Here is a 54,924-nt window from a genome sequence, read left to right as displayed (position 1 = left end):
GTGACGTGGGGGCGCCGTTGCAGGTTCCCGCGGAACCGGCTCAAGCTGGCTGCAGGAGGATGAGATGGACCTGACGCTGACGCCCGAACTCGCCGCGTTCCGGGACGAGGTGCGCGCCTTCCTGGAGGCCCGCCGGGGCGACTACGAGGCCGGCCAGGCGCGCGACCCGCTGACCTGGCAGCGGCTGCTGATCGAGCACGGCTACGCCGCGCGCACGATCCCACGGGAGTACGGCGGGTACGGCGCCGAGCCGGACATCCTGAAGGGCCGGATCATCGCCGAGGAGTTCATCCGCGCCGGCGCGCCGCGCGGCATCGCCAACCAGGGCGTCTCCATGCTGGTCCCGACCCTCCTGGAGGTGGGCTCCGAGGAGCAGAAACGGCGCTGGATCGGCCCCACCCTGCGCGGCGAGGTGGTCTGGTGCCAGGGCTATTCCGAGCCGGGCGCCGGCTCCGACCTGGCCAGCCTGCAGACCAAGGCGGTGGAGGACGGCGACGACTTCGTCATCTCGGGCTCGAAGATCTGGACCAGCACGGCCCAGCAGGCCCAGATGATGTTCTGCCTCGTGCGCACCGAGCCGGACGCCGCCAAGCACGAGGGCATCAGCTACGTCCTGATCCCCATGGACACGCCGGGCATCGAGGTCCGGCCGCTGATCACCATGACCGGGCACGCCGAGTTCAACGAGGTGTTCTTCACCGACGTCCGGGTCCCGCAGTCGAACGTCGTCGGCGGGCGGGGGCGGGGCTGGTTCGTGGCCAACACCACGCTCAAGCACGAGCGCGGAATGCTGGGCGATCCCAACGCCACCGAGGCCCGGCTGAACGCCCTTATCCAGCTGATGGCCGAGGAGACGGTCGACGGCCAGCGGATCATCGACAACCCGGTCTTCCGCGACCGGTTGATGCAGCTGCAGGCGCGCGTCTTCGCCATGAAGTTCAACGGCTTGAGGATCCTCACCGATGAGACGGCGGGACTTGCCCGGCTGGTGGTCAAGCTGCAGGGGTGCGAGCTGAACCACCAGGTGGCGGCGCTGGCCATCGACGCCCTGGGCGAGCTGGGCGTCCTCTACCACGACGGGCCGCACCTGCGGGCCAAGGGCGGCTGGCAGCGGAACTACATGTTCGACCTCGGCCTGATCATCGGCGGCGGCACCGCCCAGATCCAGAAGAACATCATCAGCGAGCGGGGCCTTGGCATGCCGCGCGAACCGAAGGCGGCCGCCTGATGCGCTTCGCCCTTTCCGACGACCAGCGGATGCTGCAGGCCAGCGTGGGCAAGGCCCTGGCCGAGCTCTCGCCGCTGGAGCGGGTGCGCGCCTACGCCGAGGGCGGGGACGCCGCCGACATCTGGCGGGGTCTGGCCGACATGGGCCTGCCGGGGCTCCTGATCCCCGAGGAGCACGGCGGATTGGGGCTGGGACTCGTGGAGGCGGCGCTGGCCGCCGAGGCCCTGGGCGCGGCGGCCGCGCCGGCGCCGTTCCTGGGCTCCGCCGTCCTGGCGTCGCTGGCGCTCAGGGGCGGCTCGGCCGAACAGCAGGCGAGATGGTTGCCGAGGCTGGCCGCCGGCGCCGCCACGGCCGGGGTGGCGATCAGCGAGCGGGTGGCCGGCGCGCGAGACGGGGCGGGCGTCGACGCCCGCGACGGCCGGCTCACCGGCAAGGCCCTGTTCGTCATCGACGCGGAGGGCGCGGACCTGCTCGTCGTCGCCGACCGCACGGGCGCGCTGCACCTGGTGGACGCGCCGCCGGCGCCGGAGCCGATGAACAGCATCGACGCCACACGTCGGCTGTCCGAGGTGACCTTCCGGGACACGCCGGCCGAGCCGCTCGGCGGCAACGCCGGTCTGGAGCGGCTGCGCGACGCCGCCTGGGTAATGCTGGCCGCCGACACCCTGGGCGCGGCCCAGACCATGCTCGACCGGGCGGTGGGCTACGCCAAGGAGCGCCGGCAGTTCGGCCGGGTGATCGGCTCCTTCCAGGCGGTGAAGCACCTCTGCGCCGAGATGGCCGCCGAGCTGGAGCCGGCCCGGGCGCTCGTCTGGTACGCCGCCTATGCCTTCGACAATGCGCCCGAGGAGGCGGGCCTGATGGCGGCCCACGCCAAGGCCCACCTGTCGGAGATCGGCCGCTTCATCGCCCGCACCTCCACGGAGGTGCACGGCGGCATCGGCATGACCGACCTGCTGGGCCTCCACTACTGGTTCAAGCGGATCGGCCTTGACCGCCAGCTGCTCGGCGGGCCCGAGCGGGTCCGCGAGGCCGCCGCCCGGGCGCAGGGGCTCATCCCGGCCTAGGCGTGGACCGGCGGGATGCGGCGGGCCCAGGGCCTGGCCGCCTCCAGCTGGTAGGCCAGTTCGAACAGGGAGCGCTCCTGGCCGGCGCGTGCGGCGAACTGCACGCCGATCGGCAGGCCCTCGGCGCTCCAGGCCAGCGGCACGCTCATGGCCGGCGCGCCGGCCACATTGTGCAGCGGGGTGAAGCCGACATAGCGGATCAGCCGCGCCACGAGGGTGTCGTAGGGAACCGTGCCGGCATATTCGCCGAGCGACGGCGGCGGCGTGCTGAGCACCGGCGACAGTATCTGGTCGAACTGGTTCGACGCGAGCCAGGCGTCGTAGGCCACGGCGTTGGCCTCCAGCCGGGCGATGGCGGCGGGCAGGGCGCCCGGCGCGGCCTTGGCGGCCATCTCCGCCATGCCGAGGCTGAAGGGCTCCAGCAGGGTGGAGTCGGCCGGACGTCCCGCCGCGGCGGAGATGGCCTGGGCGAGCTGCGCCGCGCCCGAGGCCCAGAGCAGCAGGAAGTCCTGGATGAACTGCGGCCCGTCGAAGGGCAGGCGGGTGGGCTCCACCCGGTGCCCCAGATCGCCCAGCAGCTTCGCGGCGTCCTGCACGGCGGCGGCGACCTCGGGCTCAGGCGGGCCGGACGTGCCGTCCATCAGCAGGCCGACGCGCAGGCGCCGGCGCCCGGGCCGGGTGACCAGCCCCACCGGCGCGTAGCGGGCGCCCGGACCGCGATCCTCTGTGGCGGCGAACAGGGCCGCGCTGTCGCGCACGCTGCGGCTGACGCAATGGTCGACGCTGATGTCGGAGATCGCGGTCTGCCCGCGCGCGCCGGTCATCCGGGCGCGCGACGGCTTGAGCCCGAACAGGCCGCAGGAGGCGGCCGGGATGCGGATCGAGCCGCCGCCGTCGCTGGCGTGGGCCATCGGCACGACTCCCGACGCCACGGCCGCGGCGGCCCCGCCGGACGAGCCGCCGGCGGAATGGGCGGGGTTCCAAGGATTGCGGGTGGGGCCCGTGGCCACCGGCTCGGTGGTCGGCAGGAAGCCGTACTCCGGCGTGGCCGACTTGCCGATGGTGACCAGGCCGGCGCGGTCGAAGGTCGCCACGTACTCGGTGCTGGCCGCGGCCGGCGGGGCGAAGCGGCCGGACTGCGAGCCGTTCCGGGTGGGCAGGCCTGCATAGTCGTCCAGGTCCTTCACCAGGAAGGGCACGCCGGCGAACGGCCCGCCAAGCCCACCGGCGCGGGCCCTGTCCAGCGCCCGGTCGAAGTCGGAGTTGACGATGAAGTTCAGCGTCGGCTGCAGCGCCTCGGCCCGGCGGATCGCCGCCTCCACGGCCTCCACGGCCGTAATCTCGCCCCGGCGGATCAGGCGGGCTGTCTCGGTGGCGTCCGGCCACGCCGCGTCCCTGGCCGGCGGCTTCGCCAGGGCCTGACCCGCGGACAGCGCAAGCGGAGCGGCCGCAAGGCCGCGGCGGGTGATCCCGTCCATCTCGTTTCCCCCCGGGAACGCTTATGACCGGCGATCACCTTGGCAGATGCGGCGCCCCGGGCAAGGGGCGGCGTCATCGGCCCGCGGGGTTAGCTCCTGGAGGCGTGCTCCGGCTTGCCCTTGCGCTTGGTGGAAGCCATCTTCTCGAGCTCCTTCTCGCTCATGGACGAGGCCATCTGCTTGGAGGGGCCCTTGAGCTTCGACTTCGGGGTGTCCCCGCGCTTGGCGGAGAGGGCGGCCCCAGCGGCTTTCTGCTGGGCGGCTGACTTTGCGGGCATGGGTTGTCCTCGAGCCTGGGCCGCGCCATGAGTGCGCGGACTTTGCGGCCGGGAAACGATCCAGGCCGGCGTAGGTTCATGACCGGCCGGAGCGCCAGGAGAGCCATCCGTTGACCCATCCCGCCGGAGAGACCAGCGACCTGCGCCGCCGGATCCCGCGCCTGCGGGTGAAGCTGCGCGAGCTCTATCACGGCGACAGCCCCCGGGCGGTCCGGTTCCGCTACCGGGTGCTGCTGATCGACCTCGTGCTGATCGCCTTCTTCATCGCCGCGCCGTTCCTGCGCGAGTACCCGGTCTTTCTGGTCGCCGACTACGCGGTGGCCCTGATCCTGCTCGTGGACATCGTCGCGCGTTCGCTGGCGACCTCCAACCTGCGGACCTGGGCGATGCGGCCGATCCTCTGGGTCGACGTCTTCGTCCTGATCACCCTGCTGTTCCCCCTGTGGCTGTTCAACCTGGCCTTCCTGCGGGTGCTGCGGCTGTGGTCGCTGGTCCACTCGGACTTCTTCTGGGAGACGGTGGGCCGCCGCTACGACGACACGCGCTGGGAGGACGTGGGCAAGGCCCTGGCCAGTCTCGTCACCTTCGTCTTCGTGGCCACCGGCTTCGTCTACGCCAGCTTCGCCCTCGAGCACCCGGGCATCACCGGCTACGTGGACGCGCTCTACTTCACGGTGGCGACGCTCACCACGACCGGCTTCGGCGACATCACCCTGCCGGGGACCTGGGGCAAGCTCCTGGCGATCATCATCATGCTCGTGGGCATCACCCTGTTCGTGCGGCTGGGCCAGACGCTGATCCGGCCTTATAAGGTGCGCTTCACCTGTCCCTCGTGCGGGCTCATGCGGCACGATGCGGACGCGGTGCACTGCAAGGCGTGTGGCGTGCTTCTCAACATTCCCAACGACGAGGCCTGAAGGGACTTCATCGAACTGTCACACGGCGATGATAGCCGCCGGACAGACCTCGCTTCCGGAGCCTTCCATGCGATTCACCACCCTCCTTCTCGCCGCCTCGGCGGTCGCGCTCACCGCCTGCGGGCAGCAAACGTCCGGCAAGGCCGACGGCCAGGTGAGCGGCGGCGGCGGCGCGCGCAACCAGGTTTGGGCGGCCGGCTCCTCCACCGTCTTCCCGTTCGCCACTCGCGTGGCCGAGACGGTGGCCCGCACCACCGGCGGCACGGCCGCCAAGGTGGAGAGCCTGGGCACCGGCGGCGGCATCAAGCTGTTCTGCTCGGGCACGGGGGCCAGCTATCCGGACGTCGCCACGGCCTCGCGGGCCATGAAGAAGTCGGAATGGGACGCCTGCCAGGCGGCCGGCGTCACCGACATCGTGGAACTGAAGATCGGCTTCGACGGCATCGTGCTCGCCAACGCTAAGGCCTCGCCGACCTTCGCCATCACCCGCGAGCAGATCTACCGCGCGCTCGCCGCCGAGCTGCCGCAGGGCTCCGGCTTCGCCCCCAACACCGCCGCCACCTGGAGCGCCGTGGCCCCGGGGCTACCGAACCAGCGCATCCTGGCCTACGGCCCGCCGCCGACCTCCGGCACCCGCGACGCCTTCATCGAGCTGGGCATGGAGAAGGGGGCCGAGAAGGTTGCCGCCATGGCCGCCCTGAAGAGCTCCAACGAGGCCCAGTTCAAGGAGAAGGCGCACACCCTTCGCCGTGACGGCGCGTGGGTGGACGCCGGCGAGAACGACAACGCCATCGTCCAGACGCTCGAGAAGACGCCCAACGCCATCGGCGTGTTCGGCTACTCCTTCCTCGAGAACAACATGGACAAGGTGAAGGCCGCCACGGTGGAGGGTGTCGCCCCGTCGTTCGAGACCATCTCGAACGGGTCCTATCCGCTGTCGCGCTCGCTCTACATCTACGTGAAGAAGGCCAATGTCGGCGTGACCCCGGGCCTGCGCGAATACGTCACCGCCTTCGTCTCCGACGCCGCCGCCGGCCGCGGCGGCTACCTGCAGCAGCGCGGTCTGATCGCCCTGCCGGAGGCCGAGCACGCGACGATCAAGGCGACCGCCCAGGCGCTGACGCCGATGGCGGCTCCCGCGAACTAGCGAACCTGGGGCCGCCGGGCGCGTTCAGCGTCCCGGCGGCCCCAGGATGTCCAGCGGCGCGCCGATCGCCGGATCGTAGGCCCGCCAGTCGAGCCCGAGCGCGCTCAGCCCCGTGGCGGCGATCTGGCTGGACGAGGCGCAGCCCTGCGGCAGCCGGCCGGGGACCACGTCGGGTCCGATGGCGGCGATCCAGACGGCGTCGGAGTCCGGGAAGACCGGCTTGCCGTGGTGCTTCCAGGCCTCGGCGGACGGGCCGGAGCCGCGGCCATGGTCGGTGGTGACGATCAGGGTCGTCCGGCCGGCGTAGGCGCGGTCGGACTGCAGAGTGGTCCACAGCTCGGCCAGGAAGGCGTCCGTCCGGCGGGCCGCCCACAGCATCTGGTCGTAGTGGCCCTCATGGGCGAAGTCGTCGGTCTCGCCGTAGGCGATGTAGAGCACGCGCGGCCTGTCCCGCCGCAGGGCCTCGAGCGCGTAGGCGTGGGTGAAGGTGTCGAGCCGCACCGTGGGCCACAGACGCGGCGCGCCGGCCTCCAAGCGGGCGATCGCCGTCTCGGCCCCCGAGCGCGGCGGCGCGCCGTTCCAGCCGGCGTTCACCGGCACGCCGCTGCGCGGCCCGTTGACGATGTCGCGGAAGACCGACCAGGAGCCGAGCGCCTGCACCTTGCCGCGGAAGCCGGGCTGGCGGTTCAGCCACTCCAGCACGGTGACGTTGGCGTTCGGCCCGTGCTCGTTGGAGCGGATCTTCGGGTCCGGCTTGCCGGTGAGGATCTCGTTGTACCCCGGATAGGAGAACCACATCCCGTTCGCGACCGCGGCGCAGGAGCCGTGGTCGCGATCGCCGATCAGCACCCCCTGCTTCGCCACCACCTCGTGGAGGAAGGGCATCAGGGCCCGGGCGCGGTCGGGCCTGTCGAGGAAGTCGGCCTTGATGGCGGCGGTCTCCTTGACGAAGGCCTTGTCGGCGGCCCGCTCGGGGTCGGCGCCGTGGAACACCTCGGTCCAGTCGAGCCCGTCCAGGGTGACCAGCACCAGCCGGCGGTCGTCGGCCGCCTGAGCGGGCGCCCCGGAGAAGACCGCCGCCACGAGCGCGGCGGCGGCCAGGATAAAGGTCTTCATCGTCAGCCCCCTCTTCGGAGGCCTCTTGGCCCCCCGCTGACGCCTAGCAGGGCTGTTTGACAGTCCTGCGAGACGCCCCGGGCCTAGGTTTCCGACACCTTCTTCAGATTGGCGAGGCCCGTTTCGAAGTCCTTGCCCACCATGGCGTCCATGTCGAAGACCAGCCCCATCACCCTGCCCATCAGCGGCATGGCGCCGTTCATGGCCCAGGTGACCCTCGTGGCGCCGCCGGGCTGGGGCTCGTAGGTGAATTCCGCCACGTTGCGGGCCGCCATCGGCCGGATGAAGTTCAGCGCGACGACGGTCCGGGCGGGCGAGGTCTCGAGGATCTCCATCCGGCCCGCGCCCACCTTGTCGTTGCCCTCGTAGGCGTAGACGGCGCCCACGCCCGCGGCCGGGCCCGCATAGGTGCGCCTGAGCGCCGGGTCGAGGGTCTCGTACGGCGACCAGGCCCGCCAGGCGTGGAAGTCGTTGACGTGGGCGGCGATGGCCTCCGGCGGCGCCTGGATGGTGGCCGAGCGGGCCACGCGGAAGGTGTCGGGCCGGCTGGCGGCGATGACGAACAGCCCCGCGATCGCCGCCACGACCATGACGCCGATGGCGGTGAGGATCTTGCGCACGATGCGTCTCCCGGTCCGGAGCGGATCAGCCGATCGGCTGGTTCATGGCCCAGGAGACGCCCCAGGGGTCCTTCAGCTCCCCGTAGCGGTCGCCCCAGAACATGTCGGCGGGCGGCGTCACCGCGGTGCAGCCGGCCTCGACGGCATGGGCGTACTGGCGGTCGATGTCGGTGGTCATGATCACCAGGCTGAAGCCCTGCGGCGCCACCTTGGCGTGGCCGTGCTCGGGGTAGAAGTCGCTGAGCATGAGCGAGGAGCCGGCCACGTAGACGTGGGCGTGCATGGTGCGCCCCTGGTCGTCCGGCGGCATGACGGCGGCGATCTCCGCCCCGAACGCCTTGACGTAGAATTCGGCCGCGGCGATGGCGCCGTCGACGTTCAGGTAGGTGACGAGGCCGCCCTTCGTCTCCGCCTGCGGCATGGCGGCCGCCTGGGCCTCAAGGGTCTCGCTCATGGGGGGTCTCCCTCTCTTCGATGCGGTCCGGCGTCGGACCCGATCCAAGGACGGACGGCGGCACGCCCGTCCGACACGGTCAGGGAACCTGGCGGGAGAATTCCGTCTCGATGCTCACCTCGACGGTGTCGCCGACGCCCATGGTGGAGCCCGGCGCGGGCACGCCGTAGCCCATGCCGAAGTCGGAGCGCTTGAAGCTGCCGTGCGCGGAGAAGCCGACGCGGGCGCCGCCGGGGTCCAGCTCGTTCGGCGGATAGCCGCCATTGAACTCAGCCTCCAGGACGACGGGCCTGGTCACCCCGTGCAGGGTGAGGTCGCCGGTCACCCGCGCGGCGCGCGCCCCGGTCGGCTCGACCCGCGTCGAGCGGAAGGTGATGGTCGGGTGGCGGGCCGCGTCGAACCAGTTGGCGCCCAGCATCTCCTCCCGGAAGCCCGGGGGCGGGGCGGGCAGGTCCAGGGAGCGCACGTCGATGGTCGCCTCGACGCTCATGGCCGCGGGACTGGCGGGATCGAACTGCAGGCGCCCGTCGAGGTCGTCGAAACCGGCGACGTACTTGGAGAATCCGATGTGGCTCACCTTGAAGGTCACCGTCGAATGGGCCTTGTCGAGGGTGTAGAGGCCGGCCGGCGCGGTGACCGGCTCAGGCGCGGGCGCCGCGGCCTGGGCGGTCTTCTCCGCCGGGGCGGGTTGCGAGCAGGCGGCGAGCGCCGCGAACGCGCAGGCGGTCAGGATCGGTCTCATGCGAACCTCCGTTTTCGGGTCTGTCAGCCGGCCGTCCGGGTCGCGCCCTGGGCGCTGTCCTGGATCAGCCGGTCGAGGTGCTTGCGGATGTGGGCGGCTTCGGCCGCGGTGTTGGCGAGCGCGATGGCCTGGTCGAAGGCGGCCTTGGCCTCCTGGTCGCGCCCGAGCTGCAGCAGGAGCGCGCCCTTCACCCCGAAGAAGTGGAAGTAGCCGGAGAGTCGGCCGGCCAGGGGCTCGATCATCTCCAGCGCGGCCTGCGGCCCGCGGACCTTCATCACGGCCACCGCCCGGTTGAGGGTCACCACCGGCGAAGGCTGCATGCGCTCCAGCGCGGCGTAGAGCAGGTCGATCTGCGCCCAGTCCGTGTCCTCCGGCCGGGCGGCGCGGGCGTGCAGGGCGGCGATGGCGGCCTGGGCCTGGTAGGGGCCGGGCCGGCCGTGGCGCATGGCCTTGTCCATCAGCGCCAGGCCCTCGGCGATCAGCTTGTCGTTCCACAGGCTGCGGTCCTGGTCCTCCAGGAGGATGATCTCGCCGGCGGCGTCGAACCGCGACGGCGTGCGCGCGTGCTGCAGGAGCATAAGCGCGGTCAGGCCCATGATCTCCGGCTCGGTCTGAAAGAGCCTGAGCAGCAGCCGGCCCAGCCGGATCGCCTCGTCGCAGAGCTGCGCGCGGGCGGCGTTGTCGCCGGCCGAATAGCCCTCGTTGAAGACCAGGTAGATCATCGCCGCCACGGCCGCGAGCCGCTCGGAACGCTCTACCGGGCCGGGGGTCTCGAAGGCGACGTCGCCAGCCCCGATCTGGCGCTTGGCCCGCGTGATCCGCTGCTCCATAGCCGCTTCGGTGACCAGGAAGGCGCGGGCGATCTGCTTCACGCTCAGGCCCGAGACGATCCGCAGGGCCACCGCGATCTGTTGGGTCTGCGGCAGGTCCGGGTGGCAGCAGATGAACAGCAGGCGCAGCACGTCGTCGCGGTAGTCGGCGCCGTCCAGCCGCTCGGCCATCGGCGTCTCGACGTCGTCGAGGTCGGAGAGCCGTTCCTCGTCGGGCAGGGCCTCCTGCCGCGAGCGCTTGCGCACCCCGTCGAGCGCGGCGTTGCGGCCGACCATGATCAGCCAAGCGGCGGGGTCGCGCGGCGGGCCGTTCTTCGGCCAGTTGTTCAGCGCCCGCAGGCAGGCGTCCTGGAACGCCTCCTCGGCGGTGTCGAGGTCGCGGAAGTAGCGCAGCAGGGCGCCCACGGCCTGGGGTCGGGCGGCCGTGATGGCGGCGTCGATCCAGGCCAGGTCGGTCATGCGGGCTCCACGGTCTCGGCGGTGACCGGGTTGAACACGCCCACCGGACGGATCTCGTAGGAGCCGTTCGAGGGGTTCGCCTTGGCGAGGTCGCGGGCGATCGCCAGGGCCTCGTCGAGGGAGGCCACGTCGACGATGTAGAAGCCCAGCAGCTGTTCTTTTGTCTCGGCGAAGGGGCCGTCGATGACCAGGTCGTCCTTCGACTTGCGCAGCGTGGTGGCCGCCGTGGTCGGCAGCAGGCGCGCGACCGGCCCCAGCTTGCCCTGGCGGGCGAGGTTCTGCTGGACCACCGCCAGGCGGGCCATGCAGGCGTCGTCCTCCTCCTTGGTCCAGGCGCCGACGGCGGCTTCGTCGTCGTAGCAGAGGATGGCGTAGAGCATGGGGATGGCTCCTCGTTCGGCTGGAAGACGAACGAGTATGCCGCGCCCCGACAGGGCTGGCGATTTTTCGTGGAGTCAGGCCGCCGCCTGATCCTCCGTGGCCGTCACAATCGCGGCGAGCTCGGCCGTGAGCTCCGGCAGCAGCCGGGCGCGGACCGCGGGCTCGGACCAGAACGGGTTCATCACCACGCAGCGGACGAGCACCAACCGGTCGGCGTCGCGCCGGCCGCCGTAGCTGGCCACATGGCGGTCGATCAGCTCGCCGCAGGCCTCGCGGCCCAGGACCGTGCGCGACATGGAGAAGCCCGGCGAGGCCGCGACCCGGGCGTGGACCGCGGCTGTGCGGGCGTTGGCGACGCTCAGCGCCTCGCCGCGGCGGGCCACGGAGAAGCAGAAGATGTTGGTGTCGGTGGGGTCCAGCGGCCGGATCTCGGGGATCGCCCCCGTCACCGCCGTCCGGATCGCCCGGCAGGAGTCGAGGGTGGCGCTGAGCACCGCGCCCATGCCGTCGGGTCCGAAGCCGAGGGCCCGGCCGGTGAGCCAGGTGGCCGCCGCCCCGGTGGCGGCGCGGGAGCCCTCCAGGGTGCGGGTCCAGGGAGCCTCGCCGAGCTCTGCCCGCTCGACATAGGGGGCGACGAAGGCCGAGACGGTGTCGCAGGCGGCGTCGCGGGTCAGCAGGGCCCCGCAGGCGTAGGGGGCGTAGCCCAGCTTGTGCGGATCGATGGTCACTGACTCGGCCCGGCCGATGGCGCGCAGCGCCCGGCGCCTGGCCGGCGCCAGCAGGGGCTCGTCGGGGTCGAGGGCGCAGAAGAAGCCGCCGTAGGCCGCGTCCACATGGTGCCAGATGTCGACGCCGTCGGCCCGCAGGCCGTCCAGATGGTCGGCCACCGCGTCCACCGGATCGATCTCGCCGAGCTCGGTGGTGCCGGCGACGCTGACCACGGCCAGCACCGGGCGGCCCTGCTCGCGGGCGGCCGCGATGCGCGCCGCGAGGCCCGGGACCGACAGCCGGCCCTCCGCATCGAGCGGCACGCTCCAGAAGGCCTCCTCGCCAAGGCCGAAGACATTGGCGGCCTTGATCCAGGAATAGTGCTTGTGGCCCGGCGCCAGGATCACCGGACCGCGCCACGGCCGGCCGCTGGCCTCGGAGAGCCGCTCGGCGATCTGGAAGGGATTGCCGAGCACGCTGCTGCGGGCCCGCATGGCCGCGTCGTCCACGCCGTGGCGGGCGGCGAGCGCGGCGGCCGCCTCGGGCGTCAGGTGGGCGTCGGCGAAGGGATCGAGGGGGCGGCCCTCGGTCTCGGCCAGGGTCAGCGCCAGGGCCAGCCGGTGGTCCAGCCGGAACCGCGCGCGCCACACTGCCTCCAGATTGGCCACCGTGCCGCCGGAGGTGAAGTGGCCCTGCGCGGCCGCCGGATCGTAGCTCACCATCTCCGCCAGCATGGCGATGGCCTCCGCCTCCAGGGCGGTGCCGACGCGGGAGGCCTCCCTGGAGGTGTTGTTGGGATTGTGCAGCAGCGCGGCGAAGTGGCCGAGCAGGGCCGGCAGCGCGGTCTCCGAGACCATGTGGCCGATGTACCGCGGGGAGTAGGTGGGAAGCTCTCCGCGCAGCTTGGCGCCGAGTTCCCCGAGCGCGGCCTCGAGCGCGTCGCGCCGTCGCAGGAAGGCGGGCGCGGCGGCGTCCCCGGGCGTCACCGCGGCCGGATCGTCGGCGAAGAGGTCGCGGCGCCAGGCCAGCCAGTCGTCGAGCGCCGCGCCCAGCCGCTCGCGCAGCCAGTCCCGGTTCTCGGACCGGGGCCCCAGGAAGTACGGCTTCGGCGCGGCGGGATCGATCATGGCGCGAGGGTTCCCGCGGTTCGGCCCGGCGGGGAATGACGAAGGTCAATCCGGCCGCCGGTTGAGCGGGATCAAGGCGCCGGACGGGGGGAGTCATTCCCATGGCGTCGGCCTGGGCCGACGCTGGCTGCGACACCCGAGGAGATCGCCGATGGACTTCACCCTAACCGACCGCCAGGCCGTCTGGCGCGACCGCGTGCGCGCTTTCATGGCGGCCCACGTCTATCCGGCCGTGCCGACCTATCAGGCGCAGCAGGCGGAGGGGGGCCGCTGGAAGGTCATCCCGGTGGTCGAGGAGCTGAAGGCCCGCGCCTACGCCGAGGGGCTCTGGAACCTGTTCCTGCCGCCGTCGGAGCACGACGAGGAGGAGTATCGCGGCGCCGGCCTCTCCAACCTGGAATATGCGCTGTGCGCCGAGGAAATGGGCCGCGTGGGTTTCGCCTCCGAGGTGTTCAACTGCTCCGCGCCCGACACCGGCAACATGGAGGTGCTGCACCGCTACGGCTCGGCCGACCAGAAGGCCCGCTGGCTGCGGCCGCTGATGGAGGGCGAGATCCGCTCGGCCTTCCTGATGACCGAGCCCGACGTGGCCTCCTCCGACGCCACCAACATACAGACGGTGATCCGCCGCGACGGCGACCACTACGTCATCAACGGCCGCAAGTGGTGGTCCTCCGGCGTGGGCGACCCGCGCTGCAAGGTGGCCATCGTCATGGGCAAGACCGACCCTGACGGGCCACGCCACGCCCAGCAGTCGCAGATCCTGGTGCCGCTCGACACGCCGGGGATCGAGGTGGTCCGGATGCTGCCGGTGTTCGGCTACGACGACGCCCCGCACGGCCACGCCGAGGTGGTGCTGCGCGACGTGCGCGTGCCGGTGGAGAACCTGATCCTCGGCGAGGGTCGCGGCTTCGAGATCGCCCAGGGCCGGCTAGGCCCCGGCCGCATCCACCACTGCATGCGCACCATCGGGACCGCCGAGGTGGCGCTGGAGAAGATGACCGATCGGCTGCTGTCCCGCGTGGCCTTCGGCAAGCGTCTGGCCGACCAGTCGGTGTGGGAGCAGCGGATCGGCGAGGCCCGCATGGACATCGAGATGACGCGGCTGCTCTGCCTCAAGGCCGCCGACATGATGGATCGGGCCGGGAACAAGGCCGCCCAGCTGGAGATCGCTATGATCAAGGTGGCGGCGCCGCGCACCGCCCTGAAGGTGATCGACGACGCCATCCAGGCGCACGGCGGCGGCGGGGTCTCGGAGGACTTCGGTCTGGCCCGGGCCTACGCTGGCATGCGCACCCTGCGCCTCGCCGACGGTCCGGACGAGGTGCATCTGCGGGCGATCGCGCGGCTGGAGTTCGGCCGCCACGGCGAGCGCATGCGCGCCTGGCGCGAAGGCGAGCCGGTCGCGTCCTGAAGGACCTCAGGCGGAGGGGCGGGTGAGGATGTAGCCCGCCACCGCCACGAGGACGACCCCGGCCAGGCCGGTGAGCAGCAGGCTCTGGGTGGTCAGGGCGACGCTCACGCCGCCGCCGGCGAGGCCGAGGCTGGCCGCGGCCTTGGCGGGCCGCGGTATCGCCCGCCGGGTCTCCCAGGCGACCAGCACGGGCCCAAGCCGCGGATGGCGGCGCAGGCGCTCGGCCAGCGCGGGCGAGCTGCGGGTGAAAGCCCACAGCGCCACCACCAGGAACGGGGTCGCCGGCAGGATCGGCAGGACCAAGCCCGCCACCGCGAGCCCGACCATGCTCACGCCCAGCGCGTGGTAGGCGGCGCGGGCGAGGGCGGAACCGGACGGGGCGGAGTCTAGGGCGGACATCGGTCGTCTCTGGGGCATGAACCGTGCGATCCTGCGCACATCGCCCTTAAGACGCTGTGACCCCGGTCAATCCGACAGCGGCCTAGAATCCGAATTCCGGCTGCAGGGCCGCCAGGTCCTCCGGCGTGTTGGCGTTGGCGAACGGGTCGTGCTCCCCCAACGGCCAGTCGACCACGGCCATGCCGCAGGCCTCCGCGAACCCTTTCAGCGAGCTGCGGCCGGCGGCGATGTAGGGCGAGAGCCTCGGCCGCGCGCGGACGTCCCACAGGGCGCAGACTGGATGCAGCCGCCCGCCGCTGGCGGCCACGGCCACCGCGGCTCCGCCGGCGAGCCCGGCCTCGAGACGGGGCAGCAGGTCCTTCGGGAGCCGGGGCATGTCGCACGGCAGGGTCAGCACCCGCCGGGCGCCCTCTCGCTCGCCGAACTCCAGGGCGGTGGCGAGGCCCGCGGCCGGCCCAGGGATCGCCCGGTCGTCCAGCAGCAGGGCGGCGTCCACCGCGCCCACCTGGTCGGCGTGGCGGACCGCTACGGCGACCGTGTCGCACCAGCTCCGCGCGAGGCCCACGGCGTGCTCCACCAGCGTGGTCTGGCCCAGCCGGCGCAGCGGCTTGGAGCCGCCCATCCGCCGGCCCTCGCCCCCGGCCAGCACCACGGCGACGGCGTCCGCGGTCACGTGCGGCTCCCTGGGCGCCGGCGCTCGGGCCGCGGGGGCCGGAAGGCTCCCGGCTCGGTGGGCCCGTAGAGCAGGGGGAAGGCGGTCTCGGGACTATCCACGGTGGTCTCCAGGTCGCGCAGCAGACCATCCTGGATCGAGTATATCCAGCCATGGATGGCCAGCGGCTGGCCGCGCCGCCAGGCGTCCTGCACGAAGGGGTTGCCCGCCACGCTCGCCACCTGGACCAGGACGTTCCGCTCGCAGACGTCGTTCACCCGGGCCTCGAAGTCGACGATGGCGTCCAGGTGTTCGGCGTGGCGGCAGCAGAGCGCGCGGACGGGCTGCAGCCAGTGGTCGATCAGGCCGTGCCGCTCGCCGGTGAGCGCCGCGCGCACGCCGCCGCAGCCGTAGTGGCCGCAGACGATCACGTGGCGGACCTTCAGCACCTCCAGGGCGAACTGCAGGACCGACAGGAAGTTGGCGTCCTGCGGCGGGGCGAGGTTGGCGACGTTGCGGTGGACGAACAACTCGCCCGGATCGAGGCCCACGATCTCGTTGGCCGGCACCCGGCTGTCGGAACAGCCGACCCAGAGGTACTCCGGCGACTGCTGGGCGGCGAGTCTCCGGAAGTATTCCGGATCCACCCGCGCCCGGGCGGCGGCCCAGCGGATGTTGTTGTCGAACAGGTCCTCGATCACGCCCCGGCCGGCTCCAGGATCACGCCACGCCGGGCGGCGATGCGCCGGCTCATGGACTTCAGGTCGGCGGGGGTGAGCCGCATCCGCGCCATCGGCAGGACCACGGCGTTCTCCAGCGCCAGGTGGCGCAGCTCCTGGTCGGCGAAGTCCTGCATGGCCTTGCGCGCGGCGGGGTTCATGCCGGGCGCGGTGCGGGCCGCGAGGCACGCCTCCACATGGCCGCGGACCACTTCGGCGAGGGCCGCGTCGGTGCGATGCTCGGCCGAGAGCAGGCCCAGCACCTGCTCGATGTCGTCCTCCGGCTGGGCGCGCCGGCGGAGCAGGGGGAACAGGTCCTCCTCCTCGTCGATGATGTGCAGCGCCAGCTCGTTCCGGAGGAACTCCAGCAGCCGCGTCAGCCGGCCGCCGTCGAAGACGTGGGCGGCGGCCGTCTCCTGCACGAAGCGGCAGAACTGCCGGTGGCGGTAGTGCTCGGCGAAGAACCACTCCAGAGGCTCGCCCATGAGCGCCGGGGGGATGTCCTCCAGGACGGCGGGGTCGGCGGTGTCGGTGGTGCTCATGGGGCGGGCCTCCTTCGGGCCGCGGGCTAGTACTTGAACTCCAGGGTGACCCAGACCTTGCTGCGGTCAGCGAAGCCGGGGCGGTCGCCGTCGAAGAAGGCGGTCTTGAGCTCGGCCGTGAGCGCCCTGGTGACCGGGGCGGCGGCCAGGAGGTCCAGCTCGCGGCCGTAGCGGTCGGAGCCGTCGTCCTCGGCGAAGTCGTGGACCGCCGCCTGCAGGCGCACGGGCAGGGCCTTGGACCCCAGCTTCAGCGTCGTGCCAGCGCGGAGGTTGAGGTCGCGGACGCCAGCCGGCGGCGTCGTCAGGAAGACATCCGCCCAGCCCTGGAAGGCGTGCAGGGTGGCCAGCGGCGTCGCGAACCCGCGCGCTCCGTCGCCCTCCAGGCGCTCGTAGCCGACGCTGGCCCAGGGCGCGGCGCCCTTCAGTCCGGCGGACAGGGCCAGATAGTCCAGCTCGAAGTCGGCCGGATTGTTGCGGTGCTCGGTCTGGCGCGCGTACTCGGCCTCGTAGGTGACCGACAGGCCCGGTCGCAGCGGTTTCGCCCCGGCCAGCCTCACGCCCCAGGTGGCGTTCGACTGGGCGGGCGCGTTCTCGAAGGCCATCAGGTAGCCGTAGCCGGTGATCTGGCCCGCCGCCGTCTTCAGGTCGGCCTGCACCAGGTGGCTGTCGCTGTCCCACTCGCCCTGCGGGCTGTCGTCGCCGAACACCCGGTGGACGCGGTCGACGTAGGCGTAGGTGAGGGCGAGGTCCCTGCTCGGCCGGAAGGCCGTCTTCACCGCGTCGAAGGTCTGCTCGTTCTGCCGGAAGCCGACGTTGCCCACGAAGCGGGCGTTCCCGAGGATCAGCCGCTGGCGGCCGATCACGGCGTCGCCCGTCGCCCCGGTCCAGGAGACCTGGGCGCGGTTGAGCTCGGTGTCCTCGGGATCGGCTACCACCGGATAGCGGACCTTGCCGTTGGTGGTGCTGTTGTAGTCGTCCACCAGCGCCGTGACGTTCTCCCCCTCGACCAGGGCCTTGAAGCCGCGCCAGGCCGGCGTCTCGTAGCCGAAGCGGGTGCGCAGCGTCAGCGCCTGGGCGTCCTCAGGCAGGCCGTCCTGGCTGACGCTCTCCGCGCGCAGGCGCACGTCGAGGATGATGTCGCCGGGCGGCGACTGGGCGAGCGCCAGGGCGGGCGCGGCGACGGCGGCGAGGAGGGCGGCCGTGGCCAGGCGAAGATCGGTCACGCGGGGACTCTGCGGATGAGGGTGAAGACGGGTTTGGCGGGCGTGAGCTTCGAGCGCAGCACCTGCGCGAGGCAGGCGAGCGCCGGGTCCTCGGCGTCGCGGGCGGTCGAGATCAGCTTGGTCCAGCGCTCGTCGGAGGCATCGGCCACGAACTCGGCCATGGCGGCCTGGACGAAGTCGGCCACCGTCGCGGCGGACGCGGCGGCGGCCTGGCGGACGCGGCCGGCCAGATCCGGATCGACAGCGTCAAGCCAGGCCTCGAGGCGCTCGGCCGCGCCGCGGTCGGAGAGCAGGTCGCCCAGGGTGGCGGAGCCGTCGCGCACCGCGCCATCCGGGGTGAGGGTCAGGGCCACGCCCCTTGCCCGTGCGGCCGCGGCCAGCTCGGCGACATAGCGGGTGGCGGCCGCGGCCCAGGCGCGGCTCTCCAGGTGCAGACGGATGCGCTCCCCGGCGAGTTCGAAGGGCAGGACCCGGCCTTCGATGCGCCGGTCCAGGCGCAGGACGTGCCAGCCGAAGCGGGAAAGCACCGGTGCCGAGGCGGTCTCGCCGGGCAGGAGCGCCAGCAGCACGTCCTCGACCTCCGGGACCAGGTCGCCGGGCCGCAGCTGGCCGAGCGAGCCGCCGACCGCGCCCGAAGGACAGTCGGAGGCGTCGCGCGCCAGCTCGCCGAAGGTGCAGGTCCCGGCGTCGAGGATGCCGATCAGGCGCGCGGCGTTGGCGTGGGCGCCGGCCAGGGCCGCCTCGTCCCCGCCGCGGGGCTCCACCAGGATGTGCGAGGCCTCGTAGAGGGCGGGCGTGCGGAAGCGCTCCGGATCGGCGTCGTAGACCCGGCGGCACTCCGGGTCCGTAGGGACCGCGACGGCGACCTCCGCGTCGAGCACGGCGCGGACCAGGGCCTCCTCCGGCGTCTCCTCGCGGCCCTGCTCGTCGAGCTCGGGCTCGGGGGTCAGCCCCAGGTGGCGCGCCCGCTGCAGCAGCAGGGCGCGGATGGCGAGCGCGTGGCCGGCGGCGGCGCGGGCCTCGGCGGCCGAGCCGCCGGGATGGTTCTGCAGCTCCTGGGCGAGGAGGGCCTCGGGGATTTCGACCCCGTCGAAGACGACAGCGCGCAGGCTCATTCGGCGGCCTCCAGCCGGTCCGGGCGGACGGCGCGGCCGGCGCCGTGCAGGGGATAGGTGGGAGCCACCGGCTCGGCGCGGCGGGGCAGGACGCGCTTGGTGCGGACCAGCTGCCAGCCGCGGCGGTTCAGGTACCAGACCGGCGCCGAGAGCATGTGGACCAGGCGGGTGAACGGGAAGACCAGCAGGATGGTCATGCCCAGCGCCAGGTGGGCTTTGAACACCCACGGCACGTCGGCGACGAAGCCGGCGGCGTCGCCGCGGAAGGCGAAGACGCCCTGCGCCCAGTTCATGAACTTGATCATCTCGCCGCCGTCGCGGTGCTGAAGCGACAGCGGGATCGTCGCCAGGCCCAGGATGAGCTGGACGACCAGGATCGTCAGAATGGCCGTGTCGCCGAAGCTGGAGGTCTTGCGGATCCGCGCATCGAACAGGCGGCGGTGCAGCAGGAGCGCCCCGCCGGCGAGCGCCACGAGGCCCGCGATCCCGCCCGCGACAATGGCCAGCATCTGCTTGGCGCCGTGCGAGACGCCCAGGGTGTCGAACACCCAGATCGGCGTCAGCAGACCCACGAAGTGGCCGGCGAAGATCATCAGCACGCCCAGGTGGAACATCACCGAGCCGGCGACGAGCTGCTTCCGCCGCAGGAGCTGCGAGGACCCGGTGCGCCAGGTGTAGGGCTCGCGGTCGAAGCGGATCACCGAGCCCAGCACGAGGACGGCCAGCGCGATGTAGGGATAGACGCCGAAGAGGATCTGGTTGAGGTCCATGTGCGTGTTCCTCAGGCCGCCGCGCCGGCCCGCGGGGCCGGCGGCGGGGTGGTGTTCATGGCCTTCACGAGCATGTCGGCCTTTGGACAGCCCACGTCGGAAGGACCGAAGGTGACGGCGGTCTCGGCCCAGAGCCGGTCCATGGCTTCCAGGTCGTCGGGGTTGTCGTCCGGCTCGGCCAGCAGGGCGGCGAGGGCCGCGGCGTCGGCCGTGTCCGCGGCGAGCGCGGCCAGGGCCCCGAAGACCGCGCGGTACGGGCTGCCGCGCTTGTGCAGCCGCTCGCCCATCGCCTGCAGCACGTGGGCGGCCTCGCCCAGCAGGGAGGCGGCCTCGCCGTCCGGCAGGGTCGACAGGAACTCCAGGAACACCGGCAGGTGGTCCGGCAGCTCGTTGGCCGAAAGCTCCAGCCCCTTCGACCGGTAGAGCTCAAGCAGCGCCACCATGGCCTGGCCTCGGTCGCGGCTTTCGCCGTGGACGTGCTCATAGAGGTTGAGCGAGAGCGAGCGGGTCCGGTCGAACAGCCAGACGTAGCGTTCCTGAGCCTCGTAGAGGTCGCACTCGGCGAGCTCCTGGGCGAGGCGGGTGAGCGCCCGGCGGATCGCCAGCGGGATGCGGTCGTCGACGGCCAGCACCGCCTCGGCGGCCGGCAGCAGGTCGCGGCCGGCGTCGGTGGGATAGCTGAGCAGGAGGGCGAGCGCCCGGTAGGTGAGCGACATGGATCAGGCCTCCATCGGGTCGGGGGCGCGCGAGCGCTTCTTGGGGCCGAACAGGCCAAGCTCGGTCGTGCCGCCGGAGCAGCCGTTGCCGAAGGTGAAGCCGCAGGAGCCCTTGAGGTCGTAGGCGTCCTCCACCACCTCGCGGTGCGTCGTCGGGATGACGAAGCGGTCCTCGTAGTTGGCGATGGCCATGTAGCGGTACATCTCGTCCACCTGGGCGGCGGACAGGCCGACCTTCTCGCAGATGCGGTGGTCGATGCGGCCGTCAACGGTCCTGGCCCGCATGTAGCTGCGCATGGCCAGCATCCGCTCCAGCGCCTGCACGACGGGAATCTCGTCGCCGGCGGTGAGCAGGTTGGCCAGGTACCTCACCGGGATGCGCAGGGACTTCACGTCCGGCATCTCGCCGTCCATCTCCAGCGCGCCGGCCGAGGCCGCCGACTGGATCGGCGACAGCGGCGGCACGTACCAGACCATCGGCAGGGTCCGGTATTCCGGGTGCAGCGGGAAGGCGACCCGCCAGTCGATGGCCATCTTGTAGACCGGGCTGCGGCGGGCCGCCTCCAGCCAGGCCTCGGGCACGCCGTCGGCGCGGGCCTGGGCGATAACCTTCGGGTCCTCGGGATCGAGGAAGACGTTCAGCTGGGCGTGGTAGAGGTCCCGCTCGTCCGGCTCGGAGGCCGCGGCCTCGATCTGGTCGGCGTCATAGAGCAGGACGCCCAGGTAGCGGATGCGGCCGACGCAGGTCTCGGAGCAGACCGTCGGCTGGCCCACCTCGATCCGCGGGAAGCAGAAGGTGCACTTCTCCGACTTACCGCTTTCCCAGTTGTAGTAGATCTTCTTGTAGGGGCAGGCGGAGACGCACATCCGCCAGCCGCGGCACTTGTCCTGGTCGATCAGGACGATGCCGTCCTCCTCGCGCTTGTAGATCGCGCCCGACGGGCAGGCGGCCACGCATGCGGGGTTGAGGCAGTGCTCGCACAGCCTCGGCAGGTACATCATGAAGGTGTTCTCGAACTGGCCGTAGATCTCGGCCTCGACCCCTTCGAAGTTGTAGTCGGCGCGGCGCTTCGCGAACTCGCCGCCCAGGATCTCCTCCCAGTTCGGCCCCCACTCGATCTTCTCCATCCGCTCGCCGGTGATCTGCGAGCGCGGCCGGGCGGTGGGGAAGGCCTTCATCTCCGGCGCGGTCTGCAGGTGGCCGTAGTCGAAGTCGAAGGGTTCGTAGTAGTCGTCGATCTCGGGCAGGTCGGGGTTGGCGAAGATCTTCGCCAGGATCCGCCACTTGGCCCCCATCTTCGGCTCGATCTTGCCGTTGGCCTTGCGGACCCAGCCGCCGTTCCACTTCTTCTGGTTCTCCCAGTCCTTGGGATAGCCGACGCCGGGCTTGGTCTCGACGTTGTTGAACCAGGCGTATTCGACGCCCTGGCGGTTGGTCCAAACGTTCTTGCAGGTCACCGAACAGGTGTGACACCCGATGCACTTGTCGAGGTTCAGCACCATCCCGATCTGGGCGCGGACTTTCATTACGCAGGCTCCCTGGAGGCCGCCGGCTGATCCAGCCAGTCGACCTTCTTCATCTTGCGGACGACGACGAATTCGTCCCGGTTCGAGCCCACGGTCCCGTAGTAGTTGAAGCCGTAGGCGAGCTGGGCGTAGCCGCCGATCATGTGGGTGGGCTTGAGCACCGCGCGGGTGACGGAGTTGTGGATCCCGCCGCGCTGGCCGGTGATCTCCGACCCCGGCGTGTTCACGATCTTCTCCTGCGCGTGGTACATGAAGGTCGTGCCTTCACGGATGCGCTGGGAGACCACCGCGCGCGCCGTCAGCGCCCCGTTGGCGTTGAAGACCTCGATCCAGTCGTTGTCGACGATCCCCGCCTTCTTCGCGTCTGTCTCCGAGATCCAGACCACCGGCCCGCCGCGGTTCAGCGTCAGCATGAGCAGGTTGTCGGAGTAGGTGGAGTGGATGCCCCACTTCTGGTGCGGGGTGATGAAGTTGAGGACGATCTCGGCCTCGCCGTTCGGCTTCTGGCCCTGGACGTGGGTGGTCTTGAGGTCCACCGGCGGCTTGTAGACGCAGAGCGCCTCGCCGAACGCCCGCATCCACAGGTGGTCCTGGTAGAGCTGCTGGCGGCCCGTGAGCGTCCGCCAGGGGATCAGCTCATGCACATTGGTGTAGCCGGCGTTGTAACAGACCTTCTCGCTCTCCAGGCCCGACCAGATCGGCGAGGAGATGATCTTCCGCGGCTGGGCGACCAGGTCGCGGAAGCGGATCTTCTCATCCTCCTTGGGCAGCGCCAGGTGCGCGTGCTCGCGGCCGGTCTGCTTCTCCAGGGCCTCCCAGGCCTTGACCGCGACCTCGCCGTTGGTCTCCGGCGCCAGCATCAGGATCGCCTCGCAGGCGTCGATGTCGGTGTCGATGCGCGGCAGGCCCTCGGTGGCGCCTTCCTCCAGCACATGGCCGTTGAGCTCGCCGAGCAGCTCGACCTCGTGCTCGGTGTTCCAGGCCAGGCCCTTGCCGCCGTTGCCGACCTTGCTCATCAGCGGGCCGAGCGCGGTGAAGCGCTTGTAGAGGTTGGGGTAGTCCCGCTCGACGACCGTGATCTGGGGCATGGTCTTGCCCGGGATCGGCTCGCATTCGCCCGCGTACCAGTCCTTCACGTCGAAGGGCTGGGCGAGTTCGGCGGCGCTGTCGTGCTGGATCGGGGTGAGGACGACGTCCTTCTCCACGCCCAGGACTTCAGGGGCGACGTCGGAGAACTTCTTCGCGATCGCCTTGAAGATCTCCCAGTCCGACTTGGACTCCCACGCCGGGTCCACGGCCGCCGAGAGCGGGTGGATGAAGGGATGCATGTCGGAGGTGTTGAGGTCGTTCTTCTCGTACCAGGTGGCCGTCGGAAGCACGATGTCGGAGTAGACGGCCGTGGTGGACATCCGGAAGTCGAGAGTCACCAGCAGGTCGAGCTTCCCTTCCGGGGCCTCGTCATGCCAGGCGACGTCGACGGGCTTCTGCCGGCCGTCCTCGCCCAGGTCCTTACCCTGCACCCCGTGGGCGGCGCCCAGCAGGTGCTTCAGGAAGTACTCGTGGCCCTTGCCCGAGGAGCCCAGCAGGTTGGAGCGCCAGACGAACATGTTGCGCGGCCAGTTCGCCGGGTCGTCCGGGTCCATGCAGGACATCTCGAGGCTCTTCGCCTTGAGCTCGCGCACGGCGTAGACCTTCGGGTCGATCCCCTCCGCGGCGGCGGCGCGGGCCACCTCCAGCGGATTGGTCTTCAGCGCCGGGGCCGACGGCAGCCAGCCCATGCGCTCGGCGCGCGCATTGAAGTCGATCAGGCTGGCCTCCCACGGCCCGTCCGGGGCGGTGGGGGAGAGGATCTCGGAGGCCGAGACGGTTTCGTACCGCCACTGGTCCGTGTGGGCGTAGAAGAACGACGTGGAGTTCTGCTGGCGGGGCGGACGGGCCCAATCCAGGGCGAACGCCAGCGGCGCCCAGCCCGTCTGCGGACGCAGCTTCTCCTGGCCCACGTAGTGGCTCCAGCCGCCGCCCGACTGGCCCACGCACCCGCACATCACCAGCATGTTGATGACGCCGCGGTAGTTCATGTCCATGTGGAACCAGTGGTTCATCGCCGCGCCGATGATCACCATCGACTTGCCGCCGGTCTTCTCGGCGTTGGTGGCGAAGCCGCGGGCCACGGCGACGATCTGGTCGCGCGGCACCGTGGTGATCTGCTCGGCCCAGGCCGGGGAGTACGGCTGCGGATCGTCGAAGCTCGCCGGCATGTGCTCGCCGCCGAAGCCCTGGTCGACGCCGTAGTTGGCCAGGAACAGGTCGTAGACCGAGGCCACCAGGGTCTCGCCGTCCTTCAGCTGCAGGCGCTTCACCGGCACGTTGCGGACCAGGACGTCCGGATGGTCGGTTGAGGTGAAGCCGTTGGAGGCGGTGTTGGCGAAGTAGGGGAAGCGGACGCCCGCCACCTCGTCGTGGACGCCCTTCAGGCCCAGGCGCAGCACGGTCTCGCGGCCGGCGGCGTCACGCTCCTCGAGGTTCCATTTGCCGTCCTCGCCCCAGCGGAAGCCGATGGAGCCGTTGGGCACGACGATCTCGCCGCTGGCCTCGTCGACCGAGACCGTCTTCCACTCGGGATTATTGGCCTGGTCGAGGTTGTCGGCGAAGTCGGCGGCGCGCAGCAGCCGCTCGGAGACGTAGCCGTCGCCCTGCTTCACCAGCCGGACCAGCATGGGCAGGTCGGAGTACTGGCGGACGTAGTCGCGGAAATAGGGGACCTGCCGGTCGACGTGGAATTCCTTGAGGATCACGTGGCCGAAGGCCATAGCCAGCGCCGCGTCCGTGCCCTGTTTCACCGGCAGCCAGAGGTCGGAGAACTTCGAGGCCTCGGAGTAGTCGGGGCAGATCACCACCGACTTGGCGCCACGGTAGCGGGCCTCTGTGTAGAAGTGGGCGTCGGGTGTCCGGGTCTGGGGCACGTTGGAGCCCCACAGCATCAGGAAGCCGGAGTTGTACCAATCGGCGCTCTCGGCCACGTCGGTCTGCTCGCCCCAGGTCTGGGGGGAGGCCGGCGGCAGGTCGCAGTACCAGTCGTAGAAGGAGCCGCAGACCCCGCCGAGCAGCTGCAGGTAGCGGGCGCCGGCGGCGTAGCTGACCATCGACATGGCCGGGATCGGCGAGAAGCCGAACACCCGGTCCGGGCCCCATTCCTTGACCGTGTAGGCGTTGGCCGCGGCCACGATCTCGGTGACCTCGTCCCAGCTGGCGCGCACGAAGCCGCCCGAGCCGCGCATGGTGGTGTAGGCCTTGCGCTTGGCCGGGTCCTTCTGGATCGAGGCCCAGGCCGCCACCGGCGTCCGGGTGGCGCGCGCCTCGCGCCACAGCTTCAGCAGCCGCGAGCGCACAAGCGGATACTTCACCCGGTTGGCCGAGTAGAGGTACCAGCTGTAGCTGGCGCCCCGGGCGCAGCCGCGCGGCTCGTGGTTCGGCAGCTCCGGACGCGTGCGCGGATAGTCGGTCTGCTGGGTCTCCCAGGTGACGATCCCGCCCTTGACGTAGATCTTCCAGGAGCACGAGCCGGTGCAGTTCACGCCGTGGGTGGAGCGCACGATCTTGTCGTGGCGCCAGCGGGACCGGTAGGCCTCCTCCCAGGCGCGGTCGTCGTCGTTCGTCACCCCGTGGCCGTTCGAGAACAGCTCGGTCTTGCGCGTGAAGAACGCCAGGCGGTCGAGGGTATGGCTCATGCTGCGGGCACCTTGAAGGCGAGCGATTGCGGGGCGTGCAGGAGCGAGCTCTTCCGGGCGTAGAAGGCCCAGTTCACGACGACGCAGCTCAGGTAGAAGCCGAGGAAGATCAGGAGGGCGGTCTCAGGGCCGCCGGTCGCCTTCAGCGAGTCGCCGAAGGCCTTGGGGATGAAGAAGCCGCCGTAGGCGCCGATCGCCGAGGTGAAGCCCACGATGGCGGCCGATTCCATCTCGGCGGCCTTCAGGCGGTCGGCGGGCTCGGCCTTGGGCATCAGTCGCGGCATGTCCGAGCGCATGATCGCCGGGATCATCTGGAAGGTGGAGGCGTTGCCGACCCCGGTCCAGAAGAACAGCCACATGAAGCTGGCGAAGAAGAGGATGAAGGACGGCTCTGCGCCCGTTGCCCCGACGCTGTAGAGCACCGCGCCGACCCCGGTGGCCAGCGCCAGGAAGACGTAGTTGGTGACGTGCTCGCCGCCCCACTTGTCCGACACCCAGCCGGTCAGGGCCCGCGAGGCCGCGCCCACCAGCGGCCCCAGGAACGCGAACTGCAGGGCGTTCACGTCCGGGAACAGGGTCTTGGTGAGCAGCGGGAAGGCGGCCGAGAAGCCGATGAAGGAGCCGAAGGTCCCGAGGTAGAGGTAGCACATCACCCAGTTGTGCATGCGCTTGAAGACCACGGCCTGGGTGGCGAAGGAGGCCTTGGCGGAGGCGATGTCGTTCATGCCGACCCAGGCGGCGACGGCCGCGGCGACGATGAACGGGACCCAGACGAAGCCGGCGTTCTGCAGCCAGACCTGGCTCTCGACGCCCTTCTCCACCGCGATCTGCGGCGCGCCCACAACGGGGGCGAAGGCGCCCAGCGCGACCACCACCGGCACCAAGAACTGCATGACGCTGACGCCGAGGTTGCCGAAGCCGGCGTTGATGGCGAGCGCGTTGCCCTTCTCGGCCTTGGGGTAGAAGAACGAGATGTTCGACATCGACGAGGCGAAGTTGCCGCCGCCCAGGCCGCAGGCCAGCGAGAGCGCCACGAACACCCAGTAGGGAGTGTCGGGATTCTGCACCGCCACCCCGATGCCGATCGCCGGGATCAGCAGGGACAGGGTGGAGACCGTGGTCCACAGCCGCCCGCCCAGGATCGGGACCAGGAAGCTGTAGAAGATCCTGAGCGTCGCGCCGGACAGCGCCGGCAGGGCGGTGAGCCAGAACAGCTGGTCGGTGGTGAACTGGAAGCCGATCAGCTTCAGCTTGGCCACGACCATCGACCAGACCATCCAGACCGAGAAAGCCAGGAGCAGGTTGGGGACGGAGATCCAGAGGTTCTTGGCCGCCAGCGGCTTGCCGCTCGCCTGCCAGAACTGGGGATCCTCGGGGCGCCAGTCGTCGAGGACGTGGCGGCCGGACTTCAGGGAAGACATGGCTCTGTCGTTCCTTCTCTATTCCGCGGCCCGCAGGCGCGGCTTGGTCGGCGGACGGGTCTTGGCGGCGCCGGCGGCGGGCTGCATGCCGGCCATCTCGGGCAGCTCGGGCAGGCCGCCGAGCTGCGGCGCGGCCTTCTGCTCCATCCGGCGGATGGCGAAGTGCATCCAGGCGAGCGCCGTGCCGACGAGCAGGAAGAGCAGCATGAAGCAGCTGGTCCACACGCCGGTGAGGTCATTGAGCACGCCGAAGGCGATCGGCAGGACGAAGCCGCCCAGGCCGCCGATCATGCCCACCAGGCCGCCCACCGAGCCGATGTGCTCGGGGTAGTAGACCGGGATGTGCTTGAAGACAGCCGCCTTGCCGAGGCTCATGGCGAAGCCGAGCACGAAGGCGATGACGGTGAAGGTGAGGAGGTCCGTGGCGATGCGGAACTCGATCGGGCCGCGGATGCCGTCCACCACATAGCTCGTGGCCGGGTAGGACAGCAGGAAGGTGCAGACCAGGCTGACGCCGAAGGTGATGTACATCACCTTGCGCGCGCCGATCCGGTCCGACAGCCAGCCGCCGAAGATGCGGAAGAGCGAGCCCGGGATGGAGTAGGCCGCGGCGATCATGCCGGCCGTCTTGATGTCCAGGCCGTAGACGCCGACCAGGTAGCGCGGCAGCCACAGCGCCAGCGCCACGAAGGCGCCGAAGACGAAGAAGTAATAGAGCGAGAAGCGCCAGACCTGCAGCTTCTTCAGCGGCGAGAGCTGCAGCCAGGTGGCCTGCGGCTTCTCGCCAGTCTGGCGGCGGCGGACCAGTTCGGGATCGTCCTTGGTGGTCACGTAGAAGAGGAGAGCGATCAGGGCGAGCGCCACCGCCCAGACCTGCGCCACCGTCTCCCAGCCGAAGGCCAGCATGACGAAGGGGGCGCCGAACTTGGTCACAGCCGAGCCGACGTTGCCGGCCCCGAAGATGCCGAGCGCGGTGCCCTGCTTCTCCTTCGGGTAGAACTTGGAGACGTAGGCCACGCCCACCGCGAACGAGCCGCCGGCGATGCCCACGCCCAGCGCCGCCAGCAGGAACTGCGGGTAGGTCTCGGCGTAGGAGAGGGCGAAGGTCGCCGCCGCGCCGGCCAGCATGACCAGCAGGTTGACCAGGCGCCCGCCGTACTGGTCGGTCCACACGCCCAGCACGACCCGGATCAGCGAGCCGGTGAGGATCGGGGTGCCGACCAGCAGGCCGAACTGCGACTCGGAGAGCCCCAGCTCCTGTTTGATCTGGACGCCGATGATCGAGAAGATCGTCCACACGGCGAAGCAGGCGGTGAAGGCGAAGGTGCTCATGCCGAGCGCGGCGCCTGCGCCGGGCTGAAGGGAGCGGGTCTGTTGGGTCACGGCGGCCCTCGAACTTGGTCCCGCGGGGACTAGGCCCCGCTTCGTCGAGGGTTGTGCGGCAGCCCGGCGAACGGCGGTTTGACGATCGTCAATCTAGCGGCCGTCGAGAGCAGAATTGTCGCAGGAAAAGTGCGGGAAATCGGCCCACATGCCGCACTTCTACTTGGCGATAGACTTAGGTTTTTTCATCGCTTGATGAACATCAAGCCGATCAAGCGGCGGGCCGGCCCTGAATTGACGCAGGTCAAGGCGCGAGTCTCCCGGTGCGGGCACCTGGGCAGCACGACCCAGTGGGATCTGCGCGCATGCCGATGAGAGACGTTGACCTGGAGCGGGTGAAGGCCCTGCCGCTGTTCGCCGGTTGCTCGGCCGAGACGTTCCGGACGGTCACCGGCGGCGCCTTCCTGCAGCGCTTCCCCGCGGGCACCACCCTGCTCCTCGAGGGCGACCAGGTGGATTTCCTCTATGTCCTGCTCGACGGCATCGTCGAGCTGGAGGGCACCTGGAACGACAAGGAGACCACGCTCGCGGTTCTGCGGCCGGTCTCCACCTTCATCCTCGCCGCCGTGGTGCTCGACGCCGACGCCCTGATGAGCGCGCGGACGATCGAGCGCTCGGACATCCTCATGCTGTCGGGCGAGGCGCTGCGCCGCGCCATGAAGGAGGACGCCCAGTTCGGCTTCGCCGTCGCCCAGGAGCTCTCCGGCTGTTACCGCGGCCTGGTGCGCGCGCTGAAGAACCAGAAGCTGCGCGGCGGCCTGGAGCGGCTGGCCAACTACCTGATCACCCAGCGGCTGCGCCAGGGCGGGGAGCCCACCTTCACCCTGCCGCACGAGAAGCGCGTGCTGGCCTCCCTGCTCGGCATGACGCCGGAGAACCTGTCGCGCGCCTTCGCCACCCTGGCCGACTACGGGGTCGAGGTGAACGGCCCGCAGGTGACGATCACCCGGTCGGTGGTGCTGGAGCGTCTGGCCAAGCCGAATCCGCTGATCGACAACCACCAGCCGGTGACGGGCGCCCCGACCGGCAAGGCCCAGCGCGAGCGCTGGCCTATCGGCGACGACAGCACCCGCGCGGCCTGACAGCCTCCTAGCCGCCGTACTGGGCCAGCTGCCGCGTGTCGCCGCTGTTGGCCTCGTGCAGGCGGTGCCCGGCCGGCTTGCCGGCCAGCGCGCTCACGATCCGCGCGCGCAGCGCCTCCGGCTCGTCCTTCTCCAGCAGGTCCCTCAGGTCCACGCCCAGCTCGCCGAACAGGCAGAGCCTGAGCTGGCCGCGCGCCGTGACGCGCAGCCGGTTGCAGCTGTCGCAGAAGCCTGGCGCATAGGGCGCGATCAGGCCGATCCGGCCAGCGTGGTCCGGGTGGGCGAACTCCACCGCCGGGCCGTCGTCGAAGGCCCGTTCGCGGCGGGACCAGCCGCGCGCCTCCAGCCACGCCGTCAGCGTCGAGCCCGGCACGTGCTGGTCGGCGAAATAGTCGGCATTGTCGCCGGTGCGCATCAACTCGATGAAGCGCACCGCCACCGGCCGCTCGCGCACGAAGTCGGCGAAGGCGTCGAAGCCGGTCTCGGTGGTGTCGCGCAGCAGGACGCCGTTGACCTTCACGCTGGGCACGCCGCGCGCCAGCGCCCGGTCCAGGCCACCAACCACCGCGGCCAGCCGGTCGTGGCCGGTGATGCGGCGGAAGGCCTCGCGATCCAGGGAATCGATCGAGACGTTGAGGTTGGTGAGGCCGGCGTCGCGCCAGGCCGTCACCTGCCGATCGAGGTTCCAGCCGTTGGTGGTGACGCAGACCTTGTCCACGCCGGGGACGGCGGCCGTCCGCGCGATGATCTCGGACAGGTCGCGGCGCACGCTGGGTTCGCCGCCGGTCAGCCGTACCTTGGAGACGCCGAGGTCGGCGAAGGCCCGCACCACGCGTTCGCAGGCTTGCGGGTCGAGGAAGGAGAGGGGCCCCTCCTTCCTGTATCCGTCGGGCAGGCAGTAGGTGCAGCGGAAGTTGCAGACCTCGGTGATCGAGAGCCGCAGGTAGTGGAAGCGGCGGCCGAAGCCGTCGATCAGACGTGCCAAGCGCGGGCTCCTTTCCAAGCGCGGGAGGCGACGGCGTTTCCCCCGTCACCCTTGCCGGAAGCCGGCGCGGCGGCCCGGCCGTGGCGGTGTCGCTTTAGGCAGGGGCGCTCGGAGCAGATGGGAGAGACCCTAAGCGCTCCCGCAGAGTCGCGCCTTGACGGCGGTCAAGCGGTGAGCGGGCGTCGGAACGCCAGCATCGGGGCGTAGCTGACCGCGAAGCCGGCGAAGGCCGCGGTCCACAGGGCCGCCGAGGCCACCAGTAACGGCGCCTGCTGCTCGGGCAGGAAGGGCGCGGCGACGCGCAGCAGGGCCGCGGCGTTGATCGCCAGGTAGACGGCCACGGTGGCGTTGTCGGCGGTCAGCGGCCGGGCGGTGTGGCCGCGGGTCGCCCGGCTCATCACGGCCAGCGTCATCACCCCCACCGCCCCGGCGGTGAGCGCGTGGACGCCGGCGGTGCGGGCGACCAGCGTCGGGTCGAGCCGCGAGAGGCCCAGGAGCAGCAGGCCCACGCCCAGCCAGGCGTAGCCCACGTGCAGGATCCACAGCAGCGGCTCGCGGGCCGTGGCCCAGCCGCGCCAGCGGGCCAGCCGCACGAGGTTGGCAGCGCCGGCCGCGGCCAGCGCCGCGCCGGTGGCCACGTGTTCGGGCGCGAAGATCCAGGCCAGCGCGCCGACGCCGGTGAGGGCCAGGGCCGCCTTGTCCGCCAGTCCGTGCGCGCCCGGCTCCGGCGCGATGCGGCGCTGCTTCATCCAGTTGCGGGTGAAGCTGGGCGTAATCCGGCCGCCGATCAGGGTGATCAGCACGGTGATGGCGGCGAGCGCCACCCGCTCGCCGACGCCCGTGCCCCGGAGCGCGGTGTCCAGGTGGAAGAGGATGTTGCCCACGGCCAGCAGGCTGACGAGGCCGCAGACCGGCAGGTTGCGCCAGTTCTTCCCCGCCAGGATCTCGCGCCAGATCACGCCGGCGAAGGCCAGGAGGAAGGCGGAATCGATCACCGCAGCCAGCGGCCCGATCCAGTACTGGGTGAGCATGGCCACCCGACCCGCTAACCACAGGGCGACGAGGCCGGCGAGCGGCGCGCCGATCACCGGCATGCGGCCGGTCCAGTTCGGCACGGCGGTGGTCAGGAAGCCCGCCACCACCGCGGCCAGAAAGCCGAACAGCATCTCGTGGACGTGCCAGTCGCGGTGAGCGATGGCGGCGGAGCCCCCGAGGAAGCTCCACACCCAGACGGGGACCGCGATTGCGGCCCAGGCGGACCCGAACAGGAAGAACGGACGGAATCCGAAGCTGAAGAGGGCGGGGCCTGTGTAGGCCCGCCGGAGGGCGGCGGTCGACATGGACGGACTATGCGCCCAGGCCGGCCGCTACGCCTTGATGACCGTCAACTGCGTCTCATCCGCATTTGGAATAGCCGCAGGAGAAGCATGTGTCGCACCCTTCCTTGCGCACCATGTCGAAGCCGCCGCAGCGGGGGCAGGAGACCCCGGCGAACGGCCGCACGGGCAGCGGAGTCTCGGGCTCGGGCGCGGGGGGCAGGGACGCGTGCGCGCCGCGTTCCAGGTGGCGCTCGATCACCCCGCCGATGGCGGCCAGGAGGGACGGCACGTAGCGTCCGCCCAGCCAGGCGCCGCCCCGCGGATCGAACACCGCCTTCAGCTCCTCGGCCACGAAGGAGACGTCGCCGCCGCGCCGGAACACCGCCGAGACCATGCGGGTGAGGCCCAGGGTCCAGGCGTAGTGCTCCATGTTCTTGGAGTTGATGAAGATCTCGAACGGCCGCCGGGTCCCGCCCTCCAGGGTGTCGTTGATGGTGATGTAGACGGCGTGCGCGCTCTCGGGCCACGAGATCTTGTAGGTGGCGCCGTCGAGCGATTCCGGTCGCGGCGCGAGCTTCGGCTCCGCGGCCGCGGCCGGCGCAGGCTCCGGCTCCACCGACAGCACCGAGCCGGTCACCGGATTGGGCCGGTAGGTGGTCAGGCCCTTGCAGCCGGTGCGGTAGCCCTCGAGGTAGACGTCGCCGAAGTCCTCGAAGCTGATGCTCTCCGGGCAGTTCACGGTCTTGGAGATCGAGCTGTCCACGTGCTTCTGGGCCGCGGCCTGCATGCGCACATGGTCGGCGGGCGTCAGGGTCTGGGCGCTGACGAAGACGTCCTGCGGCGGGGGCGTGTCGTCGTGCAGCCGCTTCCACTGGGCGAGCGCATAGTCCTCCACCGCCTCCTCGCGGGTCGAGCCGTCCGGCTGGCGGACCTTGCGGGTGTAGGCGTAGGCGAACACCGGCTCGATCCCCGACGACACGTTGCCCGCCAGCAGCGAGGTGGTGCCGGTGGGGGCGACCGAGGTCAGGCAGCCGTTGCGCAGGCCGTGGCGGGCGATCAGGGCCCGGGTCTCCTCGTCCAGGGTGACCAGGTTCGGCCGGTCGAGGATGGCGGCGTCGTAGAGCGGGAAGGGGCCCTTCTCCTGGGCCAGCTCGGCCGACGCGCGATAGGCCTCGCGCTTGATCACGCCCAGCCAGCGCTCGGTGAGCTCCACGGCCTTGTCGGAGCCGTAGGGGACGCCGCAGAACACGAGGGCGTCGGCGAGCCCCGTGACCCCCAGGCCGATGCGCCGCTTGGCCTTGGCCTCCGCCGCCTGCGCCTCCAGCGGGTAGCGGGAGATGTCGATGACGTTGTCCAACATGCGGACCGCCGTGCGAGTGAGATCGGCCAGCGCCGCCTCGTCCATCCGCGCCCCCTTGCGGAACGGCTTGTCCACCAGCCGGGCCAGGTTGATCGAGCCCAGCAGGCAGGCCCCGTAGGCCGGCAGCATCTGCTCGCCGCACGGGTTCGAGGCCAGGATCGTCTCGCAGTAGGCGAGGTTGTTCTTCTCGTTGACCCGGTCGATGAAGATCACCCCGGGCTCCGCGGCGTCGTAGGTGGCCTGCATCAGCTTGGCCCAGAGGTCGGCGGCGCGCACGGTGCGCATCACCTCGCCCCCGAACACCAGCGGCCAGTCCTCGTCCTTCTCCAGGGCGGCCATGAAGGCGTCGGTCACCAGGACCGAGAGGTTGAAGTTGCGCAGCCGGCCGGGCTCGCGCTTGGCCTCGATGAAGGCCTCGATGTCCGGATGGTCGATGCGCAGGCAGCCCATCATCGCCCCGCGCCGCTGGCCGGCCGACATGATGGTCCGGCACATGGAGTCCCAGACGTCCATGAAGCTGAGCGGGCCGGAGGCGTCCGCGCCGACCCCCTTCACCGCCGCGCCGGAGGGGCGGATGGAGGAGAAGTCCATGCCCACGCCGCCGCCCTGCTGCATGGTCACCGCCGCCTCGCGCACATGGGCGAAGATGCCGGCCAGGTCGTCGGGGATGGCGCCCATGACGAAGCAGTTGAACAGGGTCACCGTCCGCGCGGTCCCGGCCCCCGCCAGGATCCGGCCGGCCGGCAGGAAGCGGTAGTCGCGCAGGGCGTCGAGGAACTTCGCGCGCATGGTCTCGCGCAGCTCCGGCGCCTCGGCCTCGGCCAGGGCGGCGGCGACGCGGGCCCAGGTCTCCTCGACCGTGGCGTCGCCCTTCTGGTCGCTGGGGTTGAAGCGGTACTTGCTGGACCAGATCTCGCCCGCCAGCGGGTTGTCGAATGCCATCGCCGTCTCTCCGGATTAGGGCAGGCAAGCCTGTGTGATTCCCTGCGGCGCCCGCATTGAGCGCGCGACGCCGCACCCTGCGGAATCCGGCAGCCGGCGCCTTGCCGAAGATCAAGCGGGCCGTGTGGCGGCCTCAATGTCGCAGCGCCCGGCGGCCTCTAGGGTGAGGGCGAAGGAGTCCCACGCCATGCCCCTGGACGACGCCGCCCTGCCGGGCGCAATCGAACTCGCCGTCGAGGCGCCCGCCGACCCGGAGCGCCTGATCCCCCACATCCTCGAGCGCTACCATGAGACCCACCGGCGGGAGTTCCCGGAGGCGGTCCGCCTCGCCCGGAAGGTCGAGGCCGTGCACGCTGGCGACGCGGATTGCCCCGCCGGCCTCGCCGACCACCTGGCGCTGATGTCCGACGACCTCGAGGGCCACCAGCAGAAGGAGGAGCGGGTGCTATTCCCGATGATCCTCGGCGGCTTCGGCCCGACGGCCGGCTTCCCGATCCGCCGGATGATGGCCGAGCACGAGGACGTGGAGGCGCAGCTCGCCGTGCTGCGCGAGCTGACCCGCGACTTCACCCCGCCGGCCGACGCCTGCCGCACCTGGCGGGCGCTCAACGACGCCTGTCGCAAGATCCACGACGACCTCGTCGAGCACATGCGGCTCGAGAATGAGGTCCTGTTCGCGCCTTTCCTGGGCTAGGGCCTAGTTGCAGACCCCGCGGTAGCGGGGGATCTGGCCGACCAGCGAGCAGGGCTTGAAGCGGCTGTCCAGCTCCTCGGCCAGCACCAGGTCCCAGGCGTCGCGGCAGGCGCCCGTGGAGCCGGGCACGCAGAAGACGAAGGCCTCGCCGATCTGTCCGGCCAGGGCCCGCGACTGCAGGGTCGAGACCCCCACGGTCCCGTAGCTCGCCTGGTGGAAGACCACGGCGAACCCGTCCATCTCCCGCCGCAGCAGCGGCCGCACGGCCTCGGGCGTCACGTCGCGCGGCGAGAATCCGGTGCCGCCGGTGGTCAGGATCACGTCCACCTCGCCACTGTCGGCCCAGGCGCGCACCTGGGCCTGGATGGCGTCGACCTCGTCGCGGACGATGGCGCGGCCGGCGAGCGCATGGCCCGCGGCGACAAGCCGGTCGGCGAGCAGGGCGCCGGACGTGTCGGTCCGCTCGTCGCGGGTGTCCGAGACGGTGAGCACGGCGATGTTCAGCGGATAGAAGGGCAGGCTCTCGTCGATCCGGGCCTTGCCCTTGGGCGCTGGCGTGACGGCGTTCATGGCTCAGCCCCCGGAGAAGGCGGAGAAGAAGGCGATCTCCTGGCCCGGCCGGACCCAGACGTCGCCGACCGCGATCTCGCGCCCCACAGCCGTGCGCAGGCCGCGCTCGGTCAGGGCGGCCGCGCCGGCGTCGTACAGCTCGCAGAGGCTGGCCACGACGTCGGACAGCCGGCAGCCCTCGGCCGGGATCGACAGCTGGGCCGAGCGGCCGAAGGTGTCGCTGACCCGTCCGAAGAACAGAACCTCGGCGAAGGCCGGCTCAGGCTCTGCGAGGGGCGGCGGCGAGACGGCGTGCGACAGGTTCATGCGGGCGGCTCCGGAACTTCCGCATGGCTCTATCCCGAAGCGGCCGCCGCGAATTTGAAGCAGATCAAGCCGGCGCCCGTTCTTCGGCCGGGGCGAGCACCTTTCCCGGGTTCAGCAGGTTCTGCGGATCGAGCGCCTGCTTCAGCGTCCGCATCAGGGCGATCTCGGCCGGCGAACGGGAATGGGCGAGCCAGGCCCGCTTCTGCAGGCCCACCCCGTGCTCGGCGGAGACCGAGCCGCCGCGCCGGCGCAGCGGGTCGTAGACCGCCTGCTCGACCTCCGGCTTGGCGCTGCGGTCGCCGACGCTGGCGATGAGGTGCAGGTTGCCGTCGCCCAGGTGGCCGAACACGGTGAGCCGGCCTTGCGGCCAGCGCCCCGCGATCGCCCGGCGAACCTCGGCCACGTAGGATTCCATCTCGCGCAGCGGCAGGCTCACGTCGAAGGCCAGGATCGGGCCGTGGCGGGCCGTCTGGCCGACGTCGTCGCGCAGCGCCCACATGCGGTCCCGCTCGGCCTGCGACTTGGCCAGCGCCGCGTCGACGATCAGCCCGTCCTCCAGCGCCCGGCCGAGCACCGCCTCGAACCGCGCTTGGTCGCCCTGCGGGTCGGCGCCCAGGGTCTCGACCAGCACATAGAAGGCGTAGCCGGGCTCCAGCATTGGCCGGCCCACGGCCGGCGGCGTGGTGACCAGGTCGTAGAACTCGGGCCACATGACCTCGAAGGCCGAGATCTGGCCCGCCAGCTCCGCCTCCAGCCGCCTGAGCAGCCGGGGCAGGGCGTCGAAGTCGGCCACCGCCACGTAGCCGGTGTTCTGGGAGGCGGGCTTCTGGCGCAGCCGCAGCACCGCGCGGGTGACCACGCCCAGCGTCCCCTCCGAGCCGATGAACAGCTGCTTCAGGTCGTAGCCGGTGTTGTTCTTGATGAGGTGGTTCAGTCCCTCCACCACCGTGCCGTCGGCCAGCACGACCTCCAGGCCCAGGACCATGTCGCGCATCATGCCGAAGCGCAGGACGCGGTTGCCGCCGGCGTTGGTGGAGATGGTCCCGCCGATGGTCGCCGAGCCGCGCGAGCCGAGGTCCAGCGGCAGGAACAGGCCCGCCGCCTCGGCGGCCTCGGCGGCCGCGGCCACGGTGCAGCCGGCCTGGACCGTCATGGTGGAGCCGTCGCGGTCGACCTCCTCCACCGCGGTCATGCGCTCCAGGCTGAGCGCCACGGTCGCGTCGGCGAAGGCCCCGTCCACCAAGCCCGTCAAGCCGCCCCAGGGGGAGATCCCGACCCCGGCGGCGCGGGCCGCGCGCAGCACCCCGGCCACCTCCTCCGTGGAGCGGGGCCTCGCGATGGCCAGCGGCGTTCCCAGGCGGGTCCACAGGCTGAAGGCGCGCTCGGCGGCGGCCTCGCCCGTCAGGAGCCCGTCAGGGCCGAGGATGCGTTCCAGATCGGCGAGCAGCTTGGGCATGGGACCTCCGAGTGGGCGATCATGCGACGCCCGGCGGCGGCGGCGCTTGACCCGCGTCAAGGACGCCGGCCCGGGCGCGCCAGTCTCCGCCGCCCGGGGCGGGAGGCCAAGGCAATGCGCCACCTGACCGGGGTGCGCACCCCCGCCGCCGACTATCAAGGTCAGGCTTGACCAACGGCAAACGCGATCGGCGGCGCCGGGCCTAGGCTTCGAACATCATAAGGAGGAGCCGGCCATGACATCGGCAACACGCATCGCAGCCCTGGTCGCCGCTCTCGGCGCGGCCGTCGCCCTCGGTGGGGCGGCCCACGCCGCCCAGGATCGGGACGTCTCGGAAGTTTCCGTCAGCGGCCACCTGCCGACGCAGGTCACCGTTCCGCTGGCCGGCAAGGACCGCAAGGCCGTGCGCCACGAGGTGCGCCTCGCCGCTGGCGTCGTCTGCCGCAATGCGATCACCAACCGCGACCTGGAGTTCACCGACCTGAACTGGTGCAGCCAGAAGTCCCGCGTCCGCGCCATGCGCCGCTATGACGGCATGGTCGCTCGCGGCGTGCTGACCGCCGAGGCGCCGGTCATCGTGCTCTCGGCGCGCTAACCCGATTGGCGCGGCCCCGGCGGGTTCCGACGGACGCCCGGGCCATTCACGCCAAAAGAGCCGGCTGCTGAACGGCAGCGCCGGCTTCTCCCCGGCCCCGATGGGCCAACCGTTCGGAAAAGGAGGTGCGGCCGCACGGTCCCATGACATTTGTTCTCCCCTTTAAGGGCCCCCGGTTCCCCCGCGGGGCCTTTTTTTTGCTGCCGCCGGGCGGAGGCCGGCCTAAGTCTCGGCGACCGGGCGCCGGCCGGCCGCGCCGGCGAGGTAGCCGTTGACCAGCGGCCCCGGCGGCCCGGCGGCCTCCGCCGCCAGGCGCAGCCCGCGCGCGTCCAGGGCGCCATCGAGGAAGCTCCGGAACGCACGGGCCACCGTCCCCATGTCGCCGCTGTGCGGGGAGAGCCGCAGGGCGCCCACGCCGGCGGCGCGCAGGACGTCCGGAGCGGTGTCGGCCAGCTGCACCCCGTGCGACAGGGTCTGGATGCCGTTGATCGCCAGGAACGGCTCGCCCTCCACCGTGCGAACCGCCATGCCGTCGGGGTCGCGGTCGCAGACGAACTGGCAGGCGTCCTTGTGCAGGCCGTGAGCGCGGGCGTGGTAGCAGCGGCCGGACAGCGCCAGCGGCAGGCGGCCGTAGGCGAAGATCTCGACTTCCAGCCCCGGGCAGGCCGCCGCGATCGCCGAGACCGAGGCCAGCGGCGCCTCGACGTTGGCGCACAGTCGCACGCAGCCGCGCCGCATCAGCTCCTGCGCAGCCGCCTCGTTGTAAACGTTGAGAAAGGGGCCGGCGACGAAGGCCTGTCCCGGCTGCGCCTGAGACAGCCCGGCGATGTCGTTCAGCTCCACCAGACCGCCGGACGTCACCAGCTCAGCCATCCCCCGCAGCTCGCGCGGCGTGGCGGGCAGGGCCAGGGTCGACCAGACCACGGCCTTGCCGGCCGCCTCCAGCCGCTCGGCCGAATCGAGCAGCGCCTCGGCGAGCAGCGGCGCGCGCTTCCCGCAGACCACCTCGCCCAGGTAGACCCGCTCCACCGCCGCCTCGTCGGCCATGCGGGCGTAGAACTCGCGCACCTGGTCGGCCGGCCAGTTGAACAGCAGGGGGCCGAGCGTCAACTCGATGCGGGGAGGGCTCATCGCCACCTCTTCCTGTAGGCGCCGGCGGTCTCGCGGCCGCCCTCCGCGAGGTCCGAGAGCAGGCGCTCGTAGGCGTCCGTGTCCTCGCCGCGGTCGAGGGCGTCGATGGCGGCGCGGAAGGCGGCGGCCACCCGGGCCACATAGGCCTTGCCGCGCTGCCGACCCTCGATTTTCACCGCCGTCACGCCGGCCTTTCGCAGCGCCTGCAGCAGGCTCATCGCGTTCAGGCTGACCGGCTCCTCGAAGAGGTAGGCCGCCTCGCCCTGCGCCTCGAAGCGCCCCTTGCAGAGGGTCGGATAGCCCGCGGGCTCGTCGGGCGCGTAGGCGTCGATGGCCAGGCCGCCCAGGCGGGGGATCAGCGCGTCCGCCGACCGGTCGAAGGCCACGGCCTCCGGCGGGGAGCAGACGCCGGAGAGGTTCGGCGACCGGCCCGTGGCGTAGGAGGACAGCGCGCAGCGGCCCTCGGCCATGACGCACAGCCCGCCGAACACGAAGGCCTCGATCTCCACCGGCGCCTTCGGCACGAGGGCGGCGATCTCCGGGGCGGAGAGCACGCGGGGCAGGACCACCCGCTTCACGCCGTAGGTGCCGGCGTAGAAGCGGATCGCCTCGGGCGAGTTGGCGGCGGCCTGGACGGAGAGGTGCAGCCGCAGGTCCGGCCGCGACTCGTGGGCGTAGGCCAGGACCCCGAGGTCGGCGGCGATGATCGCGTCGGCGCCCGCGCCGGCCGCGGCGTCCACGGAGGCGCGCCAGGTGTCCACCGCCCCCGCGCGGGCGAAGGTGTTGATCGCCACCAGCACCTTGGCGCCGCGGCCGTGCGCCCAGGCGCAGGCGTCGGTCAGTTCGGCAGGGGAGAAGTTCAGCCCCGGGAAGTTCCGGGCGTTGGTCTCGTCGCGCAGGCCGCAGTAGACGCTGTCGGCGCCCGCCTCGATCGCCGCCCGCAGCATGGCGGGCGAGCCGGCCGGGCAGACCAGTTCCAGGGATCCCACGGCTCAGGCCCGCGCCGCGCGCCGGATGACGGCCAGGCCGAAGTCCAGCGGCCCCCGCGCCAGGGCCGGCAGCCCGAGCAGGTCGGCCAGGGTCAGCTCGGCGGCCTCCAGGGTGTTGTGCAGGGCGACCACCGCCTCGGTGTCCCCCTCCACGTCGATGGTGCGGGAGAAGAAGGCCGCGTCGGCGTCCAGCGAGCCGTCGAACAGGCCGAGCAGCTCGCCCAGCGGGCCGCTGATCCGGGCCGCGGCTGGCGCGGGGTCGGTCCGCCGCACCACCCGAACCCGGCCGCGGGCGGGATCCGGCTCCAGCCGGAAGGCCACGGGCAGCTCGGCGGGGGCGATCACGAAGGCCGCCCTCCGGAAGCGGCCCAGCCGCTCGAACACCTCCGGCCTGCGGCGTGCGATCCGGCGCAGCGCGGCCCCCAGCAGGAGGCTCACCGGCGGGCTGAACGCCACCATGGCGCGCTCTGCGGCCGAGCGCCGCAGGTCTCCGGACGGGATGGGGCGGGGCCGGGGTCGTCGTACGCGCATGGGATCCTCACTGCGGCCGCGACCCTAGGGGGGCGAGGCGCGCAGCCGATTGCGTACGGTCAAGCTGCGGCTTGATCCGGGGCAGGGCCCGTCGCAGCGAATTTGAATTTCATTAAGTGCTGAATTTGTCCGAGCGCAACGAACGTCGTCCGGACACCCCCTAAACAGCTCCCCATCGGGCGCAGGTCGCGCCCCTGGGGATAGTAAGATGAAAGCCTTCGCACTCTTCGCCACCGCCGCCGCCCTGGCGCTCGCCGCCGGGACGGCCTCGGCCGCTACGGACGCCGCGCCGGCCGCCGCCGCGCCTGCCGCTTCCGCCGCCGCCGACATCGTGCGGCTCGCCACCGACCTGCCGCCGCCGATCACCCGCCGCACGCCGGCCCTGGTGAAGGTGAACCTGGAGACCAAGGAGATCCTGGGCCAGCTCGGCGACGGCACGACCTTCAAGTACTGGACCTACAACAGCAAGCTGCCCGGTCCGATGGTCCGCGTGCGGGTCGGCGACACCGTCGAGGTGACCCTACACAACCCCGCCGACTCCACGGCACAGCACAACGTCGACTTCCACGCCGTGACCGGCCCCGGCGGCGGCGCGGCCGCCACCCTGGCGGGCCCGGGCGAGACCAGGACCTTCACCTTCAAGGCGCTGCAGCCAGGTCTCTACATCTACCACTGCGCCGCCCCGATCGTGGCTCAGCACATCGCCAACGGCATGTACGGCGCGATCCTGGTCGAGCCGGAGGAAGGCCTGCCGAAGGTCGACCGCGAGTTCTACGTGGTGCAGGGCGAGATCTACACCGAGGAGCCCATGGGCACGCAGGGCGAGGCCACCGAGAGCATCCAGAAGCTGCTCGACGAACAGCCCGAGTACTATGTGATGAACGGGGCCTACAAGGCGCTGACCGGCGACCGGGCTCTGAAGGCCAAGGTCGGCGAGACGGTCCGGATCTACTTCGGCGTCGGCGGCCCGAACAAGACGTCGAGCTTCCACGTGATCGGCGAGATCTTTGACAACGTCTACCAGATGGCGTCGCTGACCAGCCCGCCGGTGAAGGACGTGCAGACGGTCACCGTCGCGCCGGGCGGAGCCACCGTGGTGGACTTCAAGCTCGAAGTGCCGGGCAACTACATCCTGGTCGACCACGCGCTGAGCCGCGTGGAGCGGGGCGGCGCCGCGATCCTGACGGTCACCGGGGCGGAAAACCCGGAGATCTTCAACGCCAAGCCCAACCCCAACAAGGACATGAGCCACTAAGGGGGGCGACCCTACCAAGGGGGCGACAGGGGCGGGGCGCGGTTCCAGACGGAGCCGCGCCCCGCTCTTTTTTTTGCGCCTGCGGCCTTCGGTTTGTGCGCCGACAACGTCGGCTCCCCGCGGGAAGGGCAGGTTGGGGACCAAGCCAAGGGTTTCCGAAAATGTCAGAGGCCATGTCATCATCCGCCGCCCGCCGGTTCTCGCACCTGAGCGACTCCGAGCTGATCGGCCTGATCCGGGGCTATCACGAGGCCCACGTCCGCGACCTCGAGGCCGCCGCCACCCTCGCGCGCCGCGTCGAGGACCGCCACGCCGGCTCGCCGCATTTTCCGGCGGGGCTCGCCGACCTCCTGGCCCGGATGGCCGAGTCGGTGGGCTCCCACCAGCACCGCGAGGAAGCGGTGCTCTTTCCCATCATCCTGTCCGGCGAGGGGGCCATGCTCCGTCAGCCGATCGCCGCCCTGGGGACCGAGCACGACGACCTGCAGGACGGGCTCGAGCGCCTGGTCCGGCTGACCCGCGACTACACGCCGCCGGCCGAGGCCTGCGCGAGCTGGCGCAAGCTCTACGAGCTGTGCCGTAAGTATGACGAGGAATTCCGCGAACACGTCCAGCTCGAGGAGCGGATCCTCTTTCCGAGATTCCTCTGAAAATGAAGAAAAAGATCAGAAGGTTGATCTGGAACAAGGTGGAGAAACGTCTCAAGGGCTACAAAGATCACAGTAAGACTGAAGCAAGCCAGAGACGTTGAAGGAACAAGACGATGCTTAAGACTGTCCTCGCCGCCGGCGCTGTCGCCGGCCTTCTCGCGGTCGCCGGCCAGGCCGCCGCCGCCGAGGTTCAGGTGAAGATGCTCGACAAGGGCCCCGCGGGAATGATGGTTTTCGAGCCTGCGAGCGCCAAGCTGAAGCCGGGCGACACGGTGCGCTTCGTGCCCACCCACCCGGGCCATAACGCCGAGACCATCCTGGGCATGCTGCCCCCCGGCGCCGAAGTGGTGAAGGGGCCGATGAACAAGGAGCTGGTGGTGAAGTTCGCCAAGGCGGGCGTCTACGGCTTCAAGTGCGCGCCGCACTACGGCTTCGGCATGACCTTCGTCGCCAAGGTGGGCGACGGCGGCCCGAACCTGGCCACCGCCGAGACCGCCTACGCCAAGGCCCCGCCGATGGCCAAGAAGCGGCTCACCGCCGCCCTGGCGCAGGTGAAGTAGGGGAAATCTAGCGGGCGCGGCGGCGACGCCGCGCCGACCGGAGGCTGGCGCACGGACCCGGAAGGGCCGTGCGTCAGCCTTCGCTCTGTTCGATGAGGTCCAGGAGGACATGCAGCTTCCGCACCACGATATGGCGGCGGGAGCTGGCGGTGATCTCCCGGTCGTCCCAGGCCGACAGGGTGCGGCTGACCGTATGCAGGGTCGAGCCGGCCAGTTCCGCCAGTTCCTGGCGGGTGATCGGAAAGTCGATCTCGATGCCCTCCGGGGTCCGCCGACCGGCCTGGCGCACCAACCGGACCAGGGCGCGAGCGATGCGCACGTCCACCTTTTCGGCGGTGAGCTCGCCCACCCGGTTTTGCAGCTCGAACAGGCGCGCGCCGGCCGACGCCGTCGAGCGGACCGCGACTTCCGGGTATTGCGCCATCAGCTGCCGCATCACGCCCACGGTCCAGTAGATCTCGAGGCTCTCGACCACGGCCACGGCGTCGGCGGGGAAGGGCTTGTCCATCAGCGCCGCCACGGTGCCGTACATCTCGCCCGGCCCGATGAAGCGGATCACCGACTGGCCCCCGTCAGGGCGGGTCTGGACGATCTTCACCCGGCCCTCGAGCAGGGTGTGGCAGGTCGCGCCCGGGTCGCCCTGGGCGAAGACCGTGCGGCCCTGAGGGAGCTTCCGCAACGTGCCGGCTTCGAGCACCGCCCGCCTGCCGTCCTCGCCGAGGCAATCGAACATGTCCGCGCCTGCCAGGCAGGACGGATCGATCATGAGAGACATGCCGCCGCAGTAACCCTGGGGCGCCCGCCCTGTCGACTAAGGGAAAACCCTTAGGGCGAGACCCGGAATTGGGCCGTGCGCGGTGCTTCTGTAGACCCCCAGTCACTGAATTTCGCCAGAGGATACAGTTCGTTGGCCACGACCGCGCAACTCCGCCACGCCGGCCGGAACCTGCCCCGCTACACCAGCTACCCCACCGCGCTCGCGTTCACGCCGGGCGAGGGGGCGGAGGCGCCGCGTGGGTGGCTGTCCGGCACCCGGCCCGAGGACGTGATCTCGGCCTACGTGCACGTGCCCTTCTGCCGCCGGCTCTGCTGGTACTGCGGCTGCCACACGACGGTGGCCCACGAGTACGACCGGATCGGCGCCTTCTATGAGACGCTCGAGCGCGAGGTGGACATCGTCGCCGACGCGCTCGGCCCCCACGCCGGGGCCGCCCACCTGCATTTCGGCGGCGGCAGTCCCAACGCGCTGTCGCCCGAGCACTTCCTGTCGCTCACCCGCAAGCTCGCCGACCGCTTCCAGCTGCGCGCGGACGCCGAGGTGGCGGTGGAGCTCGATCCCGGCATGCTGTCGGAGGACTTCGTGGACGCGCTCGGCGAGGCCGGCGTCACCCGCGCCAGCCTCGGCGTTCAGACCTTCGATCCCGTCGTCCAGGAGAAGGTCAACCGCATCCAGCCGGTGGAGATGGTGGAGGCCGCCGTCAGCCGCCTGCGCCGCAACGGCATCGGCAAGCTCAACTTCGACCTGATGTACGGCCTGCCGGCCCAGACGCCGGAGAACGTCGCCGAATCCGTGCGCCTGGCGCTGGACCTGAAGCCCGACCGCGTGGCCGTGTTCGGCTACGCCCACGTCCCCTGGATGAAGAAGCACCAGGTGATGATCAAGGACGCCGACCTCGCCGACGTGGAGGGCCGCTGGGCCCAGGCCGACGCGGCCGACGCGGCCCTGGTCGAGGGTGGCTACGTCCGCATCGGCCTCGACCACTACGCCCGCCCCGAGGATCCGCTGGCGAAGGCCGCCGCGGCCGGGACCCTGCGCCGCAACTTCCAGGGCTACACCGACGACCCGGCGCCCGTGCTGGTGCCGATCGGCCCCTCGTCGATCGGCCACTTCCGCGAGGGCTTCGTCCAGAACGCCATCGCCACCGACGCCTGGGGCGCGGCCGTCCACGCGGGCGAGCTGCCGCTGGCCCGCAAGCTGCCGGTGGGTCCGCAGGACCGCCTGCGCGCCGCGGTCATCGAGCGGCTGATGTGCGACCTGCGCGTCGATGTCGCAGCCGTCTGCGAGGCCCAGGGCTTCGCGCCCGACGCCCTCGACGATTGCGTCGCCCAGGCCCGCGAGCTGGAAGACGACGGCATCTGCACGGTGGAGGGCCGTGTGCTGACGGTCCCGGAAGAGGGCCGTCGCCTGATGCGCGTCGCCGCCGCCTGTTTCGACGAGCGGCTGCCCGCCACCCAGGGCCGCCACGCCAAGGCGGTCTGAAGAACCCGACCACCCGCGAGGTTGTGCTGGCGCAACGACGCCCGCGTCCCTTCGCGTCACCAAGCATCATCCGGCCGCCCTGGGGGGGACCCAGCGGCCTTAGGGGATAAGCGAGATGAACATCCGAAGATTATGGTTCGTCCTCGCCATCCTCATGGCGGTGTCGTTCACCGTCCTGGGGCTGATGGGGCGAGAGATCCACCGGCAGGCGCCGCCGATACCGACGGCCGTTGTCGATTCCACCGGCGTGACCCTGCTGACCGGCAAGGACATCCAGAACGGCCAGCTCGCCTGGCAGTCCATGGGCGGCCAGCAGGTCGGCTCGGTCTGGGGCCACGGCGGCTATGTGGCGCCGGACTGGTCCGCCGACCAGCTGCACCGCGAAGCCGTCATCCTGCTGGACACCTGGGCGAAGCGCGACCACGGCCGCGTCTTCGACGCTCTCGGCGCCGAGCAGCAGGCCGCGCTCAAGGCGCGCCTGAAGCAGGAAATGCGCACCAACACCTACGACGCCACCACCGGCGTCATCACGGTCAGCGCCGACCGCGCGGCCGCGATGAAGCAGGTGCGGGCCCACTACTACGCCCTGCTGAGCGACGATCCCGCGCTGGAGAGCCTGCGCGAGGAGTACGCCATCGCCAACGGCGCGGTGCCCGACGCCCAGCGCCGGGACGACATCGCCAGCTTCTACTGGTGGTCCGCCTGGGCCGCCGGGACGAACCGGCCCGACGACACCGTGACCTACACCTCCAACTGGCCGCACGAGCCGCTGATCGACAACAAGCCGTCGTCGGCCAACATCGTCTGGTCGGTGGCCTCCATCCTGCTGCTGATCTTCGCGGTCGGCGGCCTGGTGTTCTGGCACAGCAAGACCAAGCAGGAGGAGCACCTCGCCCCGCCGGCCAAGGACCCGCTGTTCACCCTCCAGCCGACGCCCTCGATGAAGGCGACCGGCAAGTACTTCCTGACCGTGATCGGGCTCTTCCTGCTGCAGGTGGGCCTGGGCGCGGTGACCGCCCACTATGCGGTGGAAGGCCACGACTTCTACGGGATCCCGATCTCCGAATGGATTCCCTATGCGGTGACCCGCACCTGGCACACCCAGCTGGCCGTCTTCTGGATCGCCACCGCCTGGCTGGCCACCGGCCTCTACGTCGCCCCGATGATCTCGGGCCATGAACCGAAGTTCCAGAAGCTCGGGGTGAACCTGCTCTGGGGCGCCCTGGTCTTCGTGGTGCTGGGCTCGATGGCCGGCGAGTGGCTGGGCGTCCAGCAGGTGTTCGACGTCAACACCAACTGGTGGTTCGGCCATCAGGGCTGGGAATACGTCGACCTCGGCCGCTTCTGGCAGATCCTGCTGTTCGTCGGCCTGATGCTCTGGCTGCTCCTCGTCGGCCGGGCCCTGTGGCCCGCGCTCCGCAGCCCCTCCGACAGCAAGCCCGTCCTGCTCATCCTGTTCATGTCGACGGTGGCCATCGGCCTGTTCTACGCCGCCGGCTTCATGTGGGGTAAGCACACCCACATCAGCATGGTCGAGTACTGGCGCTGGTGGGTGGTCCACCTGTGGGTCGAAGGCTTCTTCGAGGTCTTCGCGACCGCCGTCATCAGCCTGCTGCTGGTGAAGCTGGGCCTGGTCCGCGCCCGGACGGCGAACGGCGCGGTGCTCTTCGGCACCATCGTGTTCCTGTTCGGCGGCGTGCTGGGCACCGCCCACCACTGGTACTTCTCCGGCACGCCCGTGTCGGTGATCGCCATCGGCGCGGTGTTCTCGGCCCTCGAGGTCGTGCCGCTCGCCCTGATCGGCGCGGAAGCCTACGAGAACTACCGGCACACCAAGGCGGCCCCCTGGGTGGCCCGCTACAAGTGGCCGATCATGTTCTTCGTGGCCGTGGCCTTCTGGAACCTGCTGGGGGCCGGCGTCTTCGGGTTCATGATCAACCCGCCGATCAGCCTCTATTACATCCAGGGCCTGAACACGACGGCCACCCACGCCCACAGCGCCCTGTTCGGGGTGTACGGGATGCTGGGCATCGGCCTGCTGCTGTTCTGCTTCCGCGGCCTCGCCAATCGCGCGGCCTGGGACGACCGGCTGCTGGCCTGGACCTTCTGGCTGCTCAACGCCGGCCTGATCATGATGGTCTTCATGTCGCTGCTGCCCGTGGGCGTCGTCCAGGCGTTCGCCAGCATCGACACCGGCCTGTGGTACGCCCGCTCCCCGGCGGTGATCCACTCGCCGCTGGTGGAGACCCTGGTCTGGATGCGGGTGCCCGGGGACGTCGTCTTCGGCGCCGGCGCCTTCACCCTGGCGGTGTTCGCCGCCAAGCTCCTCCTGGGCGGCCGCAAGCCCGTCGAGGTGGAGGACGTCGAAGAGGCTCCGCTGCCGATCGCGGCCGAGTAGGCCCCGCCTGGGCCCAGCGGGCGGCGGGAGGGCGCGTCCCTCCCGCCGCCTTCGCCTGTCCGGGGAAGCATGGGACGACCATGATCATCCTCACCGAGACCACCCCCAATCCCAACGCGCTGAAGTTCCGCGCGCCGACGCCCCTGACCCGGGGCGAGAGCCGCGAGTTCTCCCGCGAGGGCTTCGACCCGGCGCAGTCGCCGCTCGCGGCCCGCCTGTTCGAGATCGCCGGCGTCGAGCGCGTGTTCGTGGCGCCGGATTTCGTCACCCTTTCCCGCGGCCCCGCCGCCCGCTCCTGGTCCGGGCTCAAGCCGGAGGCCTTGGCCGCCATCGCCGAGCACCTGGACAGCGGCGAGCCCGCCGTTGCGTCGGCCGTCACGGACTCCCCCGACGCCTGGGACCAGGTCGAGGCGGAGATCCGCCAGGTGCTGGACGCCTACATCGCCCCCGGCGTCGCCCGCGACGGCGGCGAGATCCGCTTCGAGGCCTTCGATCCGGTCGACGGGGTGCTGTGGATCAGCATGCACGGCGCCTGCGGCGGCTGCCCGTCCTCCCAGATGACCCTAAAGTCCGCCGTGGAGCAGACGGTGCGCCGCTACGTGCCCGAGGTCCTGCGCGTCGAGGAGACGGCGCCGGCCGAACCGCGCGAGGATGCCGGCGGCCGCCTGCGCCGCTGGATGCAGCGCCTGGGGGAGGGGGCCGGCCGCGGCGCCGCCCGTCCCCGCACGGTCTTCACGCGTAGCGGCCGGCGCGAGGCCGCCGAATGAGCCGGGTTTGCGCCCGGACAACGTAGGCCCCCGCCGATCCCGCCACAGTGCGCCGGTCAGCCTCAGGAGGCGCTCATGACCTTCCGCATCTTCCGCCCGCGCCGCAGCCGCCCCGCAGGACCCACGCGCCGCGGCGACAGCCAGTCTGTCCAGGAGGCCCAGCGCGGCCAGCGCCCGACGGCGGACGAGATCGCCCTCCTCGACGCCGGCCTCAACACCCGCAGCTAGCCTAGGCCGGCGGCGGCGCGGTGCTCTCGCGCACCACCAGCCGATGCGCGAGCGTCACGTGCCGGATCGTCTCCACCCGGTCGGAGAGAACGTCGAGCAGCAGCCGCACCACCTCGTGGCCGATGGCCTCCTTGGGCTGGCTGACCGTGGTCAGTGGCGGGTCGAGATAGGGCGCGTAGCGGATGTCGTCGAAACCCACGAGGGAGACGTCGGCCGGGCACATCAGGCCGCGGCGCCGGAACGCCTCCAGCGCCCCCATGGCCATCTCGTCGCTGAAACAGAACACGGCCGTGGGCCGGGGCCCGGCGTCCAGCAGCGCCAGCGTCCTCGCAAGGCCCGAGGCGATGCTGAAGTCCCCCTGTTCGATGCTGAGCGCCCAGCGGCCGCGCCGGGCGGCGGCGGCCTGCACCCCGGCCAGGCGGTCGCGGCTCAGCGGGCTGGCGAGCGGCCCGGTCACCACCCCGATCCGCTGGTGGCCGAGCGCATAGAGGTGCTCCATCGCCTCTTCGGCGGCGCGCCCGTTGTCGATGTGGGCGCTGGGCACGCCGAGTTCGGGGCTGAACTCGCAACCGTTGACGATCGGGGTCTTCGGGCCGTTCGCCCGGACCATGTCGGCCAGGACGTCCGGCAGCCGGTGGCCCAGGAAGATCAGCCCGTCCGCCTCGCGCCTTCGCAGCATCTCGGCGTACTGCGCCTCGCGCGCCTCCTCGTGGCGGGTGTCGCCCAGCAGCACGGAATAGCCGGCCGCGCTCGCCGCCTCCTCGACGCCCCGGATCACCTGCGAGAAGAACGGATTGGAGATGTCCGGCACCGTCACCAGGATCTTCTCGGTCCGGAAGGTGCGCAGGCTCTTGGCCGCGACATTAGGCGCGTAGCCCAGCCGCTCCACCGCCGCCATCACCCGCGCGCGCGTCGCCTCGGCCACCCGCTCGGGCGCGCTCAGCACCCGCGAGACCGTGGCGGTGGAGACGCCCGCCGCCCGCGCGACGTCCTGGATCTTGGCCATGGTTGCGCTCGAACCTTGTTCGTGTAATCGATTACACCGCACGAGCGGAGCCGTTCAAGGAGCTTCGCCGGGGGGAGACGCAAGGATGACGGCCAAGGTCCGTTTGTTCCTGATGATGGTGCTCCAGCTCGCCGTCTGGGGCGCCTGGGCTCCGAAGCTGTTCCCGTACATGGGCATGCTGGGCTTCGAGCCCTGGCAGCAGTCCCTGGTCGGCAGCTCCTGGGGCGTCGCGGCGCTGCTCGGGATCTTCTTCTCCAACCAGTTCGCCGACCGCAACTTCTCGGCCGAGCGGTTCCTGGCGGTGAGCCACCTGCTGGGCGGCCTGGCGCTGGTGTTCACCGCCTTCGCGACCAGCTTCTGGCCGTTCTTCGCGGGCTACCTGGTCTACAGCCTGCTCTACGTCCCGACGCTCTCGGTCTCCAACTCCATCGCCTTCGCCAACCTCGACGACCCGGCCAAGGACTTCGGCGCGGTGCGGATGGGCGGCACCATCGGCTGGATGCTGGTGAGCTGGCCCTTCGTCTTCCTGCTCGGCGCCCAGGCGACGCCGGAGCAGGTGCGCTGGATCTTCCTGGTGGCCGCCATCGTCTCCTTCGTCCTCGCCGCCTACAGCCTGACCCTGCCGCACACCCCGCCGAAGAAGGACGCCGCCGGCGCCGACCCGCTGGCCTGGCGCGAAGCCATCAAGCTGCTCGGCGTGCCCTTCGTGGCGGTGCTCTTCGTGGTCACCTTCATCGATAGCGTGATCCACAACGGCTACTTCGTCATGGCCGACGCCTTCCTGACCCAGCGGGTGGGGATCGCGGGCAACCTCTCCATGCTGGTGCTGAGCCTCGGCCAGCTCGCCGAGATCGTGACCATGTTCGTGCTGGGCGGGGTGCTGATCCGGCTCGGCTGGAAGGCCACCATGATCATCGGGATCCTCGGCCACGCGGCCCGGTTCTCGGTCTTCGCCTTCTTCGCCGACAGCGTGCCGGTGATCATCGCCGTCCAGCTGCTGCACGGCGTCTGCTACGCCTTCTTCTTCGCCACCGTGTACATCTTCGTGGACGCGGTCTTCCCCAAGGACGTCCGCTCCAGCGCCCAGGGCCTGTTCAACCTGCTGATCCTGGGGGTCGGGGCAGTGGCGGCGAGTTTCCTGTTCCCGAACCTGATGGGCCGCATGACCACGGCCGGGCCCGACGGCGCGCCGATGGTCGACTACCAGTCCCTGTTCATGGTCCCGACCGGCATGGCGCTCGTGGCCGTCGTGCTGCTGGCCCTGTTCTTCCGCCCGCCCGAGAAGCGCCCGGTCCATCCGGTCGCCCCGTGACAACCAAGGGAGACCCGCCTTGCGCACCAACCCCGACCTCAACCGGCGCGGCCTCCTCATGGCGGCCGGCGCGGCCCTGGGCGCCGCCGCCGTGAGCGGCCCCGCGTCGGCCGCGCCGTTCTTCGCCGGACGCCGCCTGCCGATCGGCATCCAGCTCTACACGCTCGGTCCCGACGTCGCGAAGGACCTCGAGGGCGTGCTGGGCCAGGTGGCGAAGATCGGCTACCGCACGGTCGAGCTGGCCGGCCTCTACGGACGCACCCCGGCCGACTTCAAGGCCGCGTTGGACCGCGCCGGCCTGGTGGCCACCAGCGCCCACATCCAGGCGCGCGGCCCCGGTTCGTTCGAGGGCGACCTGTCCCAGCTCGCCGACATGCTGGGGACGCTCGGGGTGAAGAACGCGGTCATGCCCAGCCCCTACGTGCCCGACCGGGTCACCGAAGCCGCCAAAGGTCTCACGGGCGGCGACTTCTACCGCAAGGCCATGGGAAGTCTCACCGCCGACGACTACCGGTTCAACGCAGACTACCTGAACGAGAAGGCCGCCGTCCTGAAGCGCGCCGGGATCGCGGTCGGCTACCACAACCACAACTTCGAGCTCGCGCCGCAGGGCGAGACCACCGGCCTCGACATCCTCCTGTCGCGCACCGATCCGTCGCTGGTCACCTTCGAGGCCGACGTGGGCTGGATCAGCGCCGCCGGCGTCGATCCCGCCGCCTACCTGAGCCGGCACAAGGGCCGCTTCAGCCTGATGCACGTGAAGGACGTGAAGGCCGCGACCCAGACCAATTACGAACTGCGCATGGACCCCACCGAGGTGGGCTCCGGCCGCCTCGACTGGCGGACCCTGCTGCCGGCCGCCCACGCCGCGGGCGTGCGCCACTTCTACGTCGAGCAGGAGCCGCCGTTCGAACGGCCGCGCATCGAGGCGGCGAAGATCAGCCATGACTTCCTGGCGGCCGTGAACGCATGAGCTCGGGCGGCCCCATCTCCCTCGCCATGGTCGGCGGCGGGCCGGGCGCCTTCATCGGGCCCGTCCACAGGATGGCCGCCGAGCTGGACGGCCGCCTGAAGCTGGTCGCCGGCGCCTTCAGCAGCGATCCGGCCAGGAGCGCGGCGGCGGGCTCTGCCTGGGGCGCCAGGTCCTATCCCGACTGGCGCGAGATGATCGCCGCCGAGGCGGGCCGCGCAGACGGGGCCCGCGCCGTGGCCGTGGTTACGCCCAACCACCTGCACTACGCCGTCTCAGCCGCGGCGCTCGAGGCGGGCCTGCACGTAATGAGCGACAAGCCCGCCACCCTGAACCTTGCCGAGGCCCAGGCCCTGGCCGGGACCGTGGCCTCTTCGGGCAGGGTCTACGCCCTGACCTACGTCTACACGGGCTATCCCATGGTCCGCGAGGCGCGCGAGATCGTCCGCCGGGGCGACCTTGGCGCCGTCCGCAAGGTGGTCGCCGAATATCCGCAAGGCTGGCTCTCCAGGCCCCTGGAGCGCGAGGGCAGCAAGCAGGCCGCCTGGCGGGTGGACCCGGCGCTCGCCGGCGCCGGCTGCATCGGCGACATCGGGGTCCACGCCTTCAACCTCGCCGAGTTCGTCTCCGGTGAGCGGGTGGCCAGGCTTTGCGCCGACGTCTCCACCGTGGTCGAAGGCCGGGGGCTCGACGACGACTGCAACGTCCTGCTGCGCTTCGCCAACGGCGCGCGGGGCGTGCTGATCGCCTCGCAGATCTCCGCCGGCGCCCGCAACGGCCTGCGCCTGCAGGTCTATGGCGAGAAGGGCGGGCTCTCCTGGAGCCACGAGCGCCCGAACGAGCTCGTCATCGACTGGCTGGACGGCCCTTCCCAGACCCTGCACGCCGCCGCCGGCTACCTCGGCCCGCTGGCGCTGGCGTCCACCCGCATCCCCACCGGCCACCCCGAGGGTTTCGTGGAGGCCTTCGCCAACCTCTACCGGGACTTCGCCGACGCCATCGCCGCCGGCCGCGCGGATCCCGATCCCGTGCCGGGGATCGGCGAGGGCGTGCGCGGCATGGCCTTCGTGGAGACCGCCGTCGCCGCCAGCGGCCAGGGGTGGACCGACCTGAAGGGAGCCTCCGCATGAAGACGCTCAAGGGTCCCGGCATCTTCCTGGCCCAGTTCATGGGGCCGGAGCCACCGTTCGACCGGCTGGAGACGCTCGCCGACTGGGCCGCGGGCCTGGGCTACGTCGGCCTGCAGATCCCCACCGGCGTCGGCGGCCTGTTCGACGTGGAGAAGGGGGCCGAGAGCCAGGCCTACTGCGACGACGTCCGGGGCATGCTGGCCGACAAGGACCTCGCCATCACCGAGCTCTCCACCCACCTGCAGGGCCAGCTGGTGGCCGTCCACCCGGCATATGACGAACTGTTCGACGGCTTCGCCCCGCCGGAGCTCCGCGGGAAGCCGAAGGCCCGCCAGAAATGGGCCGTGGCCCAGGTGAAGGCCGCCGCCAAGGCCAGCCAGCGGCTCGGGCTCACCGCCCACGCCACCTTCTCCGGCGCGCTCGCCTGGCCCTACCTTTACCCCTGGCCGCAGCGCCCCGCCGGTCTGATCGAGGAGGCCTTCGCCGAGCTCGGCCGCCGCTGGACGCCGATCCTCGACGTCTTCGACGAATGCGGCGTCGACGCCTGCTACGAGATCCACCCCGGCGAGGACCTGCACGACGGGGCCACCTACGAGCGGTTCCTGGACGAGGTGAAGGGCCACCCGCGCGCCTGCCTGCTGTTCGACCCCAGCCACTTCGTGCTGCAGCAGCTCGACTACCTCGACTACATCGACCGCTACCATGAGCGGATCCGCGCCTTCCACGTGAAGGACGCAGAGTTCCGGCCGAACGGCCGCTCGGGCGTCTACGGAGGGTACCAGGGTTGGGTGGACCGGCCGGGCCGGTTCCGATCGCTGGGCGACGGCCAGGTGGACTTCGGCGCCATCTTCTCGAAGCTCGCCGCCTACGACTATCCCGGCTGGGCGGTGCTGGAGTGGGAGTGCGCGCTGAAGCATCCCGAGGACGGCGCGGCCGAGGGCGCGCCCTTCATCCGCGACCACATCATCCGCGTCACCGAGCGGGCCTTCGACGACTTCGCGGGCTCCGGCGCCGACGCCGCGGCCAACCGCCGCCTCTTGGGCCTTTAGGGGAACCGCCATGGCCAACCTGAACAACCGCGCCCGGGCCGAGAACACCTACGACGCCATCGTGGTCGGCAGCGGCATCTCCGGCGGCTGGGCGGCCAAGGAGCTCACCGAGCGCGGCCTCAAGACGCTCGTGCTGGAACGCGGCGGCCCGGTCCGCCACATCGAGGACTATCCCACCGCCCAGATGGCGCCCTGGGAGGCGAAGTACCCGCGCGGGCGGCTGCCGGCGGCGGAGCTGAAGGCCTACTATCCGATGCAGCAGCGCACCGGCTATGCGCTCACGGAGTACACCAAGCACTTCTTCGTCCGCGACGACGAGAATCCCTACAGCGAAGAGAAGCGCTTCGACTGGATCCGCGGCTACCACGTGGGCGGCCGCTCGCTGATCTGGGGCCGGCAGTCCTACCGCCACTCCGACCTCGACTTCGAGGCCAACGCCCGCGAGGGGATCGCCGTCGACTGGCCGATCCGCTACGCCGACCTCGCCCCCTGGTACGACCACGTGGAGCGCTTCATCGGCGTTTCCGGCCAGAACGAGGGCCTGCCCCAGCTCCCCGACGGCCAGTTCCAGCCGCCCATGGAGCTGAACTGCGTCGAGAAGGTGCTGAAGGCGAAGACCGAGGCCCGGTTCCCCGAGCGGCGGGTCACCATCGGCCGCACCGCCCACCTGACCGCGCCCACCGAGGAGCAGCTCGCGCTGGGCCGCGGCAAGTGCCAGTTCCGCAACCTCTGCATCCGCGGCTGCCCGTTCGGCGCCTACTTCAGCTCGAACTCCGCGACCCTGGTCGCCGCCGAGCGGACCGGCAACCTGAAGATCCGGCCCAACTCCATCGTCACCACCGTGGGCTTCGACCCCCAGGCGAAGAAGGCCTCGGGCGTGCGCATCCTCGACGCCCAGACGGGGCAGGAGGAGGAGTTCCACGCCAAGGTCATCTTCCTCTGCGCCTCGGCCATCCCGACCGCCTGGATCCTGCTCAACTCCGCCAGCCGCCACTTCCCCAACGGCCTCGGCAACGGCTCCGACCAGGTCGGCCGCAACATCATGGACCACCACCTGGGCGTCGGCGCGAGCGCCGAGGTCGAGGGCTTCGAGGAGATGTATTATTCGGGCCGCCGGCCGAACGGCATCTACGTGCCCCGCTTCCGCAACCTCGGGGATGCGGCCACGAAGCGCTCCGACTACATCCGCGGCTTCGGCTACCAGGGCGGGGCGGGGCG

The 54,924-nt window shown here is 71.1% G+C and carries 52 protein-coding genes and 1 riboswitch; of the genes, 20 read left to right on the top strand and 32 right to left on the bottom strand.

Annotation, left to right across the window (positions count from 1 at the left end):
* Positions 1-64 precede the first annotated feature (64 nt).
* On the top strand, positions 65-1,228 hold the full coding sequence (locus V7Z97_RS09015) for an acyl-CoA dehydrogenase family protein (RefSeq protein ID WP_334162909.1): 1,164 nt from the start codon (positions 65-67) through the stop codon (positions 1,226-1,228).
* Positions 1,228-2,295, top strand: coding sequence for an acyl-CoA dehydrogenase family protein (locus V7Z97_RS09010; protein WP_334162907.1), 1,068 nt, complete (start codon positions 1,228-1,230; stop codon positions 2,293-2,295). Before V7Z97_RS09015 ends, V7Z97_RS09010 begins: the two co-directional genes overlap by 1 nt.
* Here the strand turns inward: V7Z97_RS09010 and V7Z97_RS09005 are convergent.
* Positions 2,292-3,773 (bottom strand): amidase, encoded by a 1,482-nt coding sequence (locus V7Z97_RS09005; protein WP_334162906.1) that lies wholly within the window; start codon positions 3,771-3,773, stop codon positions 2,292-2,294. The genes V7Z97_RS09010 and V7Z97_RS09005 overlap by 4 nt on opposite strands.
* An 89-nt stretch (positions 3,774-3,862) precedes the next feature.
* On the bottom strand, positions 3,863-4,051 hold the full coding sequence (locus V7Z97_RS09000) for a DUF3008 family protein (RefSeq protein WP_334162905.1): 189 nt from the start codon (positions 4,049-4,051) through the stop codon (positions 3,863-3,865).
* A gap of 110 nt (positions 4,052-4,161) precedes the next feature.
* On the opposite strand from V7Z97_RS09000, the gene V7Z97_RS08995 reads away from it, so the two are divergent.
* Entirely contained in the window at positions 4,162-4,968 is an 807-nt protein-coding gene (locus tag V7Z97_RS08995; RefSeq protein WP_334162903.1) for a potassium channel family protein, read from the top strand.
* Between the two features lie 67 nt (positions 4,969-5,035).
* Positions 5,036-6,115 (top strand): substrate-binding domain-containing protein, encoded by a 1,080-nt coding sequence (locus tag V7Z97_RS08990; RefSeq protein ID WP_334162901.1) that lies wholly within the window; start codon positions 5,036-5,038, stop codon positions 6,113-6,115.
* Positions 6,116-6,139: 24 nt separating this feature from the next.
* Here the strand turns inward: V7Z97_RS08990 and V7Z97_RS08985 are convergent, their stop codons facing one another.
* The 7 genes from V7Z97_RS08985 to V7Z97_RS08955 form a co-directional block, all read right to left on the bottom strand.
* Positions 6,140-7,231: an alkaline phosphatase family protein gene (locus tag V7Z97_RS08985; protein ID WP_334162900.1), complete on the bottom strand. Its 1,092-nt coding sequence runs from the start codon at positions 7,229-7,231 to the stop codon at positions 6,140-6,142.
* Between the two features lie 83 nt (positions 7,232-7,314).
* On the bottom strand, positions 7,315-7,851 hold the full coding sequence (locus tag V7Z97_RS08980; RefSeq protein WP_334162898.1) for an SRPBCC family protein: 537 nt from the start codon (positions 7,849-7,851) through the stop codon (positions 7,315-7,317).
* Between the two features lie 25 nt (positions 7,852-7,876).
* A complete protein-coding gene (locus tag V7Z97_RS08975; RefSeq protein ID WP_334162897.1) occupies positions 7,877-8,305 on the bottom strand; it encodes a VOC family protein in 429 nt (142 codons plus the stop codon).
* A gap of 79 nt (positions 8,306-8,384) precedes the next feature.
* Positions 8,385-9,047 carry a YceI family protein gene (locus V7Z97_RS08970; protein ID WP_334162896.1) on the bottom strand — a complete coding sequence of 221 codons (663 nt, stop codon included), beginning with the start codon at positions 9,045-9,047 and terminating at the stop codon, positions 8,385-8,387.
* 23 nt (positions 9,048-9,070) lie between these two features.
* Positions 9,071-10,336 (bottom strand): RNA polymerase sigma factor, encoded by a 1,266-nt coding sequence (locus V7Z97_RS08965; RefSeq protein WP_334162895.1) that lies wholly within the window; start codon positions 10,334-10,336, stop codon positions 9,071-9,073.
* A complete protein-coding gene (locus V7Z97_RS08960) occupies positions 10,333-10,716 on the bottom strand; it encodes a YciI family protein (protein ID WP_334162893.1) in 384 nt (127 codons plus the stop codon). The genes V7Z97_RS08965 and V7Z97_RS08960 overlap by 4 nt, the downstream gene beginning before the upstream one ends.
* Positions 10,717-10,791: 75 nt before the next feature.
* Positions 10,792-12,552, bottom strand: a complete 1,761-nt coding sequence (locus V7Z97_RS08955; protein ID WP_334162891.1) for a pyridoxal phosphate-dependent decarboxylase family protein — start codon at positions 12,550-12,552, stop codon at positions 10,792-10,794.
* A 151-nt stretch (positions 12,553-12,703) separates the two neighbouring features.
* Here V7Z97_RS08955 and V7Z97_RS08950 point away from each other — a divergent pair, with 151 nt between their 5' ends.
* A complete protein-coding gene (locus V7Z97_RS08950) occupies positions 12,704-13,966 on the top strand; it encodes an acyl-CoA dehydrogenase family protein (protein ID WP_334162889.1) in 1,263 nt (420 codons plus the stop codon).
* 6 nt (positions 13,967-13,972) lie between these two features.
* On the opposite strand, the gene V7Z97_RS08945 is transcribed toward V7Z97_RS08950, so the two are convergent.
* The 12 genes from V7Z97_RS08945 to V7Z97_RS08890 all read right to left on the bottom strand — a co-directional run bounded on the left by V7Z97_RS08945 (position 13,973) and on the right by V7Z97_RS08890 (position 28,161).
* Complete coding sequence (locus V7Z97_RS08945) at positions 13,973-14,365, bottom strand: YbaN family protein (protein ID WP_334162888.1); 393 nt, start codon at positions 14,363-14,365, stop codon at positions 13,973-13,975.
* An 82-nt stretch (positions 14,366-14,447) separates the two neighbouring features.
* Positions 14,448-15,038: a molybdenum cofactor guanylyltransferase gene (gene mobA, locus V7Z97_RS08940; RefSeq protein WP_334162887.1), complete on the bottom strand. Its 591-nt coding sequence runs from the start codon at positions 15,036-15,038 to the stop codon at positions 14,448-14,450.
* The gene (locus V7Z97_RS08935) at positions 15,035-15,718 is read right to left on the bottom strand and encodes a carbonic anhydrase (RefSeq protein WP_334162885.1); all 684 of its coding nucleotides are present in this window, start codon (positions 15,716-15,718) and stop codon (positions 15,035-15,037) included. Before V7Z97_RS08935 ends, mobA begins: the two co-directional genes overlap by 4 nt.
* Positions 15,715-16,278: a hemerythrin domain-containing protein gene (locus V7Z97_RS08930; RefSeq protein WP_334162884.1), complete on the bottom strand. Its 564-nt coding sequence runs from the start codon at positions 16,276-16,278 to the stop codon at positions 15,715-15,717. The genes V7Z97_RS08935 and V7Z97_RS08930 overlap by 4 nt, the downstream gene beginning before the upstream one ends.
* A 26-nt stretch (positions 16,279-16,304) precedes the next feature.
* Positions 16,305-17,501 carry a hypothetical protein gene (locus V7Z97_RS08925; RefSeq protein ID WP_334162883.1) on the bottom strand — a complete coding sequence of 399 codons (1,197 nt, stop codon included), beginning with the start codon at positions 17,499-17,501 and terminating at the stop codon, positions 16,305-16,307.
* Positions 17,498-18,616, bottom strand: a complete 1,119-nt coding sequence (locus V7Z97_RS08920) for a peptidylprolyl isomerase (protein WP_334162881.1) — start codon at positions 18,614-18,616, stop codon at positions 17,498-17,500. The genes V7Z97_RS08925 and V7Z97_RS08920 overlap by 4 nt, the downstream gene beginning before the upstream one ends.
* Positions 18,613-19,386, bottom strand: coding sequence for a respiratory nitrate reductase subunit gamma (gene narI / locus V7Z97_RS08915; RefSeq protein ID WP_334162880.1), 774 nt, complete (start codon positions 19,384-19,386; stop codon positions 18,613-18,615). The genes V7Z97_RS08920 and narI overlap by 4 nt, the downstream gene beginning before the upstream one ends.
* An 11-nt stretch (positions 19,387-19,397) precedes the next feature.
* Positions 19,398-20,102: a nitrate reductase molybdenum cofactor assembly chaperone gene (gene narJ, locus V7Z97_RS08910; protein ID WP_334162879.1), complete on the bottom strand. Its 705-nt coding sequence runs from the start codon at positions 20,100-20,102 to the stop codon at positions 19,398-19,400.
* 3 nt (positions 20,103-20,105) lie between these two features.
* The gene (gene narH, locus V7Z97_RS08905) at positions 20,106-21,629 is read right to left on the bottom strand and encodes a nitrate reductase subunit beta (RefSeq protein ID WP_334162877.1); all 1,524 of its coding nucleotides are present in this window, start codon (positions 21,627-21,629) and stop codon (positions 20,106-20,108) included.
* Positions 21,629-25,357 carry a nitrate reductase subunit alpha gene (locus tag V7Z97_RS08900; protein ID WP_334162876.1) on the bottom strand — a complete coding sequence of 1,243 codons (3,729 nt, stop codon included), beginning with the start codon at positions 25,355-25,357 and terminating at the stop codon, positions 21,629-21,631. The genes narH and V7Z97_RS08900 overlap by 1 nt, the downstream gene beginning before the upstream one ends.
* Complete coding sequence (locus tag V7Z97_RS08895; protein WP_334162875.1) at positions 25,354-26,778, bottom strand: MFS transporter; 1,425 nt, start codon at positions 26,776-26,778, stop codon at positions 25,354-25,356. The genes V7Z97_RS08900 and V7Z97_RS08895 overlap by 4 nt, the downstream gene beginning before the upstream one ends.
* An 18-nt stretch (positions 26,779-26,796) precedes the next feature.
* Positions 26,797-28,161, bottom strand: a complete 1,365-nt coding sequence (locus V7Z97_RS08890; protein ID WP_334162873.1) for an MFS transporter — start codon at positions 28,159-28,161, stop codon at positions 26,797-26,799.
* A 305-nt stretch (positions 28,162-28,466) separates the two neighbouring features.
* On the opposite strand from V7Z97_RS08890, the gene ftrB reads away from it, so the two are divergent.
* Positions 28,467-29,243, top strand: a complete 777-nt coding sequence (ftrB, locus tag V7Z97_RS08885) for a transcriptional activator FtrB (protein WP_334162872.1) — start codon at positions 28,467-28,469, stop codon at positions 29,241-29,243.
* 7 nt (positions 29,244-29,250) lie between these two features.
* On the opposite strand, the gene moaA is transcribed toward ftrB, so the two are convergent.
* The 3 genes from moaA to V7Z97_RS08870 form a co-directional block, all read right to left on the bottom strand.
* On the bottom strand, positions 29,251-30,228 hold the full coding sequence (gene moaA, locus V7Z97_RS08880) for a GTP 3',8-cyclase MoaA (RefSeq protein ID WP_334162871.1): 978 nt from the start codon (positions 30,226-30,228) through the stop codon (positions 29,251-29,253).
* Positions 30,220-30,354: riboswitch (molybdenum cofactor riboswitch) on the bottom strand. Its footprint overlaps the gene before it by 9 nt.
* Positions 30,355-30,392: 38 nt before the next feature.
* Complete coding sequence (locus V7Z97_RS08875) at positions 30,393-31,568, bottom strand: NnrS family protein (protein WP_334162870.1); 1,176 nt, start codon at positions 31,566-31,568, stop codon at positions 30,393-30,395.
* Between the two features lie 55 nt (positions 31,569-31,623).
* Positions 31,624-33,849, bottom strand: a complete 2,226-nt coding sequence (locus tag V7Z97_RS08870; RefSeq protein ID WP_334162869.1) for an adenosylcobalamin-dependent ribonucleoside-diphosphate reductase — start codon at positions 33,847-33,849, stop codon at positions 31,624-31,626.
* Positions 33,850-34,036: 187 nt separating this feature from the next.
* On the opposite strand from V7Z97_RS08870, the gene V7Z97_RS08865 reads away from it, so the two are divergent.
* The gene (locus V7Z97_RS08865) at positions 34,037-34,543 is read left to right on the top strand and encodes a hemerythrin domain-containing protein (RefSeq protein ID WP_334162868.1); all 507 of its coding nucleotides are present in this window, start codon (positions 34,037-34,039) and stop codon (positions 34,541-34,543) included.
* Positions 34,544-34,546: 3 nt separating this feature from the next.
* Here V7Z97_RS08865 and moaB read toward each other — a convergent pair whose 3' ends face one another.
* The 3 genes from moaB to V7Z97_RS08850 all read right to left on the bottom strand — a co-directional run bounded on the left by moaB (position 34,547) and on the right by V7Z97_RS08850 (position 36,875).
* Positions 34,547-35,113, bottom strand: a complete 567-nt coding sequence (gene moaB, locus V7Z97_RS08860; protein WP_334162867.1) for a molybdenum cofactor biosynthesis protein B — start codon at positions 35,111-35,113, stop codon at positions 34,547-34,549.
* A gap of 3 nt (positions 35,114-35,116) precedes the next feature.
* Complete coding sequence (locus V7Z97_RS08855) at positions 35,117-35,419, bottom strand: MoaD/ThiS family protein (RefSeq protein ID WP_334162866.1); 303 nt, start codon at positions 35,417-35,419, stop codon at positions 35,117-35,119.
* 64 nt (positions 35,420-35,483) lie between these two features.
* On the bottom strand, positions 35,484-36,875 hold the full coding sequence (locus V7Z97_RS08850) for an FAD-binding oxidoreductase (RefSeq protein ID WP_334162865.1): 1,392 nt from the start codon (positions 36,873-36,875) through the stop codon (positions 35,484-35,486).
* Positions 36,876-37,110: 235 nt separating this feature from the next.
* On the opposite strand from V7Z97_RS08850, the gene V7Z97_RS08845 reads away from it, so the two are divergent.
* Entirely contained in the window at positions 37,111-37,470 is a 360-nt protein-coding gene (locus V7Z97_RS08845; protein WP_334162863.1) for a hypothetical protein, read from the top strand.
* A 222-nt stretch (positions 37,471-37,692) separates the two neighbouring features.
* Here V7Z97_RS08845 and ubiV read toward each other — a convergent pair whose 3' ends face one another.
* Genes ubiV through ubiT form a run of 3 tightly spaced genes read right to left on the bottom strand, consistent with a single transcriptional unit; the run spans position 37,693 to position 40,049 of the window.
* Complete coding sequence (gene ubiV, locus V7Z97_RS08840) at positions 37,693-38,601, bottom strand: ubiquinone anaerobic biosynthesis protein UbiV (protein ID WP_334162862.1); 909 nt, start codon at positions 38,599-38,601, stop codon at positions 37,693-37,695.
* Positions 38,598-39,590, bottom strand: a complete 993-nt coding sequence (gene ubiU / locus V7Z97_RS08835) for a ubiquinone anaerobic biosynthesis protein UbiU (RefSeq protein ID WP_334162861.1) — start codon at positions 39,588-39,590, stop codon at positions 38,598-38,600. The genes ubiV and ubiU overlap by 4 nt, the downstream gene beginning before the upstream one ends.
* Before the next feature lie 3 nt (positions 39,591-39,593).
* A complete protein-coding gene (gene ubiT / locus V7Z97_RS08830; protein WP_334162860.1) occupies positions 39,594-40,049 on the bottom strand; it encodes a ubiquinone anaerobic biosynthesis accessory factor UbiT in 456 nt (151 codons plus the stop codon).
* Between the two features lie 280 nt (positions 40,050-40,329).
* Here ubiT and nirK point away from each other — a divergent pair, with 280 nt between their 5' ends.
* The 3 genes from nirK to V7Z97_RS08815 all read left to right on the top strand — a co-directional run bounded on the left by nirK (position 40,330) and on the right by V7Z97_RS08815 (position 42,586).
* Complete coding sequence (gene nirK, locus V7Z97_RS08825) at positions 40,330-41,376, top strand: copper-containing nitrite reductase (RefSeq protein ID WP_334162858.1); 1,047 nt, start codon at positions 40,330-40,332, stop codon at positions 41,374-41,376.
* Between the two features lie 173 nt (positions 41,377-41,549).
* Positions 41,550-42,026, top strand: coding sequence for a hemerythrin domain-containing protein (locus tag V7Z97_RS08820; protein WP_334162856.1), 477 nt, complete (start codon positions 41,550-41,552; stop codon positions 42,024-42,026).
* Between the two features lie 113 nt (positions 42,027-42,139).
* Positions 42,140-42,586, top strand: a complete 447-nt coding sequence (locus V7Z97_RS08815) for a pseudoazurin (RefSeq protein ID WP_334162854.1) — start codon at positions 42,140-42,142, stop codon at positions 42,584-42,586.
* A gap of 73 nt (positions 42,587-42,659) precedes the next feature.
* On the opposite strand, the gene V7Z97_RS08810 is transcribed toward V7Z97_RS08815, so the two are convergent.
* Complete coding sequence (locus V7Z97_RS08810) at positions 42,660-43,319, bottom strand: Crp/Fnr family transcriptional regulator (protein WP_334162852.1); 660 nt, start codon at positions 43,317-43,319, stop codon at positions 42,660-42,662.
* A 174-nt stretch (positions 43,320-43,493) separates the two neighbouring features.
* Between V7Z97_RS08810 and hemN the strand changes: the two genes are divergently transcribed.
* The 4 genes from hemN to V7Z97_RS08790 all read left to right on the top strand — a co-directional run bounded on the left by hemN (position 43,494) and on the right by V7Z97_RS08790 (position 48,239).
* Positions 43,494-44,846 carry an oxygen-independent coproporphyrinogen III oxidase gene (gene hemN / locus V7Z97_RS08805; protein WP_334162851.1) on the top strand — a complete coding sequence of 451 codons (1,353 nt, stop codon included), beginning with the start codon at positions 43,494-43,496 and terminating at the stop codon, positions 44,844-44,846.
* A 115-nt stretch (positions 44,847-44,961) separates the two neighbouring features.
* Positions 44,962-47,244: a nitric-oxide reductase large subunit gene (locus V7Z97_RS08800; RefSeq protein WP_334162849.1), complete on the top strand. Its 2,283-nt coding sequence runs from the start codon at positions 44,962-44,964 to the stop codon at positions 47,242-47,244.
* 80 nt (positions 47,245-47,324) lie between these two features.
* Positions 47,325-48,011 (top strand): NifU family protein, encoded by a 687-nt coding sequence (locus V7Z97_RS08795; protein WP_334162848.1) that lies wholly within the window; start codon positions 47,325-47,327, stop codon positions 48,009-48,011.
* Between the two features lie 75 nt (positions 48,012-48,086).
* Positions 48,087-48,239, top strand: a complete 153-nt coding sequence (locus tag V7Z97_RS08790) for a hypothetical protein (RefSeq protein WP_334162847.1) — start codon at positions 48,087-48,089, stop codon at positions 48,237-48,239.
* A 1-nt stretch (position 48,240) separates the two neighbouring features.
* On the opposite strand, the gene V7Z97_RS08785 is transcribed toward V7Z97_RS08790, so the two are convergent.
* Positions 48,241-49,245: a LacI family DNA-binding transcriptional regulator gene (locus tag V7Z97_RS08785; protein WP_334162846.1), complete on the bottom strand. Its 1,005-nt coding sequence runs from the start codon at positions 49,243-49,245 to the stop codon at positions 48,241-48,243.
* An 85-nt stretch (positions 49,246-49,330) separates the two neighbouring features.
* Here V7Z97_RS08785 and V7Z97_RS08780 point away from each other — a divergent pair, with 85 nt between their 5' ends.
* From V7Z97_RS08780 to V7Z97_RS08760, 5 genes are all read left to right on the top strand, one after another.
* The gene (locus V7Z97_RS08780) at positions 49,331-50,557 is read left to right on the top strand and encodes an MFS transporter (RefSeq protein ID WP_334162845.1); all 1,227 of its coding nucleotides are present in this window, start codon (positions 49,331-49,333) and stop codon (positions 50,555-50,557) included.
* A 19-nt stretch (positions 50,558-50,576) separates the two neighbouring features.
* The gene (locus V7Z97_RS08775) at positions 50,577-51,530 is read left to right on the top strand and encodes a sugar phosphate isomerase/epimerase family protein (RefSeq protein WP_334162843.1); all 954 of its coding nucleotides are present in this window, start codon (positions 50,577-50,579) and stop codon (positions 51,528-51,530) included.
* Positions 51,527-52,657 (top strand): Gfo/Idh/MocA family protein, encoded by a 1,131-nt coding sequence (locus tag V7Z97_RS08770; protein ID WP_334162841.1) that lies wholly within the window; start codon positions 51,527-51,529, stop codon positions 52,655-52,657. Before V7Z97_RS08775 ends, V7Z97_RS08770 begins: the two co-directional genes overlap by 4 nt.
* Positions 52,654-53,706 (top strand): sugar phosphate isomerase/epimerase family protein, encoded by a 1,053-nt coding sequence (locus V7Z97_RS08765; protein WP_334162840.1) that lies wholly within the window; start codon positions 52,654-52,656, stop codon positions 53,704-53,706. Before V7Z97_RS08770 ends, V7Z97_RS08765 begins: the two co-directional genes overlap by 4 nt.
* A 10-nt stretch (positions 53,707-53,716) precedes the next feature.
* Positions 53,717-54,924 (top strand): GMC family oxidoreductase (locus V7Z97_RS08760; RefSeq protein ID WP_334162839.1); only part of this gene is annotated, 1,208 nt, incomplete at its 3' end.

This window comes from Phenylobacterium sp. (assembly GCF_036821595.1).
Classification (GTDB): domain Bacteria; phylum Pseudomonadota; class Alphaproteobacteria; order Caulobacterales; family Caulobacteraceae; genus Phenylobacterium.
Note: the sequence above shows the minus strand (reverse complement) of the source record. Positions and strands in the feature narration are given on the sequence as shown.

What these genes read in the sequence shown, in the direction of transcription:
- V7Z97_RS09015 (WP_334162909.1), top strand. Translation starts at nt 65, where the DNA reads ATGGACCTGACGCTGACGCCCGAACTCGCCGCGTTCCGGGACGAGGTG.
- V7Z97_RS09010 (WP_334162907.1), top strand. Translation starts at nt 1,228, where the DNA reads ATGCGCTTCGCCCTTTCCGACGACCAGCGGATGCTGCAGGCCAGCGTG.
- V7Z97_RS09005 (WP_334162906.1), bottom strand. Translation starts at nt 3,773, where the DNA reads ATGGACGGGATCACCCGCCGCGGCCTTGCGGCCGCTCCGCTTGCGCTG.
- V7Z97_RS09000 (WP_334162905.1), bottom strand. Translation starts at nt 4,051, where the DNA reads ATGCCCGCAAAGTCAGCCGCCCAGCAGAAAGCCGCTGGGGCCGCCCTC.
- V7Z97_RS08990 (WP_334162901.1), top strand. Translation starts at nt 5,036, where the DNA reads ATGCGATTCACCACCCTCCTTCTCGCCGCCTCGGCGGTCGCGCTCACC.
- V7Z97_RS08985 (WP_334162900.1), bottom strand. Translation starts at nt 7,231, where the DNA reads ATGAAGACCTTTATCCTGGCCGCCGCCGCGCTCGTGGCGGCGGTCTTC.
- V7Z97_RS08975 (WP_334162897.1), bottom strand. Translation starts at nt 8,305, where the DNA reads ATGAGCGAGACCCTTGAGGCCCAGGCGGCCGCCATGCCGCAGGCGGAG.
- V7Z97_RS08970 (WP_334162896.1), bottom strand. Translation starts at nt 9,047, where the DNA reads ATGAGACCGATCCTGACCGCCTGCGCGTTCGCGGCGCTCGCCGCCTGC.
- V7Z97_RS08965 (WP_334162895.1), bottom strand. Translation starts at nt 10,336, where the DNA reads ATGACCGACCTGGCCTGGATCGACGCCGCCATCACGGCCGCCCGACCC.
- V7Z97_RS08960 (WP_334162893.1), bottom strand. Translation starts at nt 10,716, where the DNA reads ATGCTCTACGCCATCCTCTGCTACGACGACGAAGCCGCCGTCGGCGCC.
- V7Z97_RS08955 (WP_334162891.1), bottom strand. Translation starts at nt 12,552, where the DNA reads ATGATCGATCCCGCCGCGCCGAAGCCGTACTTCCTGGGGCCCCGGTCC.
- V7Z97_RS08950 (WP_334162889.1), top strand. Translation starts at nt 12,704, where the DNA reads ATGGACTTCACCCTAACCGACCGCCAGGCCGTCTGGCGCGACCGCGTG.
- V7Z97_RS08945 (WP_334162888.1), bottom strand. Translation starts at nt 14,365, where the DNA reads ATGTCCGCCCTAGACTCCGCCCCGTCCGGTTCCGCCCTCGCCCGCGCC.
- V7Z97_RS08930 (WP_334162884.1), bottom strand. Translation starts at nt 16,278, where the DNA reads ATGAGCACCACCGACACCGCCGACCCCGCCGTCCTGGAGGACATCCCC.
- V7Z97_RS08920 (WP_334162881.1), bottom strand. Translation starts at nt 18,616, where the DNA reads ATGAGCCTGCGCGCTGTCGTCTTCGACGGGGTCGAAATCCCCGAGGCC.
- narI (WP_334162880.1), bottom strand. Translation starts at nt 19,386, where the DNA reads ATGGACCTCAACCAGATCCTCTTCGGCGTCTATCCCTACATCGCGCTG.
- narJ (WP_334162879.1), bottom strand. Translation starts at nt 20,102, where the DNA reads ATGTCGCTCACCTACCGGGCGCTCGCCCTCCTGCTCAGCTATCCCACC.
- narH (WP_334162877.1), bottom strand. Translation starts at nt 21,629, where the DNA reads ATGAAAGTCCGCGCCCAGATCGGGATGGTGCTGAACCTCGACAAGTGC.
- V7Z97_RS08900 (WP_334162876.1), bottom strand. Translation starts at nt 25,357, where the DNA reads ATGAGCCATACCCTCGACCGCCTGGCGTTCTTCACGCGCAAGACCGAG.
- V7Z97_RS08895 (WP_334162875.1), bottom strand. Translation starts at nt 26,778, where the DNA reads ATGTCTTCCCTGAAGTCCGGCCGCCACGTCCTCGACGACTGGCGCCCC.
- ftrB (WP_334162872.1), top strand. Translation starts at nt 28,467, where the DNA reads ATGCCGATGAGAGACGTTGACCTGGAGCGGGTGAAGGCCCTGCCGCTG.
- V7Z97_RS08875 (WP_334162870.1), bottom strand. Translation starts at nt 31,568, where the DNA reads ATGTCGACCGCCGCCCTCCGGCGGGCCTACACAGGCCCCGCCCTCTTC.
- V7Z97_RS08870 (WP_334162869.1), bottom strand. Translation starts at nt 33,849, where the DNA reads ATGGCATTCGACAACCCGCTGGCGGGCGAGATCTGGTCCAGCAAGTAC.
- V7Z97_RS08865 (WP_334162868.1), top strand. Translation starts at nt 34,037, where the DNA reads ATGCCCCTGGACGACGCCGCCCTGCCGGGCGCAATCGAACTCGCCGTC.
- moaB (WP_334162867.1), bottom strand. Translation starts at nt 35,113, where the DNA reads ATGAACGCCGTCACGCCAGCGCCCAAGGGCAAGGCCCGGATCGACGAG.
- V7Z97_RS08855 (WP_334162866.1), bottom strand. Translation starts at nt 35,419, where the DNA reads ATGAACCTGTCGCACGCCGTCTCGCCGCCGCCCCTCGCAGAGCCTGAG.
- V7Z97_RS08850 (WP_334162865.1), bottom strand. Translation starts at nt 36,875, where the DNA reads ATGCCCAAGCTGCTCGCCGATCTGGAACGCATCCTCGGCCCTGACGGG.
- V7Z97_RS08845 (WP_334162863.1), top strand. Translation starts at nt 37,111, where the DNA reads ATGACATCGGCAACACGCATCGCAGCCCTGGTCGCCGCTCTCGGCGCG.
- ubiV (WP_334162862.1), bottom strand. Translation starts at nt 38,601, where the DNA reads ATGAGCCCTCCCCGCATCGAGTTGACGCTCGGCCCCCTGCTGTTCAAC.
- ubiT (WP_334162860.1), bottom strand. Translation starts at nt 40,049, where the DNA reads ATGGTGGCGTTCAGCCCGCCGGTGAGCCTCCTGCTGGGGGCCGCGCTG.
- nirK (WP_334162858.1), top strand. Translation starts at nt 40,330, where the DNA reads ATGAAAGCCTTCGCACTCTTCGCCACCGCCGCCGCCCTGGCGCTCGCC.
- V7Z97_RS08820 (WP_334162856.1), top strand. Translation starts at nt 41,550, where the DNA reads ATGTCATCATCCGCCGCCCGCCGGTTCTCGCACCTGAGCGACTCCGAG.
- V7Z97_RS08815 (WP_334162854.1), top strand. Translation starts at nt 42,140, where the DNA reads ATGCTTAAGACTGTCCTCGCCGCCGGCGCTGTCGCCGGCCTTCTCGCG.
- V7Z97_RS08810 (WP_334162852.1), bottom strand. Translation starts at nt 43,319, where the DNA reads ATGTTCGATTGCCTCGGCGAGGACGGCAGGCGGGCGGTGCTCGAAGCC.
- V7Z97_RS08800 (WP_334162849.1), top strand. Translation starts at nt 44,962, where the DNA reads ATGAACATCCGAAGATTATGGTTCGTCCTCGCCATCCTCATGGCGGTG.
- V7Z97_RS08795 (WP_334162848.1), top strand. Translation starts at nt 47,325, where the DNA reads ATGATCATCCTCACCGAGACCACCCCCAATCCCAACGCGCTGAAGTTC.
- V7Z97_RS08790 (WP_334162847.1), top strand. Translation starts at nt 48,087, where the DNA reads ATGACCTTCCGCATCTTCCGCCCGCGCCGCAGCCGCCCCGCAGGACCC.
- V7Z97_RS08785 (WP_334162846.1), bottom strand. Translation starts at nt 49,245, where the DNA reads ATGGCCAAGATCCAGGACGTCGCGCGGGCGGCGGGCGTCTCCACCGCC.
- V7Z97_RS08780 (WP_334162845.1), top strand. Translation starts at nt 49,331, where the DNA reads ATGACGGCCAAGGTCCGTTTGTTCCTGATGATGGTGCTCCAGCTCGCC.
- V7Z97_RS08770 (WP_334162841.1), top strand. Translation starts at nt 51,527, where the DNA reads ATGAGCTCGGGCGGCCCCATCTCCCTCGCCATGGTCGGCGGCGGGCCG.
- V7Z97_RS08765 (WP_334162840.1), top strand. Translation starts at nt 52,654, where the DNA reads ATGAAGACGCTCAAGGGTCCCGGCATCTTCCTGGCCCAGTTCATGGGG.